General features: G+C 68.1%; 56 protein-coding genes and 1 pseudogene (2 of these 57 only partly in view). 17 read left to right on the top strand and 40 right to left on the bottom strand.

Annotated elements, in window-relative coordinates; genetic code table 11:
* The 8 genes from pcaC to AC1D1S_RS00485 form a co-directional block, all read right to left on the bottom strand.
* Positions 1-242, bottom strand: the beginning of a protein-coding gene (pcaC, locus tag AC1D1S_RS00520) for a 4-carboxymuconolactone decarboxylase (RefSeq protein WP_476993485.1). Its footprint begins 244 nt before the window's first position; 242 of the gene's 486 nt are visible here — the first part of the coding sequence; its start codon is at positions 240-242; the stop codon falls past the left edge of the window.
* Positions 239-1,057 (bottom strand): alpha/beta fold hydrolase, encoded by an 819-nt coding sequence (locus AC1D1S_RS00515; protein ID WP_243178097.1) that lies wholly within the window; start codon positions 1,055-1,057, stop codon positions 239-241. Before AC1D1S_RS00515 ends, pcaC begins: the two co-directional genes overlap by 4 nt.
* The gene (locus AC1D1S_RS00510) at positions 1,050-2,579 is read right to left on the bottom strand and encodes a lyase family protein (RefSeq protein WP_476993484.1); all 1,530 of its coding nucleotides are present in this window, start codon (positions 2,577-2,579) and stop codon (positions 1,050-1,052) included. Before AC1D1S_RS00510 ends, AC1D1S_RS00515 begins: the two co-directional genes overlap by 8 nt.
* Entirely contained in the window at positions 2,576-3,166 is a 591-nt protein-coding gene (gene pcaG, locus AC1D1S_RS00505; RefSeq protein WP_476993483.1) for a protocatechuate 3,4-dioxygenase subunit alpha, read from the bottom strand. The genes AC1D1S_RS00510 and pcaG overlap by 4 nt, the downstream gene beginning before the upstream one ends.
* The gene (gene pcaH / locus AC1D1S_RS00500) at positions 3,159-4,067 is read right to left on the bottom strand and encodes a protocatechuate 3,4-dioxygenase subunit beta (protein ID WP_459385913.1); all 909 of its coding nucleotides are present in this window, start codon (positions 4,065-4,067) and stop codon (positions 3,159-3,161) included. The genes pcaG and pcaH overlap by 8 nt, the downstream gene beginning before the upstream one ends.
* A 41-nt stretch (positions 4,068-4,108) precedes the next feature.
* The gene (locus AC1D1S_RS00495) at positions 4,109-6,082 is read right to left on the bottom strand and encodes a bifunctional sugar phosphate isomerase/epimerase/4-hydroxyphenylpyruvate dioxygenase family protein (protein WP_476993482.1); all 1,974 of its coding nucleotides are present in this window, start codon (positions 6,080-6,082) and stop codon (positions 4,109-4,111) included.
* Positions 6,082-6,963, bottom strand: a complete 882-nt coding sequence (locus AC1D1S_RS00490; RefSeq protein WP_459385915.1) for a shikimate dehydrogenase — start codon at positions 6,961-6,963, stop codon at positions 6,082-6,084. Before AC1D1S_RS00490 ends, AC1D1S_RS00495 begins: the two co-directional genes overlap by 1 nt.
* A gap of 201 nt (positions 6,964-7,164) precedes the next feature.
* Positions 7,165-8,007: an IclR family transcriptional regulator gene (locus AC1D1S_RS00485; protein WP_243178103.1), complete on the bottom strand. Its 843-nt coding sequence runs from the start codon at positions 8,005-8,007 to the stop codon at positions 7,165-7,167.
* Between the two features lie 224 nt (positions 8,008-8,231).
* Between AC1D1S_RS00485 and AC1D1S_RS00480 the strand changes: the two genes are divergently transcribed.
* Entirely contained in the window at positions 8,232-9,548 is a 1,317-nt protein-coding gene (locus tag AC1D1S_RS00480; RefSeq protein ID WP_243178104.1) for an MFS transporter, read from the top strand.
* Positions 9,549-9,674: 126 nt separating this feature from the next.
* On the opposite strand, the gene AC1D1S_RS00475 is transcribed toward AC1D1S_RS00480, so the two are convergent.
* Positions 9,675-10,760: an ATP-dependent DNA ligase gene (locus tag AC1D1S_RS00475; RefSeq protein ID WP_476993481.1), complete on the bottom strand. Its 1,086-nt coding sequence runs from the start codon at positions 10,758-10,760 to the stop codon at positions 9,675-9,677.
* Between the two features lie 118 nt (positions 10,761-10,878).
* Between AC1D1S_RS00475 and AC1D1S_RS00470 the strand changes: the two genes are divergently transcribed.
* From AC1D1S_RS00470 to AC1D1S_RS00460, 3 genes are all read left to right on the top strand, one after another.
* Entirely contained in the window at positions 10,879-11,877 is a 999-nt protein-coding gene (locus AC1D1S_RS00470) for a TIGR03885 family FMN-dependent LLM class oxidoreductase (RefSeq protein WP_476993480.1), read from the top strand.
* Complete coding sequence (locus tag AC1D1S_RS00465) at positions 11,874-13,607, top strand: alpha-amylase family protein (RefSeq protein ID WP_476993479.1); 1,734 nt, start codon at positions 11,874-11,876, stop codon at positions 13,605-13,607. The genes AC1D1S_RS00470 and AC1D1S_RS00465 overlap by 4 nt, the downstream gene beginning before the upstream one ends.
* 153 nt (positions 13,608-13,760) lie before the next feature.
* On the top strand, positions 13,761-13,997 hold the full coding sequence (locus AC1D1S_RS00460; RefSeq protein ID WP_018775353.1) for a hypothetical protein: 237 nt from the start codon (positions 13,761-13,763) through the stop codon (positions 13,995-13,997).
* Positions 13,998-14,001: 4 nt separating this feature from the next.
* Here AC1D1S_RS00460 and AC1D1S_RS00455 read toward each other — a convergent pair whose 3' ends face one another.
* From AC1D1S_RS00455 to AC1D1S_RS00445, 3 genes are all read right to left on the bottom strand, one after another.
* The gene (locus AC1D1S_RS00455) at positions 14,002-14,316 is read right to left on the bottom strand and encodes a MoaD/ThiS family protein (protein ID WP_476942811.1); all 315 of its coding nucleotides are present in this window, start codon (positions 14,314-14,316) and stop codon (positions 14,002-14,004) included.
* 15 nt (positions 14,317-14,331) lie between these two features.
* Positions 14,332-15,456 carry a WD40/YVTN/BNR-like repeat-containing protein gene (locus AC1D1S_RS00450; RefSeq protein WP_243178108.1) on the bottom strand — a complete coding sequence of 375 codons (1,125 nt, stop codon included), beginning with the start codon at positions 15,454-15,456 and terminating at the stop codon, positions 14,332-14,334.
* Positions 15,457-15,534: 78 nt separating this feature from the next.
* Entirely contained in the window at positions 15,535-15,747 is a 213-nt protein-coding gene (locus tag AC1D1S_RS00445; protein ID WP_028277621.1) for a hypothetical protein, read from the bottom strand.
* Positions 15,748-15,897: 150 nt separating this feature from the next.
* Here AC1D1S_RS00445 and AC1D1S_RS00440 point away from each other — a divergent pair, with 150 nt between their 5' ends.
* The 4 genes from AC1D1S_RS00440 to AC1D1S_RS00425 all read left to right on the top strand — a co-directional run bounded on the left by AC1D1S_RS00440 (position 15,898) and on the right by AC1D1S_RS00425 (position 19,638).
* On the top strand, positions 15,898-16,395 hold the full coding sequence (locus AC1D1S_RS00440) for a universal stress protein (RefSeq protein WP_476946304.1): 498 nt from the start codon (positions 15,898-15,900) through the stop codon (positions 16,393-16,395).
* 239 nt (positions 16,396-16,634) lie between these two features.
* A complete protein-coding gene (locus AC1D1S_RS00435; RefSeq protein ID WP_243178399.1) occupies positions 16,635-16,970 on the top strand; it encodes a metal-sensitive transcriptional regulator in 336 nt (111 codons plus the stop codon).
* A 67-nt stretch (positions 16,971-17,037) separates the two neighbouring features.
* Complete coding sequence (locus AC1D1S_RS00430) at positions 17,038-17,268, top strand: heavy-metal-associated domain-containing protein (RefSeq protein ID WP_243178110.1); 231 nt, start codon at positions 17,038-17,040, stop codon at positions 17,266-17,268.
* A gap of 72 nt (positions 17,269-17,340) precedes the next feature.
* On the top strand, positions 17,341-19,638 hold the full coding sequence (locus AC1D1S_RS00425; RefSeq protein ID WP_476993478.1) for a heavy metal translocating P-type ATPase: 2,298 nt from the start codon (positions 17,341-17,343) through the stop codon (positions 19,636-19,638).
* 27 nt (positions 19,639-19,665) lie between these two features.
* On the opposite strand, the gene AC1D1S_RS00420 is transcribed toward AC1D1S_RS00425, so the two are convergent.
* A complete protein-coding gene (locus AC1D1S_RS00420) occupies positions 19,666-19,938 on the bottom strand; it encodes a DUF2277 domain-containing protein (RefSeq protein ID WP_028277626.1) in 273 nt (90 codons plus the stop codon).
* Between the two features lie 41 nt (positions 19,939-19,979).
* Between AC1D1S_RS00420 and AC1D1S_RS00415 the strand changes: the two are divergent.
* Positions 19,980-20,138, top strand: a pseudogene (locus AC1D1S_RS00415) (suppressor of fused domain protein); the annotation flags it as partial.
* Positions 20,139-20,156: 18 nt separating this feature from the next.
* Here the strand turns inward: AC1D1S_RS00415 and AC1D1S_RS00410 are convergent.
* Entirely contained in the window at positions 20,157-21,110 is a 954-nt protein-coding gene (locus tag AC1D1S_RS00410; RefSeq protein WP_243178401.1) for an EamA family transporter, read from the bottom strand.
* A 240-nt stretch (positions 21,111-21,350) separates the two neighbouring features.
* Between AC1D1S_RS00410 and AC1D1S_RS00405 the strand changes: the two genes are divergently transcribed.
* The gene (locus AC1D1S_RS00405; protein WP_476993477.1) at positions 21,351-21,893 is read left to right on the top strand and encodes a CGNR zinc finger domain-containing protein; all 543 of its coding nucleotides are present in this window, start codon (positions 21,351-21,353) and stop codon (positions 21,891-21,893) included.
* A gap of 97 nt (positions 21,894-21,990) precedes the next feature.
* On the opposite strand, the gene AC1D1S_RS00400 is transcribed toward AC1D1S_RS00405, so the two are convergent.
* From AC1D1S_RS00400 to AC1D1S_RS00390, 3 genes are all read right to left on the bottom strand, one after another.
* Positions 21,991-22,353: a hypothetical protein gene (locus AC1D1S_RS00400; protein ID WP_043436409.1), complete on the bottom strand. Its 363-nt coding sequence runs from the start codon at positions 22,351-22,353 to the stop codon at positions 21,991-21,993.
* An 83-nt stretch (positions 22,354-22,436) separates the two neighbouring features.
* Complete coding sequence (locus AC1D1S_RS00395) at positions 22,437-23,030, bottom strand: hypothetical protein (protein WP_028277630.1); 594 nt, start codon at positions 23,028-23,030, stop codon at positions 22,437-22,439.
* Positions 23,031-23,089: 59 nt separating this feature from the next.
* Positions 23,090-24,433: an MATE family efflux transporter gene (locus AC1D1S_RS00390; RefSeq protein WP_476993476.1), complete on the bottom strand. Its 1,344-nt coding sequence runs from the start codon at positions 24,431-24,433 to the stop codon at positions 23,090-23,092.
* Positions 24,434-24,582: 149 nt separating this feature from the next.
* Here AC1D1S_RS00390 and AC1D1S_RS00385 point away from each other — a divergent pair, with 149 nt between their 5' ends.
* Together AC1D1S_RS00385 and AC1D1S_RS00380 are read left to right on the top strand one after the other, a co-directional pair.
* On the top strand, positions 24,583-25,017 hold the full coding sequence (locus AC1D1S_RS00385; protein WP_028277632.1) for a DoxX family protein: 435 nt from the start codon (positions 24,583-24,585) through the stop codon (positions 25,015-25,017).
* A 157-nt stretch (positions 25,018-25,174) separates the two neighbouring features.
* A complete protein-coding gene (locus tag AC1D1S_RS00380) occupies positions 25,175-26,149 on the top strand; it encodes an acyl-CoA thioesterase (protein WP_476993475.1) in 975 nt (324 codons plus the stop codon).
* A 12-nt stretch (positions 26,150-26,161) separates the two neighbouring features.
* Here AC1D1S_RS00380 and dnaB read toward each other — a convergent pair whose 3' ends face one another.
* Positions 26,162-27,547, bottom strand: coding sequence for a replicative DNA helicase (dnaB, locus tag AC1D1S_RS00375; RefSeq protein ID WP_476993474.1), 1,386 nt, complete (start codon positions 27,545-27,547; stop codon positions 26,162-26,164).
* A gap of 696 nt (positions 27,548-28,243) precedes the next feature.
* Here dnaB and AC1D1S_RS00370 point away from each other — a divergent pair.
* Both AC1D1S_RS00370 and AC1D1S_RS00365 read left to right on the top strand, forming a co-directional pair.
* Positions 28,244-28,690 (top strand): hypothetical protein, encoded by a 447-nt coding sequence (locus tag AC1D1S_RS00370; RefSeq protein ID WP_476993473.1) that lies wholly within the window; start codon positions 28,244-28,246, stop codon positions 28,688-28,690.
* A gap of 3 nt (positions 28,691-28,693) precedes the next feature.
* Positions 28,694-29,266, top strand: coding sequence for a hypothetical protein (locus AC1D1S_RS00365; RefSeq protein ID WP_243178116.1), 573 nt, complete (start codon positions 28,694-28,696; stop codon positions 29,264-29,266).
* A 57-nt stretch (positions 29,267-29,323) separates the two neighbouring features.
* Here the strand turns inward: AC1D1S_RS00365 and AC1D1S_RS00360 are convergent, their stop codons facing one another.
* The gene (locus tag AC1D1S_RS00360; protein ID WP_243178117.1) at positions 29,324-29,758 is read right to left on the bottom strand and encodes a TFIIB-type zinc ribbon-containing protein; all 435 of its coding nucleotides are present in this window, start codon (positions 29,756-29,758) and stop codon (positions 29,324-29,326) included.
* Between the two features lie 74 nt (positions 29,759-29,832).
* Positions 29,833-30,459, bottom strand: coding sequence for an FMN reductase (locus AC1D1S_RS00355; protein WP_476993472.1), 627 nt, complete (start codon positions 30,457-30,459; stop codon positions 29,833-29,835).
* Between the two features lie 140 nt (positions 30,460-30,599).
* Between AC1D1S_RS00355 and AC1D1S_RS00350 the strand changes: the two genes are divergently transcribed.
* A complete protein-coding gene (locus AC1D1S_RS00350) occupies positions 30,600-31,022 on the top strand; it encodes a DUF1801 domain-containing protein (protein ID WP_243178119.1) in 423 nt (140 codons plus the stop codon).
* A gap of 154 nt (positions 31,023-31,176) precedes the next feature.
* On the opposite strand, the gene rplI is transcribed toward AC1D1S_RS00350, so the two are convergent.
* The 4 genes from rplI to rpsF form a co-directional block, all read right to left on the bottom strand.
* On the bottom strand, positions 31,177-31,629 hold the full coding sequence (rplI, locus tag AC1D1S_RS00345) for a 50S ribosomal protein L9 (protein WP_018775331.1): 453 nt from the start codon (positions 31,627-31,629) through the stop codon (positions 31,177-31,179).
* Positions 31,630-31,646: 17 nt separating this feature from the next.
* Positions 31,647-31,886, bottom strand: a complete 240-nt coding sequence (gene rpsR, locus AC1D1S_RS00340) for a 30S ribosomal protein S18 (RefSeq protein ID WP_003800144.1) — start codon at positions 31,884-31,886, stop codon at positions 31,647-31,649.
* A gap of 125 nt (positions 31,887-32,011) precedes the next feature.
* Positions 32,012-32,587 (bottom strand): single-stranded DNA-binding protein, encoded by a 576-nt coding sequence (locus tag AC1D1S_RS00335; protein WP_018775330.1) that lies wholly within the window; start codon positions 32,585-32,587, stop codon positions 32,012-32,014.
* Between the two features lie 55 nt (positions 32,588-32,642).
* A complete protein-coding gene (gene rpsF / locus AC1D1S_RS00330; protein ID WP_026266755.1) occupies positions 32,643-32,948 on the bottom strand; it encodes a 30S ribosomal protein S6 in 306 nt (101 codons plus the stop codon).
* A 271-nt stretch (positions 32,949-33,219) separates the two neighbouring features.
* Between rpsF and AC1D1S_RS00325 the strand changes: the two genes are divergently transcribed.
* Positions 33,220-33,903, top strand: coding sequence for a DUF1345 domain-containing protein (locus tag AC1D1S_RS00325; protein WP_476870321.1), 684 nt, complete (start codon positions 33,220-33,222; stop codon positions 33,901-33,903).
* Between the two features lie 13 nt (positions 33,904-33,916).
* Here the strand turns inward: AC1D1S_RS00325 and AC1D1S_RS00320 are convergent, their stop codons facing one another.
* The 16 genes from AC1D1S_RS00320 to AC1D1S_RS00245 form a co-directional block, all read right to left on the bottom strand.
* Positions 33,917-35,230 carry a M18 family aminopeptidase gene (locus AC1D1S_RS00320; protein WP_476993471.1) on the bottom strand — a complete coding sequence of 438 codons (1,314 nt, stop codon included), beginning with the start codon at positions 35,228-35,230 and terminating at the stop codon, positions 33,917-33,919.
* Between the two features lie 53 nt (positions 35,231-35,283).
* Positions 35,284-36,189 (bottom strand): intradiol ring-cleavage dioxygenase, encoded by a 906-nt coding sequence (locus AC1D1S_RS00315; protein ID WP_476993470.1) that lies wholly within the window; start codon positions 36,187-36,189, stop codon positions 35,284-35,286.
* Positions 36,190-36,427: 238 nt separating this feature from the next.
* On the bottom strand, positions 36,428-37,888 hold the full coding sequence (locus AC1D1S_RS00310; protein WP_243178124.1) for an amino acid permease: 1,461 nt from the start codon (positions 37,886-37,888) through the stop codon (positions 36,428-36,430).
* Positions 37,889-38,174: 286 nt separating this feature from the next.
* Positions 38,175-38,936, bottom strand: a complete 762-nt coding sequence (locus tag AC1D1S_RS00305) for a response regulator (protein ID WP_476993469.1) — start codon at positions 38,934-38,936, stop codon at positions 38,175-38,177.
* On the bottom strand, positions 38,896-40,275 hold the full coding sequence (locus AC1D1S_RS00300) for a sensor histidine kinase (RefSeq protein WP_476942803.1): 1,380 nt from the start codon (positions 40,273-40,275) through the stop codon (positions 38,896-38,898). Before AC1D1S_RS00300 ends, AC1D1S_RS00305 begins: the two co-directional genes overlap by 41 nt.
* Positions 40,276-40,311: 36 nt before the next feature.
* Entirely contained in the window at positions 40,312-41,196 is an 885-nt protein-coding gene (locus AC1D1S_RS00295) for an ABC transporter permease (RefSeq protein ID WP_243178127.1), read from the bottom strand.
* A gap of 3 nt (positions 41,197-41,199) precedes the next feature.
* Complete coding sequence (locus AC1D1S_RS00290) at positions 41,200-42,141, bottom strand: ABC transporter ATP-binding protein (RefSeq protein ID WP_223914891.1); 942 nt, start codon at positions 42,139-42,141, stop codon at positions 41,200-41,202.
* A gap of 178 nt (positions 42,142-42,319) precedes the next feature.
* Entirely contained in the window at positions 42,320-43,816 is a 1,497-nt protein-coding gene (locus AC1D1S_RS00285) for a bifunctional phosphatase PAP2/diacylglycerol kinase family protein (RefSeq protein ID WP_243178128.1), read from the bottom strand.
* Positions 43,817-43,831: 15 nt separating this feature from the next.
* Positions 43,832-45,019, bottom strand: a complete 1,188-nt coding sequence (locus tag AC1D1S_RS00280) for an MFS transporter (protein WP_243178129.1) — start codon at positions 45,017-45,019, stop codon at positions 43,832-43,834.
* Entirely contained in the window at positions 45,016-45,789 is a 774-nt protein-coding gene (locus AC1D1S_RS00275) for a DeoR/GlpR family DNA-binding transcription regulator (RefSeq protein WP_243178130.1), read from the bottom strand. Before AC1D1S_RS00275 ends, AC1D1S_RS00280 begins: the two co-directional genes overlap by 4 nt.
* Before the next feature lie 122 nt (positions 45,790-45,911).
* Positions 45,912-47,594 (bottom strand): ABC-F family ATP-binding cassette domain-containing protein, encoded by a 1,683-nt coding sequence (locus AC1D1S_RS00270; protein WP_243178131.1) that lies wholly within the window; start codon positions 47,592-47,594, stop codon positions 45,912-45,914.
* Between the two features lie 4 nt (positions 47,595-47,598).
* Positions 47,599-49,077, bottom strand: coding sequence for an amidase (locus tag AC1D1S_RS00265; protein ID WP_476993468.1), 1,479 nt, complete (start codon positions 49,075-49,077; stop codon positions 47,599-47,601).
* Entirely contained in the window at positions 49,074-50,339 is a 1,266-nt protein-coding gene (locus tag AC1D1S_RS00260; protein ID WP_476946289.1) for a M20 family metallo-hydrolase, read from the bottom strand. The genes AC1D1S_RS00265 and AC1D1S_RS00260 overlap by 4 nt, the downstream gene beginning before the upstream one ends.
* Positions 50,340-50,383: 44 nt before the next feature.
* Positions 50,384-51,754 (bottom strand): MFS transporter, encoded by a 1,371-nt coding sequence (locus AC1D1S_RS00255; RefSeq protein ID WP_476942796.1) that lies wholly within the window; start codon positions 51,752-51,754, stop codon positions 50,384-50,386.
* A 387-nt stretch (positions 51,755-52,141) separates the two neighbouring features.
* Complete coding sequence (locus AC1D1S_RS00250) at positions 52,142-53,059, bottom strand: LysR substrate-binding domain-containing protein (RefSeq protein ID WP_476993467.1); 918 nt, start codon at positions 53,057-53,059, stop codon at positions 52,142-52,144.
* 33 nt (positions 53,060-53,092) lie between these two features.
* Positions 53,093-54,772, bottom strand: a complete 1,680-nt coding sequence (locus AC1D1S_RS00245) for a PucR family transcriptional regulator (protein WP_476942795.1) — start codon at positions 54,770-54,772, stop codon at positions 53,093-53,095.
* 113 nt (positions 54,773-54,885) lie between these two features.
* Here AC1D1S_RS00245 and AC1D1S_RS00240 point away from each other — a divergent pair, with 113 nt between their 5' ends.
* Positions 54,886-55,606, top strand: partial view of a CoA-acylating methylmalonate-semialdehyde dehydrogenase gene (locus AC1D1S_RS00240; RefSeq protein ID WP_476942794.1) — the 5' end (the start) only. 767 nt of this gene lie beyond the right edge of the window; 721 of the gene's 1,488 nt are visible here — the first part of the coding sequence; it begins with the start codon at positions 54,886-54,888; the stop codon falls past the right edge of the window.

Raw genomic sequence — 55,606 nt, 5'->3', positions numbered from 1 at the left:
TGGCGGCTGATCCCGGGCCGGGTCCAGATGCCGCCCCAGGCGATCCTGGTGATCATGTCCTGGAAGTCCTCGGTGAAGGAATCCTTGTTGGCGTTGGCGCGGTCCACGTGCGCGGCGCCGAGGACCTCGCGGCGGACTTTCATGCCGCCGTCGTAGATCTCCTGGCTGGTCGCGCCGGGCTGGACCACACCGTTGCGTTCGGGCCCGTTGAATTCGGCTCTGCCGGTTTCGGAGAGGGTCATGCTCCCGCTCCCTGGGTCTCGGTCCAGGTGATGAGGCCCTTGAGCAGCTCGGCGACGTGGCCCGGTGCCTCGAACGGCGCCAGGTGTGCCACGCCCTCCAGGCTGACGGCCGTAGCAGTGCCGCCGCCGGAGGTGATGCCCGCGGCGACTTCCCCGGCCATCGACGGCGGGGCGACGTCGTCCAGGGCGCCCGCCACAACCTGGGTGGGGACGCGGATGGTGCCGAGCTGGTCGCGCACGTCGAAGCCGGCCAAGGCCTCGCAGCAGAAGGCGTAGCTGAAGCGGTCGGCGTCCCGGAGGCTGTGCAGGAGCCGGCTGCTGAGCTCCGGCTGGCTCTCCATGAAGCCCGGCGCGAACCAGCGCTGCGCGGACCCCTGGATCATCACCGGTGTGCCCTGCGTGCGCACGGTTTCGGCGCGTTCCAGCCAGCCCTCGGCAGTGCCGAGCTTCGCGCCGGAGCACTGCACGGAGAGGCTCTTGAGCCGGTCGCCGTGCTTGATGCCAAGCTGCAGTCCGGTGGCGCCGCCGAGGGACACCCCGGCGTAGTGGAAGCGCGCGCCCGGGGCGATCGAATCGACCAGACCGATCACGGCATCCGCGAGGTCGGCGACCGTGAAGGTCTCCTCCGCCGCGGGCGAGACGCCGTGCCCGGGCAGGTCCCAGGCGATGACGTCGACGTCGGCGCCCAGCAATGTGCCGGCCTGGCTCCACAGCAGGGAGGATGTTCCGAGCGAGGGCCCGACGATGAGGAGGGGCTTGTCGCCGAGTTCGCGCTGGGGCGACAGCAGGACTGCTTTGACGGTGGGTCTAGCCACGGGAAGCTCCGTTCTGGATGTGGTGGGCGAGGGCGCCGGCGTGGCCGGTGTATTCCGGATAGGCCGCGAGGATGCGGCGGGAGATCTCAACGGCCTGGCCGAGGTAGTTGGCCGGGTTCAAAAGTTCCTCAAGCCGGGCGTCGCTGAGCAGCTCCTCCGGGACAGCGGCGCGGAGCAGTGCCCGGTAGGTGTCTGCCTGCTCCGCAGCCGGGGCCAGGAGCGTTTCGTCCACGACGGCCTGGAGCCGCTGTTTCCCGGTCCGGGCTGCTCCCGGGCCGGCGCCGTTCCCGTCCACAACGGTCCGGTCCAAAAGCGGTGCGACGGCGGCGTTGACGGCTTCGGAGAGCAGCAGCGGGCCGCCGAGCTCGAGGTTGCGGCGCATCGCGCCGGGGAAGACCGCCATCCCTTCGGCCAGTTCGCGCAGCTGCACCGCGGCGCCGAGGGCCAGGCGCAGCAGCTGGCGCAGGGCCGCCCATTCGCTGTGCCAGGCGCCGTCGGGGCGTTCGTCGTTGAAATTGGCGGCCGCGAGATGCAGCTGTGCGGCCAGTGCCGGGGCCTGCAGGGCGGCGCTGCGGATCAGCACGGAGAGCACGGGGTTCTGCTTCTGCGGCATGGCCGAGGACACGCCGCGCCCCGCGACGCGCGGTTCCGCAACCTCGGCAACTTCGGGCCGGCTGAGGAACAGGACGTCCGCGGCCACCTTTCCGGCCGCGTCGGTCACCGCCGCCAGCGCGTCGCCGAGCGAGGTTACGGCCAGCCGGTTGGTGTGCCAGGGGGCAGGAACGGGAGCGAGACCCAGGCGGGCGGCCAGCCGGTCGGCGAGGTCAAACGGGGACAGTGTCCCCGCGGCCGGCCCAGCGCCGGCAGTGAGTACAGCGCCGTCAATAAGTACAGTGCCGGAAGCGAGGGTCCCGGAGGCGCCGCCGGTCTGTACCGGCAGTTCGAGGGCCTCGAGCCGGCCGGCCGCGGCGGCCAGCCCGCTGAACCATTGCGCGGCCCGCAGCCCGAAGGTGTAGGGAAGCGAGTGCTGGGTCAGGCTGCGGGCGACACAAAGCGTGTGCCCGTGGGTTTCGGCGAGGCCGGCGAGGGCGGCCGTTGCCGACCGGAGCTCCGCGAGAAGTTCGCGGATGGCCCCGTCGGCCAGCACCATCAGGGCCGAGTCGAGCACGTCCTGGCTGGTCAGCGAGGTGTGAACGGCGCGGACGGCGCCGAGTCCGGCGGTGTCCAGGTTCCTGACCTGCTCCCGGAGGTCGGCGAGCAGCGGGATGACGGGGTTGCCGCCGCCTTGCGCCCGGACGGCGAGGCCCGCGACGTCGTACCGCTGCACGTCCGCGGCGGCTGCCACCACCGCGGCGGACCCGGCCGGGGCCAGGCCGGCCTCGTCCAGGACCGCCGCCCAGGCGGCCTCGACCTTGAGGATGGCGGCGAGCACCGCACGGTCCCCGGTCAGCGCCGCCACAAACGGCGACGCCGACACGGGACTGAGCAGGCCGGCGTCGCCGTCGGTTTCGAAGAAGGTCACTTGGAGGCACCCTCGGCGCTGCTGAAATCCAGGAACACGGTCTCGCCGTCGCCCTGGAGGCGGATGTCCCAGTTCAGTCCGCCGTCGGGATCCCGGCGTGCGATCAGGGTCCGGCGCCGGTCCGGGTCAAGCGAGCTGAGCAGCGGATTCTTGGCCAGGGCCTCCTCGTCCTCCGGCAGGTAGACGCGGGTGAACAGGCGGTTCATCAGGCCCCGGGCAAAGACGGCGACGGCGATGAACGGCGCCGCGCCCTCTTCGGTGGGGCCGGGGTTCACCGTGGTGAAGGTGAAGACGCCGGTGTTGCCGACAGCGCTGCGGCCGAAGCCGCTGAAGGTGTAGCCGTCCCGGACCAGGGAGCCCGTGCGGTGCGGGACCTTGCCGTCCGCGTCGGCCTGCCAGATCTCCAGGATCGCGTCCGGGATCGGGTGCCCGGCGCCGTCATAGACGGTGCCCTGGAGCCGGATGGAACCCGGGGATCCGGGAGCCAGGAGCTCGCGGTCCTTGGCAAAGGGCAGGGCGTAGCCATAGAACGGCCCCACGGTCTGGCCCGGTGTCGGGGTGAGTTTACCCACGGCGTTGCTATTCATTCTCATCGCCTCCTGCGCCCAATGCCTCGTTTTCGGTCCAGGTCCGCTTGGACCCGGTCAGGACGATGTCCCAGTTGTACGCCAGAGCCCATTCAGGCTTGGTCTGCTCGTGGTTGTAGGTGGCCACGAGCCGGTCACGGGCATCCTGGTCCACGATCGACTGGTAGATCGGGTCCAGCGGGAACAGCTGGTCACCGGGGAAGTACATCTGGGTGACGATCCGCTGGGTGAACTCCTGCCCGAACAGGGAGAAGTGGATGTGGGCCGGGCGCCAGGCATTGAGATGGTTCTTCCACGGGTAGGCGCCGGGCTTGATGGTGGTGAAGCTGTAGGAGCCGTCCGCGCCCGTGATGCAGCGGCCGACGCCGGTGAAGTTGGGGTCCAGCGGCGCCGGGTGCTGGTCACGCTTGTGGATGTAGCGGCCGGCGGAGTTCGCCTGCCAGATTTCGACGAGCTGGCCGGTGACGGGGCGTCCGTCGCCGTCGAGCACCCGGCCGGAGACCACGATGCGTTCGCCGAGCGGCTCGCCGTTGTGCGCGATGGTCAGGTCCGCTTCCAGCGCGTGCACGTCCATGTGCCCGAACGCCGGCGAGTACAGTTCGATGGTTTCCGGATCCGCGTGGTGCAGATCCTTGGTGGGGTGGCGCAGGACGCTGCTGCGGTACGGCGCGTAGTCGAGCCGCGGCTGGGTTTCGGCCGGGGCTCCGCCTTTGAGGGCCTGCGCGTACGCTTCGCCGATCGCCTTCATCTCGGCGCTGAGGTCCGCCTGCGACTCCGCGGCAGTATCCAAGGCATGGACAGCGGGCGCATGCGTCTTTGGTGCGGCCTCCGTGGCTTCGTCGGACACGTCCTCGGTGATCGGGTCGGCGTTGAAGACGTCGAGGTTGATTTCTTCAGGCACAGCAGCCTCCTTTCGTGGGTGTGTTTGTTGTTCGGATGGGGTCAGGAAGTACGGGTCAGCTGGTGCAGGTGGTCGTACTGGACGGCGTGCCGCACCGGGGCGTTCGGGGCGCCATAGCCGTCGTAGGCACCGCGGCGCTCCACCATTTCGAAGAACACGCTGCCCACGGTGGCGGTGTAGAAGTGCAGGAACTCGCCGTCGGCATCGCGGTCATAGAGCAGGTTGAGCTCACGGAGCGTGGCCAGGAATTCCGGGTCCAGAGCGAACCGGGCGTCGAGATCCTCGTAGTAGTTCGCGGGGATCTGCAGGAAGTCCAGTCCGCGGTCCCGTGCGGACCGGGYCGTGGCCACGAGGTCTTCCACGGCGAAGGCGATGTGCTCCTGGTAGCCGGGGCGGTGGCCGGTGCCGGCAGTCCCTTCCTGCTGGATCAGCGGGGCCAGGTTCAGCACCAGGCGGACGCCGCGGTCCTGCGTCAGCATCACCTGGGACCGGACCAGCCCGGTGGGGCTGGCCACCTCGGCGAACGGCTGCGGTTCCAGTGCGAGGGCGCTGGTGTAGAAGAGCACGGCCTCGTCGAAGTGCTGCCACGGCTGCGCGAGGTTCACGTGGTCGATCACCGCGGCCGGGTGCTCTGCCGGGTCCGCCGCGGCGACGTCCAGGCCGTCGCCGAATTCCCGGGTCCACGCGGCGGTGCCGTCCGGGCTGCCCTGGCAGAGGAAGATTTCGGTGGAGTCCGGCGCGGCGAAGCCCTGGAAGACTTCCTCGTTGGCCTGGCTCTTGCGCGGCACGGCGGGGGCCTTGAGCTGCTGGGCGCGGGCGGCGGCGATAACGGGAGAGTCGACGTCGAAGCCCAGGGCGGAGATGGCAGGGGCGGCGGGAGCCGGCTGGCCGGTACCGGCGGCAGCGGTCGCCGTGCCGATGGCTGCCGGTTCTTCATTGATGATCACGCGCGCGTGGCCCATGGTCCACAATTGCACATCCTTCGTGCGATGCCGCCCGTTGAACGCAAACCCCAGCTGGCCCAGCAGGGTTTCCAGTCCGGCGGTGTCACCGGCCCGGACCTCGGCGAAGTTGAAGCCGGCGGGCTCGGCCACGCGGGGAAGCGTGGCCAGCTCCATGGGGTAGCGGCGCCGGGCACCGGACACCGGGCCGGCCGCCCCGCTGGTCATCCCGCCTGCTGCATTCGCCGGGTTTGCCTCGAGCCAGGCGGCGCTCTGCTCTTCGAGCCAGATCAGCGACCGCATGGCGTCGACGGCGGTGCGTTCGACGTCGGCCTGGCGGAAGACGTCGTTGAACACTTCCAGCGACACCGGTCCCGTGTAGCCCGCGCGGACCACGTGGCCCATGAACTTGGCGAGCTCGAACTGGCCCTCCCCTGGAAACACCCGGTAGTGCCGGCTCCAGGACAGCACGTCCATGGACAGCTTGGGGGCATCGGCGACCTGGACGAAGAAGATTTTCTCCGGGTCGAAGGCCTCGATCGGCGCGGTATCCCAGTCCCGGGAGAGGATGTGGAAAGAGTCCAGGCAGGTGCCCAGGTTGGGGTGGTCCACCATCCCAACCAGCCGGTGGGCGTGCTCGTAGTCGTTCACGTACTTGCCCCAGGCCAGGGCCTCATAGGCGACCCTGACGCCGTGGTCACCCGCGAGGTCCGCGAGCCGGGAAAGCTGTGCGGCGCGGAGCTCGTCATCGTCGATCGTGGCGGTGCCGACGTTGGAGCAGAGCAGCATGGTGTCCATGCCCAGGCGGGACATGAGCCGGAACTTGGCGTCCGCGCGGCGCAGGTTGGCGGCGAGCAGGTCCTCGGGAACGCTGTCGAAGTCCCGGAAGGGCTGGTAGAGATCCAGGTTCAGGCCGAGGTCGGCGGCCAGCTTCCGGACGTCCTCCGGGCTCAGCGGGGACGTCACGAGGTCCTGTTCGAAGATCTCGATCCCGTCGAAGCCGGCCACCGCGCAGGCCTGCATTTTTTCCCGCAAGGTGCCGGCGAGGCAGACGGTGGCGATCCCGGTGCGCATCAGGCGGGCACCTCTTCCGCGGCCACAAGTTCCAGGAAGTGGGAGCGCATGCGGTCGGCGTCAGCCTGGCGCCCGGTGAAGATCCGGAAGGCATCCGCCGCCTGGCCCACGGCCATCCGGCCGCCGTCGAGCACCTCGCAGCCCTTGGCGCGCGCCTCGCGGACGAGCTCTGTTTCGATCGGCCGGTACACGATGTCGGCCACCCAGTGCCGGGACTCCACGAGGGACATGTCCAACGGAACCCCCGGATGGGCGGCCATGCCCACGGGGGTGCAGTGCACCAGGCCGTCGGCCTGCGGCATGAGCTGCGGGAGCTCCGCCGTCGTCCGGGCGGTGACGGTCCGGTCCGGGAAGAACCCGGCGAGCTCGGCCGCCCGGGCGGCGGACCGGGCCGCGTCGGTGTCCACGAGGTCCAGCTCGCGGACCCCCGCGGTGAGCAGGGCGTAGGCGACGGCGGAGCCGGCGCCGCCGGCTCCCAGCTGCACCACGCGATCCAGGGCGGCGCCGGGGAGCCCGGAGGCCAGCGCCGCGGCGAAGCCGGAGAAGTCGGTGTTGTGGCCGATGAAGCGGCCGTCGCGGATCACCACGGTATTGACGGCGCCCAGGCGCCGGGCGTCGGCGGAGACCTCATCCAGGTACTCGAGCACGAGCTGCTTGCAGGGGTGCGTGATGTTCAATCCGTTGAACCCGAGGCTCCGGGCGCCGGAAAGCAACTCCCCCACGGCCCGGCCGGGCAGGCCGAGTTCGGTGAGGTCGATGGGGCGGTAGAGGTACCGGAGGCCCTGCACGTCGCCCTCGCGTTCATGCATGTAGGGCGTGAGGGAGGGCATGACGCCGTCTCCCACGAGGCCCACGAGGAAGGACTCTGCTCGATTGCTCATCCAGTTTGCTCCTTTGACAACGGCACTCGGCGGGCGGCGACGCTTGCGGCGTCCGCGGCGGGCCGGGTGATAGGGATTACATTACAGACTTTGTTCACATGTTGCACTGTTGTTCGAATGACGAACATATTATTACGCCGCCGGCGTGTTTCGGCGCCCGCTTTCATGACGCCCGCTTTCATGACGCAGKCTGGTCGGCCGTCACCGCTGGGGCAGCCGGGCCGACAGCTCGGCGGCCGCCGCCTGCAGCAGCGGCACGAGGGCCGCGAGGGCCTCCATGCTCAGGCGGAAGACCGGGACCGCCGTTGCCAGCGAGGCGAAGGCGTGCCCCTGGGCGTTGAAAACCGGGACGGCGACGGCGCGCATGCCGAGTTCGTTTTCCTCGTCCATGGTGGCGAAGCCCTGGCGCCGGACCTGCTCGATTTCGGCCCGGAAAGCCTCGCGGTCCGTGATGGAGAGCGCCGTCAGCGGCTCCAGGGGCAGTTCCTCGACGAGCTGGGCGCGGGTGGCGTCGTCGGCGAACGCCACCAGTGCCTTGCCCACTGAGGTGGTATGAAGTGCCCCGAGATGCCCGGGGTCGCTCGTGACCCGGAACGTCTGCGGGCCGTCCACCTTGTTCACCGTCAGGTGGTGGATGCCGTCCCGCACGGAGAGGATCGTCGCCTCACCCGTTTCCTCGGTCACGCGCCGCAGGATGGGCAGCGCCGTACCCGCGAAGCCGTGGTGGTTGGAGACGCGCTGGCCAAGCTGGAAGACCCTCAGCCCCAGGTGGTAGCGGCGGCCGTCCGGCTCGTAGTCAACGAAGCCGTCCCGCGTCAGGGAGCCGAGCAGGCGGTACGTGGTGCTGAATGGCAGATCCGCGCGGCGGGAGATCTCCGCGGCGCTGGCACCCCGCGGCTCGTCGCCCAGGAGGACCAGCAGACCCAAGGCCTTGCCCACCATGTCCGTCCGCGAGTCCTCCCTGGCGGCCTTTGCAGGCTTCGAAGGGACTTCCGCCGGATGCCCGGAAGCGGCGGGAACTTCTGTGGTTTGATTCACACTCATGCATCGATGTTCCCACATAGTGAGAGCTATTTCTAGATGGTGATTATTTTTGTTGACAAGTGACTGCGCTCACAGCATGATTGCTACATCGCACAAGTAGCTTCCACCATGTGGCTACTAGTCCGGGTCTTTCCACGGACCTCCGGCTGCACCACACTTAAGCAAGCGGCAGCCGAGACCTTCCTGATCCATCCGCGACAACGTCGTCACACCAAAGGAACACCATGAGCCACACTGTCCCGTCCACGACGCCGGGTATAACCACAGGAGGGACGCCGAAGAAGGCGGCCCTTGCCAGCTTCCTGGGCAGCGCCGTCGAGTATTACGACTTCTTCATCTTCGGTTCCGCAGCCGCGCTGATCTTCCCGCATGTCTTCTTCCCCGACGCGGACACCAACGCGGCGATCATGTCGTTCGCCACCTTCGGCTTTGCCTACATTGCCCGCCCGGTCGGCGCCGTTATCCTCGGCCACTTCGGTGACAGGATAGGGCGCCGGAAGGTCCTCATGTTCACGCTGTTGCTGATGGGCGCCTCCACCTTTGCCATCGGCTGCCTGCCGGACTTCAAGACGGTCGGCTGGTGGGCCCCTGTCCTGCTGGTGCTGGCGCGTCTCTGCCAGGGCTTTTCCGCTGCCGGCGAGCAGGCCGGCGCCTCGTCCATGACGCTCGAGCACGCCCCGGACAACCGCCGCTCCTTCTTCACCTCCTGGACCCTGACCGGCACCCAGGGCGGCCAGATCCTCGCCGCCCTCGTCTTCATCCCGGTCCTCGCCCTGCCTGACGACATCAAGTACACGATCGGCTGGCGCATCCCGTTCTGGCTCAGCGCCGTGGTTGTGCTGGTCGCGTTCTTCATCCGCCGCACCCTGCACGAGCCGCCGGCGTTCGAGGAGGCCCAGAAGACCAAGCAGATCTCCAAGCTCCCCGTCGCGGACCTCCTCAAGAGCCACTGGCGCGATGTCCTGCGTGTCATCGCCTGCGCCTTCATCGCCGCCGTGTCCACCGTCTTCGGCACCCTGGCCATCAGCTACGCCAAGAACGTCGCCGGCGTGGACGGCACCACCACCCTATGGCTCGTCGTCGGCGCCAACTTCATGGCACTGGGCACCCAGCCGCTCTTCGGCATGCTCGCCGACAAGATCGGCCGGAAGCCCGTCTTCATCTACGGCGCACTGTCCAGCGCAGCCCTGACCCCGGTCTTCCTGCTGAGCCTCGAATCCGGCAACGTCGCGCTGATGTTCCTTACGGCAATCGCGTTCTTCTCCTTCGGCTACGCTGCGGCCAACGCGGTCTGGCCCTCCTTCTACGCCGAGATGTTCAGCACCAACGTCCGCTTCTCCGGCCTCGCAATCGGCACCCAGCTGGGCTTCCTGATGGCCGGCTTCGCCCCGGCGATCGTGGCGGCCATGGGCGGCATCCAGCCCGGCGGCTGGGTCCAGATCTCCATCTTCACCGCAATCATCTGCCTGATCGCCACGGTCGCGGCGCTGACGGCCAAGGAAACGTTCCGGGTCCCCACCAAACAGCTCGGCCAGCAGTAGCCCCGCACCGACAGCGGATTTCAACCGCACTTCCGCACCGCTTTTCCGCATTAACGACGGCGGCCCGTCCCTTCGGGGGGCGGGCCGCCGTCGTTAATGCGTTGAGCGGGTGAGCGGGCTACCCGGTTAGCGGGCGGCGCCCAGTACCGCGGCGAGATCGAACTTCACCGGTTCCTCCAGCTGGTCATAGGTGCAGGAGCGCGGATCACGGTCCGGACGCCAGCGCAGGAACTGGGCTGTGTGCCGGAACCTTTCGCCCTCCATATGGTCATACTTCACTTCCACCACGCGCTCGGGCCGCAGCGGGGTGAAGGACAGGTCCTTGCCGCCGCTCCACCGGCTTCCCTCGGCCTTCCGCGGAGTGCGCGCCCCCTCCTCCTGCCGGGCCCAGGCCCAGGGGTGGTCGTCAAAACCGGTGACCAGCTCCTGCAGCTCGGCAAACAGCTCCGCGCGCCGGGCCATCGGGAAGGCTCCCACCACGCCGACGTTCGCCAGCACCCCGGCGTCGTCGTAGAGCCCCAGGAGCAGTGAGCCGATCCGGTCCGGACCGGAGGTGTGCACGCGATATCCGGCCAGCACGCAGTCCGCCGTCCGTTCGTGCTTGACCTTGACCATCGCRCGCTTGTCCGGCTGGTAGCTGCCSTCCAGCGTCTTGGCCACRATSCCGTCSAGTCCGGCGCCCTCGAACTGCCGGAACCAGCGCTGCGCCGTGTCCCGGTCGGAAGTCGCGGCTGTGAGGTGGACCGGCGCCGCGCTGGCTGCCRGTGCGCGCTCCAGCTGCCGGCGGCGCTCGGAGAAGGGTTTGCCCGTGAGATCCTCGTCGCCGAGGGCCAGCAGGTCGAACGCCACGAAGCGCGCCGGGGTCTGTTCCGCGAGCAGCTTCACCCGGCTGGCGGCCGGATGGATGCGCTGCTGGAGCGCGTCGAAGTCCAGCCGGTCCCCGGAGGCCGCCACCAGGATGATCTCGCCGTCCACCACGCAGCGTTCCGGCAGCTCCGACTTCAGCGCCTCGACAAGCTCGGGGAAATAGCGCGTCATCGGCTTGCCGTTCCGGCTGCCGATCTCCACCTCGTCGCCGTCACGGAAGATGATGGAGCGGAAACCGTCCCATTTCGGCTCAAAGAGCCAGCCCGTTCCGGCGTCCGGCGACGGCAGCGCGGGGAGTGCTTTGGCCAGCATGGGCGCAATGGGAGGCATCAACGGCAGGTGCATAGCGCCCATTCTTGCGCCGCGGACCCGGCACCGCCACCCCCACGCCGTGGCTTCTCGCGAGGGGCTCCTCAACTGGGGGCTCCTCGACACGGCCCGGCCCCGGCGGTAAACATGGGTGATGGCTACCATCGGGTTCCACGCCTCGCATGAACAGATCAGCCCCCGCCGCCTCCTGCAGGACGTTCAACTGGCCGAGCAGGCAGGCTTCGATGCCGCCATGTGTTCGGACCATATTGAGCCGTGGTCCGCCCGGCAGGGCCACTCCGGGTTCGCCTGGTCCTGGCTCGGGGCCGCGCTGGCTACCACCGGTCTGCGCTTCGGGGTGGTGACGGCGCCCGGGCAGCGGTACCACCCCGCGATCATCGCGCACGCCTCCGCCACCCTGGCGGACATGTTTCCCGGCCGCTTCTGGATGGCCCCGGGCAGCGGCGAGTATATGAACGAGCACATCACCGGCCAGGCCTGGCCGCCGAAGGAAACGCGTCAGCGCCGGCTGGAGGAATGCGTAGACATCATCCGCCGGCTCCACGCCGGCGACGTGGTCACGCACCACGGCCTCGTCACGGTGGAGCAAGCCCGGATCTGGGATGTTCCGGAGACCAAACCGCCGATCATTGCCCCGGCGGTGAGCGTGGAAACAGCGCGCCGTGCAGCGGACTGGGCCGACGGACTCGTCACCGTCAACCAGCCGGCGGGAAAGCTGAAGGACATGGTGGCGGCGTACCGGAACGCCGGTGGCCGCGGGCCGGCAGCCCTCCAGGTCCACCTGTCCTGGGCGCCGACAGAGGCAGAGGCCGTCGCGATCGCCGAGGACCAGTGGCGCACCAACGTCTTTGCTCCGCCGATTCCCTGGGACCTGCCCACGGCGGCCCATTTCGACGGTGTCAGCGCCGGTGTCCAGGAGGACCAGGTGCGGGCGGCCGTCAACGTCTCCGCCGATGCCGGGCGGCACGCCCAATGGCTGGCCTCCTATCTGGACCTCGGGTTCGATGAGCTGTACCTGCACTTTGTCGGCCAGGAGCAGACGCCGTTTATCGAGACCTTCGCCGAGCACGTCCTCCCCCAGCTCCGCCCGGCGGCGGGACCGGCTCCGTTCGGAACGGACGGTGCGCTGTGAGAATCGCCGAGACCTCGGACCTCTGGTGGAAGAACGCGGTGATTTACTGCCTGGATCCGGAGACGTTCTTCGACGGCGACGGCGACGGCACCGGAGATTTCGGCGGACTGATCCAGCGGGTGGACTATCTTGCCGCGCTCGGCATCACGTGCATCTGGCTCATGCCCTTCTACCCTTCCCCGGACCGCGACGACGGCTACGACGTCACCGACATGTACGGCGTGGATCCCCGGCTCGGAAGCCTGGGTGACCTGGTGGAATTCATCCGCACCGCCCACGACCGCGGCATCCGGGTGATCGCGGACTTTGTCATCAACCACACCTCCGACCGGCACCCGTGGTTCGTCCAGGCGCGCAAGTCCGTGGACAACCCCTACCGCGACTACTACGTCTGGCGGAAGGACACGCCGCCGGACACCTCGGACCAGGTGGTGTTTCCCGGCGAGGAAACGTCCATCTGGACCCAGGACAAGGCCACCGGTGAGTGGTATCTGCACATGTTCGCCAAACACCAGCCGGACCTGAACGTGATGAATGCCAAGGTGCGGGACGAGATTGCGAAGTCGATGGGATTCTGGCTTCAGCTAGGCCTGGACGGGTTCCGGCTGGACGCGGTGCCCTTCTTCCTGGAGCTGATCGGCGAGCCCAAGGATGAAGCCGCGAAAATCGACCCGCACCAGTACCTGAGCGCCCTGCGCAGCTTCCTCAACCGCCGCCATGGCAGTGCGGTGTTGCTGGGCGAGGTCAACCTTCCATACAAAGAGCAGCTGAAGTACTTCGACGGCCCGGCCGGCAACGAGCTGAACATGCAGTTTGATTTCCTCTCCATGCAGAACATGTACCTGTCACTGGCCCGACAGGACGCCCGGCCGCTGGCCCGGACGCTCGGCAGCCGTCCGAAGATCAATCCCGACAACCAATGGGCCATGTTCGTCCGGAACCACGATGAACTCACCCTGGACAAGCTCAGCGATGCCGAACGCGAGGAGGTCTTCGCGGCCTTCGGCCCGGATCCCGATATGCAGATGTACGGCCGCGGACTGCGGCGGCGGCTGCCCACCATGCTCGGCGGCGACCCGGCCAGGATCCGCATGGTGTACTCCCTGATGTTCTCGCTGCCGGGCACCCCGGTGCTCTTCTACGGCGAAGAAATCGGGATGGGCGAAGACCTGCGCGCGAAGGGCCGCTCGGCCGTCCGCTCTCCCATGCAGTGGGACCACACCGAAAATGGCGGCTTCTCGACCGCCCCGCCGGGGGACCTCGTCGCCCAGCCCGTGGACGGACCGTTCGGGCCGGCGCGCATCAACGCCGCGGCCGCAAAACGGGATCCCGATTCGCTGTGGAACTTCATCGCGACGCTGATCCAGCGGTACCGGGAATGTCCCGAGCTCGGCTGGGGCAGGTTTGCCCTCATCAAGCAGGCCTCACCGGCGGTGTTGCTGCACCGCTGCACGTGGGACGGCTCCACGGTGGTGGTCGCCCACAATTTTGGCGCCGAGCCGGCGTCTGTGACGGCCTCGGTGGTCCCGCCGGAGGGCGAGGAAGGCGGCCCGGGGGGTCCGGACGGGAAGGACGCGGCGGGGCAGTCCTACGCCGGGGCCGTGCTCCGGGATCTGCTCGGCGGCGAGGACATCCCGCTCTCCGACGACGGCGCCTTCGAAGTCCCGCTGGACCGCTACGGGTACCGGTGGCTCCGGGTCGAGCGCCCGGGCGAACGCCAGCTCCCCTGAGGGCGCACCGCAGCCCTGATGGGGGCCGGTATCCGTTGCGCCCCCGAAATCTAACCGGCCCCTTACCGTGCCGAAACGCGGACGCAACATTGGCGCAGGAGACTGGAAGTGCCGGCAAGAGCAGGCACCGACTCCAGTCCAGGAGGCCCCGCCATGTTGAAGGAAGCGAAAGCCCATGTAACCCGCGTCCGCGCGCTCGACCAGCTGCACCGCGGCGATGAGATCGAGGCCCGCCTGCGGGTGGGCCCGAACTACGATGACGTCGTGATCCGCCGCGGCAGCGTTCAGGAAACGGCCCCCGGAATCGGCGTCGTCTGGATCATGGACCGCCACACAGGCATGCGCAAGGCCATCAACGCCGACGAATGCAGCGTCTGGCGGGTCGCCTGAGGCGTCAGCCTCCGGCCACCGACTGGATGATGAGGACTTCCTGGCCCGGCGCCACGGCAGTCACCAGACCCTGCAGCCGCCGGATTTCATTCCCGTTGACGTATATATTCACGTAACGGCGAACAGTTCCGGTCTCGTCCCGCAACCGCCGCGACAGCGCCGGATAGCCCCCGGTCACCGTATCCAGCACCCACTCCACCGTCACCGCTGCCTCGGCGGGCGCAGTCAGGATGGACTGCCCGCCGGCGAGCGGTTGGAGGACGCTGGGCAGGACCACGCTGATCACCGAGTCTGCCGGCATGGCGTCGCCGCTGTTCATGCGCTTTTTACCCCTTCACGCCTGCGCCGGGAGCAGGGCAGTGGAGACCACGGCTGCCCGCACGCACAGCACGTCCGGCAGGTGCGAGGCGACCTCGGTAAAGTGTTCTCCCTCGTCAGCGCTGGCGTAGACACTGCCGCCGCGCGTCCCGAAGTAGACGCCCGCAGGCTCCGCGCCGTCGACGCTGGCAGCATCACGGAGCACTGCGTTGTACTCGGCTTCCGGCAGCCCGGCATCGAGCCGTTTCCAGCTGGCGCCGGCGTCATCGGTCCGGTGCACGGCCAGCTTCCCTTCCGGAGGGATACGTTCGCCGTCAGCCTTCAGCGGGACCACCCAGGCGGTACCGGCCCGGCGCGGATGCGTCAGCATCACAAAACCGAAGTCCGCCGGCAGCCCTTCGGCGATCGACTCCCACGATTCGGCGTCGTCGTCGCTGCGGTACACGCCGTGATGGTTTTGCGCGTACAGGCGGCCGTCGACGGCGGCGTCGGCCGCGATCTTGTGGACGCACTGGCCGAATTCCGGGTTGGGATCCGGCATGAAGTACGCGGAAATTCCCTTGTTGCGCGGCTCCCAGGAGGCGCCGCCGTCGAGCGAGCGGTAGACCCCTCCGGTGCTCATGGCGACGTGGACTTTCTCGCCCGTGGGGTCGACGACGATTGAGTGCGCCGCAGCGCCGCCATAGCCTGCGCCCCATTCGCTGCGGTGCGGATGGTCCCAGAGGCCGCGGTTGAGCTCGAAGTGCTCGCCGCCGTCGGTGGATTTCCAGACCGAGATCGGTTCGCAGCCCGCCCACACGACGCCCGGGCGGGAGCCGGCGTCGGGATAGATCTGCCAGATCCGTTCCAGGGCGGCGTCGGTGCCGTCGGGGAACGTGATGGCGCCGTTTTCGGGTTCGGTCCAGGATCCGCCGAGATCATCTGAGTGGAAAACCGTGGGACCCCAGTGCTCGGAGCGGACCCCCACCAGGATCCGGGTCCTGTCATCGCGGGTATCGATGGCGATGCTGGGCACCTCACTCATCAGAAAATGCGGGCCGGACAGCGACCAGTCCTTCCGGTCCTGGCTGGTCGCCAGCCAAAGGCCTTTCTTGGTCCCGATCGCCAGGACGTAACTCTCTGCAGTAGCCATGGGGTCCATGCAACCATCCCCGCCGGAAGGCCGCAACGGTTTTCTCCCGGCGCCCGCCGGCCTGCGCTGCCGCGCCGGTGGCATCTTTCAGTCGACGAACTCCGACTGCGTCTCGATAAAGTCCCAGTCCGCGGCAGTCAATACGGCCGCGCCGGCGGCGGACGGTTCAGCCGGACCGGGCCCGCCGGCATCCGCGATTCCCCGCTGCACGGCCTCGGGCAGTTCGATGGTCCGCAGGTTTTCCCGAAGCCATTCTTTGCTCGCCAAATCCAGATCCAACCACCACATGTAGATCTCCACGGCGGCCACCTCCTCCTGTGTTCTTCAACCGTAGGCCCCACCCCCGGGCTGTTCAAGGGAGGCTGCGGCAAACGGCGCCCGCACCGCCCCGGGCCGGCAGACGGGAAGTAAGCCCCTGTTCAGGGCCGCACCCCGGCGCCAGAATGAAGTATGCCTGACGACTCCGCCCACGGCCCGGCGCCCCTCGTGGTGGGTGTGGTTCCGGGACAGTATCCGGAAGTGCTGCAGACGGCGGCATCCCTCGCGAAGTCCCTCGCCGCGCCCTTGATCTGCGCCTATGTGGACGAGGCCAGCTACCTCGTGGAGTGGGATCCGGCGCGGTCCGCGCACCGCCTGTCCCTGCATCCGGACGCGGACGACGCCCGGATCCGGGCCACCGCCCAGGAGCTGCGTTCCGTTGTTGAGGCACTCTGCGTTCCCCTGGGCATCGACTGGACGCTGCGCACCCTGGCCGGGGATCCCGCCCGGGCGATCGGCAGGCTGGCCGCGGACACCAACGCATCCATGATCGTGGTGGGGACCCCCGAACGGGGCATCGGCCACCGCATCTCCGCCGCGTTGAACGGCTCCGTGGCGGCATGGCTCAGCCACCATCAGGAACGTCCGATCCTGATCGTTCCGGCCGTCGCTCCGGCCGGAAGAAAGTAAAGCGAAAGTACTTATTCAGAGCGCTGGTGTTACCCCACTACCGGCGAGTAAGCTCGATCTGTAGGCCGGAGGAACGGCCTACCCCAAAGCTGCTCCGGAGTGCGTATCCCCCAATAACGCACTCCGGAGCTCTTTGTTTTGCGCAAACATTCCACATGCTGCGCCGGCCGCGCCGCGGGCTTGAAACATACCCCTGGGGGGTATATGTTGAGGGCATGAGCGAGTCAGAAGTCCCCGGCATGGCGCGTCTGGACACTGTTCCCCTTGACGCCCCGCCCCCTGAACACGGCTACACGTCCAACAAGGACGCCTACCTTCGCCGTCTCAAGCGGATCGAAGGGCAGGTCCGCGGCATCGCCCGGATGGTTGACGAGGACAAATACTGCATCGATATCCTCACCCAGGTCGCCGCCGTCACCAAGGCCCTGCATGCTGTGAGCCTCGGGCTTGTCGAAGAGCACATCGGCCACTGCGTTGTCGGCGCCGCCGCCGAGCCGGATCCGGAGCTTCGGGCGGAGGCCATCGATGTCAAAGTCAAGGAGGCCACCGATGCCATCGGACGCCTGCTCCGCTAGTACCCGTACCACCCACCACACCACCGGGCCGGGGAACCACACCCGGCCCAGCGACAAGGAGCATCCCATGGCCCCCGTTTCCACCACCGTCAACGTTTCCGGCATGACCTGCGGCCACTGCGTGTCCTCTGTCAGCGAAGAACTTGAGGCGCTCTCCGGCGTCGAAAAGATCGACGTCGACCTCAACGCCGGCGGCATCTCCACCGTCACGATCACCTCCAGCGAAGCACTGTCCTCCTCCGAAATCGGCGAGGCAATCGCCGAAGCCGGCTACCTCGTGGTCGCCAGCGAAGCCTGAGTGACAACAGCGCCGGGCGGGCGCAGACACCGGAACGGCAGAAAACCAATCGAGCGGAAAAAGAAGGGCGCCGTGAGCAGCGAGCAGTTGTTGGACCAGGCCGGGAGCCGTGTCATCGACCTCGATATCGAGGGCATGACGTGCGCTTCCTGCGTCAACCGGGTCGAGCGCAGGCTCGGAAAGCTCGACGGCGTCGAGGCCAGCGTCAACCTGCCCCTCGAGTCCGCCCGAGTCAGCGTCCCGGCGGACATCACCGACGACCAGATCACCGCCATTGTCGCGGCTGCGGGCTACAAGGCCACGGTCCGGTCCGCCAGGTACCCGGGCACGCCGGTGGAGGACGCAGGACTCCTGGCCGGCACCGAATTTCCGGCCGGCACAGCCGCACCCTCGCTTCGCCCGCGGCTGGTTGTGGCGGCCGTACTCACCGTCCCGGTCTTCGCAATCTCGATGATCCCGGCATTCCAGTTCCCGAACTGGGGCTGGGTGGCCGCGATCCTGGCCCTGCCGGTGGTTGCCTGGGCGGCGTGGCCGTTCCACCGCGCCGCGGCCATCAACGCGCGGCATCTGGCCTCGACCATGGACACCCTGGTATCCATCGGCGTGATTGCCGCCTACTCGTTCTCGGTTGGGCAACTCCTTGCCGACCCGGGCATGACCGAACATCCCGCAGCGGAGGGCATGGGCTCCGGCGGCCTGTACTTCGAGGTCGCATCCGTGGTCACCACGTTCCTGCTGCTCGGCCGCTACCTCGAGGCCAACGCCAAACGGAGGGCGGGCGACGCCCTTAAGGCCCTCCTGGACCTGGGGGCAAAAGACGCTACTGTCCTGCGCGGCGGCACCGAGCACAAGATCCCGGCCGACCAACTGGCCCTCGGAGACGTGATCATGGTCCGCCCCGGCGAGAAAATCGCCGCCGACGGCGTCGTCATCGACGGTACCTCTGCGGTGGACGCCTCCCTCGTGACTGGCGAATCCGTGCCCGTGGAAGTCGGCCCGGACAGCCAGGTCACCGGGGCCACCATCAATACCTCAGGCCGGCTCCTGGTCCGCGCCACCCGCGTCGGGTCCGAGACCACCCTGGCCCAGATGGGCAGGCTCGTCTCCGCGGCGCAGACCGGAAAGGCACCCATCGCCCGGCTCGCCGACCGCATCAGCGCCGTCTTCGTACCGGTCGTCCTGGTCATCGCCGCCCTCACCTTCGGGGCCTGGCTGATTGCGGCCGCACCGGCCGTCAGCTCCGACGAGGTCCGGGCCGCCTTCACCGCCGCCGTCGCCGTGCTGGTCATTGCCTGCCCCTGCGCCCTCGGGCTGGCCACCCCCGTCGGACTGCTGACCGGGACCGGGCGGGGCGCCCAGCTGGGGATCCTGATCAAGGGTCCGCAAGTCCTCGAGGACACCCGGACGGTGGACACGATCCTGCTGGACAAGACCGGGACCGTCACCACCGGCCGCCTTGCCGTGGACGGCGTCCAAAGTTTCGGGCCGCACAGCGAAGCCGAGGTGCTGCGCCTGGCGGGGGCAGTGGAAAACGCCTCCGAGCACCCGATCGCCCGGGCCATCRCCGCTGCGGCATTGGCCGCGGAACGCTTGAACAACGACGGCGCCGGCCTCCCCGCCGTCGCCGGCTTCCGTTCCGCGCCCGGCGGCGGCGTCGATGGCACGGTCGACGGCCGGCGCGTGGTCGCGGGGCGCACCGGCTGGCTGCTGGAGTCCGGCGTCGCTCCGGCCCCGGCTCAGGTCGAGGCGCTGGGTACTGCCGAAGACTCGGGCGCCACGGCCGTCTGGGTTGCCGTGGACGGCGAGACCGCCGGAATTATCAGCCTGCGGGACACCGTTAAGCCCGGCTCCGCGGCCGCAGTTGCCCGGCTCCGGGAGCTTGGGCTCCGGCCGATCCTGCTGACCGGCGACAACGCCGCTGTGGCTGCCCAGGTGGCGGCCGCCGTCGGGATCAGCCCGCGCGACGTCTTTGCTGGTGTGCTCCCGGCGGGCAAGGTTGAGGCCGTGCAGAAGCTGCAAGCAGCCGGCGCCACTGTGGCCATGGCAGGGGACGGCGTCAACGACGCCGCGGCGCTGGCGCAGGCAGACCTGGGCATCGCCATGGGCTCCGGCACCGACGTCGCCATCGAGGCAGCCGATCTGACGGTGATGGGCAACGACCTCGGACAGGTGGCGCAGGCGATCGAGCTTTCCCGCCGGACGCTCGGCACCATCAAGACGAACCTCTTCTGGGCCTTCTTCTACAACGCCGTGGGCATCCCGGTGGCAGCCCTGGGCCTGCTCAACCCGATGATCGCCGGCGCCGCCATGGCCGCCAGCTCCGTGCTGGTGGTGGCCAACTCGCTGCGGTTGCGCAGCTTCGGGAAGTAATCCGGCCTTAGCCCGGGCGCCCCCGCCTCAGGCCGCGCCGTAGCGGATGGCGGCCCTGGCTTTGGCTTTGGCCGCTTCCTCCCCGCGGTCCTTTGCCGGGGCGTGGGTTACCAGAGAGTCGAGGAGGTGCTGCGTCGCATGGGCAATCTCATGCACGGCCCGGTTGAAGGCCTCCTCGTTGGCCTTGGACGGCTTGGTGCTGCCGCTGATCTTGCGCACGTATTGCAACGCGGCGGCCTCCACCTCCGCGGTGGTGGCGTGGGGTTCAAAATTGTGGAGGGTCCGGATATTTCGGCACATATCTCCATGCTAAGGGCGGTCTGCCCTTCAGGTCATGGCTGATGCTCGAAAGAACGGACGATTTCATTCCACCGCTGCAGCTCGACAACGGGCGCCACGTTGTCTTCCTGGACGCCACACCGGTCTACCCCGAAGAAGCCTGGCACTTGAAGGATCATGGCCTGGCGGGGCTTTTTGATCTCTGGGATGAGGACCCCCGAGACTTTACGGACAACCGCCTACGGCACGGGCTCGCAGTCGTTCGCGTGGTCCAGCGCTGCCGCGCCGGTGCCGGACGGGGCCCGGAGCTCGTCCAGCCGGACCAGCACCACCCCGCCGACGATCAGCAGGCCGCCGAGGAGCTGGATGGGTCCGGGCAGTTCGCCGAGCAGCAGCCACGCCCAGATGACGGCGAACAGCACCTCGGTGAGCGAGACAAAGGACGCGACTTTCGAACCGAGTGCCCGCGCGGCGACAATTCCGGACACGTACGCCACCACCGTGGCCAGGACCACGAGGCCGCCCAGCGCCACCCACCACGGGGTGACCCAGGGCCCCAGGCGGGTGTCGGCCGTGCTGAAGGCCATCGGCAGCAGCCCGGTTGCCGCGGCAAGCCACATGACGACGGCGCCCACCATGAGCCCGCCGGAGGCCAGCAGGATGGGCGGCAGGGTGTCGTTTTCCTTGGCCGTGATGAAGAAATAGATGGCCAGGCACACCGCGGCCGCGATCCCCCACAGCACCCCGATGAGGTCGATCTTGACGGCTCCGGTGAGGTCCAGGACCAGGATCAGTCCGCCGAGGGACAGGAGAGTGCCGGCAATGGTCAGTGGCCGCGGCCGTTTCCGGCTGGCGGCCCACAGCCAGAGGACGATCAGCACCGGCGCCAGGTACTCCAGCAGCAGGGCGACGCCGACCGAGAGCCGGGATACGGCGTTGAAATAGAACAGCTGGCAGGCGGCGACGCCGATGAATCCGAACAGCAGCACGGTCAGCCAGTTGTCCCGGAGCTGGTGCCAACGCCCGCGCAGGGAGGGAATGGCGAAGACGGCCAGAATCAGGGCCGCACCGGTAAGCCGGGCCGTGACGGCCGCCCCGGGAGTCCAGCCCGTTTCCAGGAGCGCCTTGGCGAATGATCCGGAGAGCCCGAACACCGCGGACGAAAACAGGGCGACGCCCAGGCCCGATGCCATGAACCCGGATGGTGCGGCGGCCCGCGTGGTGCTCTGCCTGGCGGCCTGCTTGCCTCCCCGTTTGCCGTCGAGTTTGCTTCCCTGCGGGGTGCCGCCCGGTTCGGAGGCAGACCGCTGGGCGGCAAGGTCTCGGACCGGCGTGGCGACGGGGCGCTGGGGGGCAGACACGGGCATTCTCCTGTCAGGAGTAAAGTAGGGTTATGCTCATGACATTACGCCCCGGCAAGGTAAGGAGTCAAGATGGTTTTTGCCCCTGACACGGAAGTTGCCCTGCGTTCTGTGGTCAACCTCATCAACACCGCGGCCAACGGCGAGGAACATTTGGCCACGGTCAGGGATCTGGACGCCTTCCTGGAGGCCGAGGGCTTCACCGGTTCCCGCACCCGGGACGGGGCGGAGCTGGCCAGCGTGCTGCGGCTCCGCGGCGAGCTCGCCGAGCTCTGGCAGGCCGAGGAGTCGGCAGCCGCGGAGACCGTGAACCGGCTGCTCCGGGAGGCCCGGGCGCTGCCCCAGCTGGTCAAGCACGAACCCTGGGACTGGCACCTGCACGCCACCACCCCGGAGGCGCCGCTGGCGGACCGGATGAGCACGGAGGCGGCCATGGCAATCGTGGACGTGATCCGCAGCAAGGAAATGGACCGCCTGCTGGTGTGCGCCGCGGACGACTGCGACGCCGTCGTGCTGGACCTGAGCCGCAACCGCTCGAAGCGCTACTGCGACACGGGAAACTGCGCCAACCGCGCGCACGTGGCCGCGTACCGGGCCCGCAAAGCCGCGTCCTGACGCCGAAGGTGCCGGCGGAGGGGCCCGCGGCGCCGGGCCCCGCTGTCAGGCCGGCCTGTCGGGCCTCAGTGTGAGGCCACGCTGCTAGGCCTCGTTGCTAGGCCTGCGGGCCGCCGTCCCGGGAATCGCCGGGGCCGGCCTCGGGCCGGGGCTGCGCTGACGGGCCGCCATGGCCGGAGGGCGTGCGCTTGGAACTGAGGTTGACGCCGGAGCCCTTCCCCAGGTCAGCGGGATTCTCCTTGTGGCTCATGGCCAGCATGGCGGCCACCACCAGGATCACAATAAAGGCGATGCCGGCGCCGATGAGCGCCAGATCGAACCGGGGCGAGCGGGCGCTGCCGCCCGAGGCGAAGATCAGGACGCCGAAGAAAACCACCACGGCCCAGAACGCGGAGAACATGAGCGGTCCCTTGACCGAGGTCCGCAGGCTGCGGGGCGCTCCGGGTTTCTGCTGTGCCAACGTGTTTTCCTCCTGCAGCCCGCGCAAATAGCGTGGCTGTCTTGTTACCGCAATTGTTCTACGCCGGGTAGAACCTGTCGGTACTAGTTTACGGCCTCCGCGGAATCGCCCGGAGCATCATGGCGCAGGGTCAGTCCGGACAGCATCCACAGGACTCCGCTGATGATGGCCCCGCCGCCGGCAACGCCGAGGAGGGCGTGCGGGCCGAGGCCGATGAAGAACGGCAGCGCGATCGCAGTGCCCAGTCCGATCACGCCGGAGGCGATCCAGTCACGGGCCAGCACGGACCGGCCGCGGCCACGAATGCCCGCGAACAGCTCCGCGGCGCCGGCCACGCCCAGGCCCAGGGCCGCGATGGTTCCGAAGACGAGCGGGGCGGGGATCAGGGCCACGGCCGCGCCGGCTCCGGCCAGGGCTGCCCCGCCGGCGGAGAGGACCCTGCCAGCGCCTTCCCGCGGGGGGAATCCGGTCTTGGGCACGGTCCAGATCATCACCACACCGGTGGCCAGCAGGTAGAGGCCGCCGGCCCAGCCCATGCCCGATTCTGGCGGCGCCGCCCAGAACACGGTGACCGCGCCAAACACGAGCGCGACGGCCGCCCTGACAAGCACGGGCTTGAAGAGGTCGGCCGCGGCGCGGATGGCAGGGGTCGCGTCAGGCGCTGCGGGAAGAGTCACCCGTCCAGTTTAGTGCGAAGCCGCCGCTTCGCACGTCTGCCGGCGGCGCCTGCCCGCACTCACCGCGCGCCGAGCACCATCCACCGGTCCGTCCGGGCCCGGAGGCCCAGCGTCAGCGCCCGCGCCGCCATGTAGCCGAGTGAGAACGCGGCCCACAGCCAGAGCAATCCGGCGCCGGAATACAGCACGGCCAGCAGCAGCGGCAGGTAGGCAGCGAGGTTGACGACGCCGGCGATCGCCAGGTAGCGGGCGTCGCCCGCGCCGATGAGGACGCCGTCGAGGACGAAGACGTACCCGGCCAGCGGCTGCCCGGCGGCGAGCACCCACAGGGCGAGGGTCAGTGCCGCCCGGACTTCGGCGTCGGGCGTGAAGAGGGCGCCCGCCCACGGTGCCGCGGTGGCGAGAAGGATTCCGGTCAGGACGCCGAAGCCGACCCCCCACCGGGTCATGGTGCGCGTCAGCGCGCGTGCCGCCACCGGCCGGGCCGCGCCGAGTTCCTTGCCGATCAAGGCCTGGGCCGCGATCGCGAGGGCGTCGAGGGCGAAAGCGAAGAACGTGAAGATGGTCATGGCCAGCTGATGCGCGGCGAGATTGACCGGCCCCTGGGCGGTGACCACCACCACCGTGGCGAGAATCGCGATCCGCAGGCTGAGCGTGCGCAGCATCAGCCAGGAACCCACCCCGGTCAGGGCCCGGATGCCACGCAAGTCCGGCCGCAGGGACACCCCGTTGTTGCGGGCATTGCGCCGGACGATCAGCACATAGACGGCCGCCATGGCCCACTGCGCAATGCTCGTGCCCACGGCCGAGCCGGTCACGGACCAGCCCAACCCGTAGACGAGGACAAGGTTCAGCGCGATGTTCAACGTGAAACCCGCGGCGGCGACGATCAGCGGGGTCCGGGTGTCCTGGAGTCCGCGCAGCACCCCGGTGCCCGCGAAGATGAGCAGCATCGCCACGAGGCCGGGCATGGACCCGCGCAGGTAGTCCACGGCAAAGGCATGCACCTCGCCATCGGCGCCCATCAGGTCCAGGAGCGGCCCCGCGGCCAGGAACCCGGCGACCGCGAGGACGAGCCCGAGCAGCAGCGCCAACCAGATGCCGTCACGCCCGGCGGCGAGGGCTTTGGCCAGCTGGCCGTTGCCGATGGCCCGCGCCACTGCCGGGGTGGTGGAGTACGCGAGGAACACCATCAGTCCGACTGCCGTGTGCAGGACCGCCGATGCCAGCCCGACGCCGGCCAGTTCGGCTACGCCGAGATGGCCCACAATGGCCGAATCCGCGAGCAGGAACAGCGGCTCGGCGATCAGGGCGCCGAAGGCCGGCACTGCCAGGCGCAGGATTTCCCGGCGCTGCCCGGTAGTCGGCGGCGGGGCGGTGGACAGCGGCGGGGAAGGTTGCACGCGTTAACCCTAGCCGGGCCACTGAATCGACCCCGCGCGTCATTTAGTTGACATTTCAACTAAATATCCGGGAGACTGGGACTTGAACGCAACCGAAGCCGCGGCGGCTGAGAGCCGCGACGCCCCCTACTTACGAAACGGTATTTCCCATGAACCAGCCCGCCCTGACCACCTCCGCCCGAACCATCCTGCGCGTCATCGCCGGCTTCCTTTTCGCCGCCCACGGCTGGCAGAAGTTCAACGAATTCACGATCGCGGGCACCCAGGCCGCCTTCACCCAGATGGGTGTTCCGGCAGCCCAGGCGGTGGCTCCCGTCGTCGCGACCCTCGAGCTCGTCGGCGGTGTCGCGCTGATCCTGGGCGTGCTCACCCGCGTGTTTGCGGTCCTTCTCGCACTGGACATGCTCGGCGCCCTGTTCATGGTCCACGCCTCCGCCGGCGTCTTCGTCGCAACCGGCGGCTATGAACTCGTCCTGATCCTGGCGGCCGCCGCCGCAGCCGTGGCCCTCGTCGGTGCGGGCAAGTTCTCCGCCGACCGCGCCCTCTTCGGCCGCGCCGACTCGAAGCTCCGCGTCCTGGCCTAAGGCATCCACGGCCTGGAGCGCGCGACGGCGGGCGGTCACCTTTTGGTGGCCGCCCGCCGTCGTGTGTCTCCAGGGTCATGGCCTGGTTATGGCGTGCCGGACAGCCATTGTGTCGCCGGCCGGCGGCGCCTGCCGGGCCAATCAGTAAACTCACATTATGAGCGAGAATGCGCCCAATTCCGTGACCCTGCGCTTCCTGGCGGCCCCCACCGATGTCGGCCACAGCGGCTCGGTCGACGCCGGCACCGTGCTCGAGTGGGTGGACAAGGCGGCCTATGCCGCCGCCGTCGGCTGGGCAAAGTCCTACTGCGTGACGGCCTACGTGGGGAACATCCACTTCGCGGACCCGGTCAACAGCGGCGACATGGTGGAGGTCGAGGCCACGATCGTGTACACCGGGCGGTCCTCGATGCATATCCGCACCGTGGTGTCCTCGGGCGATCCGAAGGGCGGGCCCGCCACCATGCGCAGCCAGTGCATCGTGATCTTCGTCGCCGTGGGCGCGGACGGCAAGCCCATACCGGTGCCGCAGTTCGTCCCTGAGACGCCGGATGAAATCGAACAGCGGGACCACGCGCTGGCCCGGATCAAGGTCCGCGAGGACATCGTGGAGGCCATGAGCGGACAGGAATATACCGACGCCGGCACGGCCGAGCGCGTGGTGCTGCGGTTCATGGCCGCGCCCACGGACGTGAACTGGGGCGGCAAGGTGCACGGCGGCATCGTCATGAAGTGGATCGACGAGGCTGCGTACGTCTGCGCCTCCCGCTACTGCGGCAAGGACACCGTGGCCGTATTCTCCGGCGGTGTGCGGTTCTACCGGCCGCTGCTGATCGGCCACGTCGTAGAGGTGGAGGCCCGGCTGGTCTACACCGGCACCAAGGGCATGCACATCGCCGTCCACGTCCGGTCCGGAGACCCCAAGGGGCGAGAGCTGAACCTGACCACATACTGCCTGACGGTCATGGTCGCCCGCGACGAGACCGGCACCTCGGTCCCGATCCCGCAGTGGGTGCCGGTGTCAGCGGAAGATATCCGGCTCCRCGCCCACGCCCGCGAACTGCTGGAAATCCGCGGCCGGGCCCCGGGGAACCGGCTGCCCAACCACCTGCTCGCGGCCGGCGACCGCTAGGGCCGGGCGGGGCTAGAAGCCGCCGCCACCGCCGGCGTCGGCGGCCATGTTGGCAAACCGCGAGTAGTGGCCCTGGAAGGCCACCACAATGTCTTTTGTGGGGCCGTTACGGTGCTTGGCGATCAGGATGTCCGCCTCGCCGGCGCGCGGGGACTCCTTGTCATAGACGTCTTCGCGGTGCAGCAGGATCACCATGTCGGCATCCTGCTCGATGGAGCCGGATTCGCGCAGGTCCGAGACCATGGGGCGTTTGTCCTGGCGCTGCTCGGAGCCACGGTTCAGCTGCGACAGCGCAATCACCGGCACCTGGAGTTCTTTGGCCAGGAGCTTCAGGGCACGAGAGAACTCGGAGACTTCCTGCTGGCGGGATTCCACTTTCTTGCCCGAGCTCATGAGCTGCAGGTAGTCCAGGATCACCAGTTTGAGGTCATGCTGCTGCTTCAGGCGCCGGCACTTGGCCCGGATCTCCATCAGCGACATGTTGGGGCTGTCATCGATGAACAGCGGCGCATCGTTCATCCGGCCCATGGTGGTGGCAATCTTGGACCACTGCTCGTCCTTGATGGTGCCCTTGCGGAGGTCCTGGAGGCCGATCGTGGCCTCGGCGGACAGCAGGCGCATGGCGATCTCGTTGCGGCCCATTTCGAGGGAAAACATGACGGTCGCGAGGTTGTTCTTGATGGCGGCCGAGCGGGCGAAGTCCAGAGCGAACGTGGACTTGCCGACGGCCGGGCGGGCGGCGATGACGATCATCTGGCCGGGATGCAGGCCGTGGGTGAGTTCATCGAGCTCGTAGAAGCCGGTGGGGACACCCACCATGCCCTCGCCGCGGTGGCCGGAGGCCTCGATCTCGTCCACGGTGGATTCCATGACGTCCTTGAGGACCACATAGTCCTCGGCGGTCCGGCGTTCGGCGACGGCGTAGACCTCGGCCTGGGCCTGGTTGACCAGGTCTTCTACCTCGCCGTCCTGTCCGTAGCCGAGCTGAACGATCTTGGTGCCGGCGTTGACCAGGCGGCGCAGCACCGCGCGTTCGCCCACGATTTCAGCGTAGTAACCGGCGTTGGCCGCCGTGGGGACGGTCTGGATGAGTTCGTGCAGGTAGGCGGGTCCGCCGATCCTGTTGATTTCGCCGCGCTTGGTCAGCTCGTCCGAGACGGTGACGGCGTCCGCGGGCTCGCCGCGGCCATAGAGGTCGATGACGGCCTCGTAGATGGTTTCGTGCGCCGGACGGTAGAAGTCCTGGCCACGCAGGATCTCGACGACGTCGGCGATGGCGTCCTTGGACAGCATCATGCCGCCCAGGACTGACTGCTCCGCGGGGATGTCCTGCGGAGGCTTGCGGCTGCCCTCGGCTCCCCGCGTACCCTCGACTGAGTCCAGATGCGTAACTGACAAAACTGCCGTCCTTCATTGTGTGCCGCGGCGGATGTCCGTTCGCCGCGGCGCGTAAGCACTGCGCCTTATGCCCAATGCCCTCGTACCAGTGCCTTAAGGCCAAGCGCCGAACTGCTGTGATGCGGGCTGCAAAACCCGGCACATGCCGGCCGCTCTATTCTTACCAGTCAGCTCCGACAGTTCGCGCCGGCCCAGCGACCGCCGTTATCCACAGTGCTGGTGCGGCCGCAGGGCACCGGATCCCGGAGTCGGTGTCCTGGCGGGCACCATCCGGCGACCGCAGGTTTTCCGCTTCCCTCGCCCGATATCCTGCTACGTTATCCGCCGCCGGGGCAGGCACCAACCCGGCCGCCCCGCTGCCCTGTGGATAACCTGTGCACTAGTGCCTGATGCTTGTGCACACTCTGTGGGTAGAGCTGTGGATAGAAAAAATGTTAAGCCTGTAATCAGCGCTTGACCTGCGGAAATGTTGCATTCATCTTGTGGACACAAAACAATTTCCGCCAAGCTTCATCCACAGCCTGCACCTTGGGGCTGGGGATACGATGCGGCACAGGAGGCCACATTTGCAGCCCGATACGCGCATTTTGTGACCGGATTCATTCCCGCCGAGCCGAATTGACGCCAGCAGCGGCGCACTGTACGCAAGGTGCGGAACATGCTGTGGATAACCGCAATCTGGCATAAGCTCTAATCATGGGCGATGTACTGATAGTCATGTTGCCTGCCCTTATCCTCGCGACGGTGCTCTGGGCGGCGGTCACGGCGTTGAAGCCGCGGAACCACGGCATCTCAGAGGCCGAGCGCTACCAGCAGGAACTGGCGCTCAAGTCCCAGGCCCACTACGCGGCGCAGGTCCGGGCTGCCGAGGCCTCCCGCGCCCGGATTGAAGCGACCACGCGCCCCAGCCAGAACTCCCAGCAGCAGTCGCAGCAGGCCGACCACGCCCGCTCCGCCCTGTTGGGCCGGGACAGCTCCGGCCACCAGGATGCGTTGTCCGCCATTGGACACCTGAACCCACAGCTACTCTTGCAGCTCCAGTCACTGGCCCACGACGGCCACAGGACGAAGGCCGTCCGGCTGCTGCGGCAATCGACCCGCTCGGACCTGAAGACCGCAAAGAATTACGTAGATCGGCTCTAGCACATGGACTCCCTGCTCATTCCCGTACTGATCCTGGTGCTCGTGGCCGCCGCCGTACTGCTGGCGGTACGGGCGTGGAGCCGCCGCGGCGAACGCACCAGGCCGGTACCAGCGCCGCAGCCGGACCCCAACTCCGCGGAGCTGGCCCGGACGGCGGCCGCCAGGCTCACCGAGGAGCAGCACCGGCAGCTCTACGCGCTGATCGCGCAGGGGCAGGCCATGGCCGCCATCAAGGTCTACCTCGAGGCCACAGGCGAGGGCCTCCGGGCGTCCCGCGACGCCGTCGCGGCGCTGGCAGCCCACCCCCAGCCCTTCCGCGCCCCTGAGCCGGCGCCGGCGGCCATTCCGGACGACGACGACGTGCCGCAGCGGTTCTCGTACCGTTACCGCGCGATCGCCAGCAAGGGCGATGTCACCCGCGAGGTGAGCAGCAACATGCTCAATGATGAGATCTACGGGAGGATCCGCACCCTGGCCAAGAGCGGCGACACCGAGGCCGCAGCGACCGCCCTGACCCGCCACTCGGATATTTCCATGAAACAGGCCCGGGAATTCATCGCACTGCTCGGCGACTGAACCCCGCTGGCCCACGCCCGCTCCGGGGCCACCCGCACGGCCGGCGACCCGGCAGGGCTAGAAGTCGAACAAGTCCCCCAGCCAGCCTTCCTTCTTCTTCGGACGGCGGCGGTCATCGTACCGCGGCTGCTCATACCTCGACTGGTCGGGACGCGGACGGTCGCGGCGGTCATCGTACCGGCGCTCGTCATAGCGGCGGTCATCCGGACGCCGGTCGTCCCGGCGCGGGTCGAGGTTGTACAGCGGCGGCGGAATATGGCCAGCCGCCGCAGGTGAAAACTCAGCAGGTGGAAACGCAGGTGGGACCGCTGCCGGCGGGACTGGTGCGGCGGGGACGCCGGCTTTCGGGCCCAACGACTCCGCCGCACGGTCGATGATCTTGTCCAGCTCTCCCCGGTCCAGCCACACCCCGCGGCATTGGGGGCAATAGTCGATCTCCACGCCGCTGCGTTCACTCATGATCAGGTCAATAGAATCCACGGGACACTTCATGTCCCGGACAACGAGCGGGCGGCCGAAAAGGTTCGGACGGCTCTGCGGGCCCGGAAGCCCGGCGCCGGGCAGACCTACCGCTGGGCAGCGATCCCGGCCAGCAGCTGCTCAAACGGCAGGGACTCCAGCGCGGCCGGCTTCTGCTGCGGCCCTGAGTCCTGCAGCAGGGCGACAAACTCCCCCGCTGCCCTGTCCACACGCACCGACAGCGGCGAGCCGCCGTCGTCGTTGTTTCCCCAGTCCTGCGGCCCGGCGAAAACCGCGGTGGCGGCGATCCGGGTGCGCAGGTAGGTGAACAGCGGCCGCATCGCGAAGTCCAGCACCATCTGGTGCCGGTCCGTGCCGGCGGTGGCCCCGATCAGCACGGCGTTGCCTTCGAGCGCCTTGGGATCGAGCACGTCGATGAAGGACTTGAAAAGCCCGCTGTAGGACGCGCTGAACACGGGGCTGACGGCGATCAGGCCATCAGAGGCCTCGACGCCGGCGATTACTTCGGCGAGCCGCGGAGCCGCATACCCGGTGACAAAGTTGTTGGCGATGTCCACGGCGAGGTCCCGCAACTCCAAGACCTMGATGTCCACGGCGTAGCCGGCCGCGGCAAGCTGCCGCTCGACCGAGGCCGCCAGCTGGTCCGCGAGCAGGCGGCTTGAGGAGGGGACGCCGAGTCCGGCGGAGATAACGGTGATACGGCGGGTTTCCACGGAGTGCTCCTAAGTTGAATCCTGGTCAGCAACGCGACTACATGCGTTTGCATCTACCTCTAGAAGCTCCGGGCAAGGGGATTTATTCCCGGCCACCCTCCCCGCCTGACAGGAATCCCGCGCTCTGCAAGACTGCCCTCATGGCTGAAAACATAACGCAGGCAACCGGCGCGTCGGTTCAGGAGTTCCTGGCCGCCGTCGAGCATCCGGTCCGGCGCGCCGACGGATTCCGCCTGCTGGCGCTGATGTCCGAAATAACGGGCGAACCGGCGCAAATGTGGGGTCCGACGATTGTGGGCTTCGGCCGCTACCACTACAAATACGCGAGCGGCAGGGAGGGAGATGCCGCGGAGGTCGGCTTCTCGCCCAGGAACTCCAGCCTGTCGCTCTACGGCCTGACCTATGGGCCGGAGGCCGCCGAACTCCTCGGCCGGCTGGGCAGGCACAAGCTCGGCACCGGCTGCCTGTACGTCAACAAGCTCGACGACGTCGACGAGGCCGTGCTCACCGAACTGGTCCGGCTCGGCTACTGGCATGTCACCACGGCGCTGCGCCACGACTAAGGGGATCCGCCCCGCCAAAGCAACGCGGGGTCACCTGCGGCCCATGACGCCGTCCAACATGGACCGGGTTAAAGCGGAAGGCCCCCGCCTTCGGTCCTCAGAGAGGTCCGGAGGCGGGGGCCTTCCAGCAGTTCAGGACTGCAGCCGGTGAGGGCTACTTGCCTGCGACTACGTCGAGTTCGATCACAGCGGAAACGTCGTCGTGCAGACGGACGTTTGCCTGGTAGGAACCGGTCGACTTGATGTGTGCCGGCAGTTCAACCTTGCGCTTGTCGATGCGGCCCAGGCCTGCGGCCTCAACAGCGTCGGCCACGTCGCCCTGCTTGACGGTGCCGAACAGGCGTCCGGTTGCGCCAGCCTTGACGACCAGCTTAACCGGCTTGGCGGAGAGTGCAGCAGCCTGCTTCTGAGCATCTTCCAGGGAAGCGTGCTCGCGGGCAACGCGGGCAGCCTTGATGGACTCAACCTGCTTCTCGCCACCCTTGGACCAGGTCAGGGCGAAGTTGCGGGGCAGCAGGTAGTTACGTGCGTAACCGTCCTTGACCTCGACAACGTCGCCAGCAGCACCGAGACCGGTTACTTCGTGGGTCAGAATGAGCTTTGCCATTTTAGTTAATCCCTTCCTTAGCCGCGGCCAGCGCCGGAGTAAGGCAGCAGAGCAACTTCGCGGGCGTTCTTGATTGCCTGGGCGATCTTGCGCTGTTCCTGCACCGTGACGCCAGTGACGCGACGGGCGCGGATCTTTCCGCGGTCGGAGATGAACTTGCGCAGCAATGCTACGTCCTTGTAGTCGATGACAGTGATGTCAGCGGCCTTCAAGGGGTTGGACTTTGGTTTGGGCTTACGGAGTTCAGCCTTAGCCATCGTGGAGCTCCTATTCGATGGAGCCCGTGGATATTGATCCACGGGATGGTGGTGATCCGGCGCAGTTTGCACCAGGCCGCCTTGCGGCGGCCAGTCGGTTTTCGTTGCCGGACCTTAGATGTTGTTTAGAAGGGAGGTTCGGAATCCGGGCCGTTGCCCCAGCCGCCGCCCGCATTGCTGACCCCGGGCGTGGCCCACGGGTCTTCCTGCGCGGCGGGCTGGTTGCCGCCCCAGGTCCCACCGGTGTTGCCGCCCTGGTTTGCACCCTGGCCGCCACCGAATCCACCGCCGCTGTTGCCGCCGCCGAAGCCACCCTGACCACCCTGACCGCCGGAGCGCTGGGTGCGGTTGACCTTGGCGTTGGCGTAGCGCAGGCTCGGGCCGATTTCGTCGACCTCAAGCTCGATAACGGTGCGCTTCTCGCCTTCTTTTGTTTCGTAGGAACGGCTCTTCAAGCGGCCGGAGACGATAACGCGCATGCCCTTTGTCAGGGACTCGGCGACGTTTTCGGCTGCTTCGCGCCAGACCGACGCGCGGAGGAACAGGGTTTCCCCGTCCTTCCACTCATTGGACTGCCGGTCGAAGGTGCGGGGAGTAGAAGCGATGGTGAAATTCGCTACGGCCGAACCGGACGGTGTGAACCTGAGTTCGGGGTCATTGGTGAGGTTACCGATAACCGTGATAGTGGTTTCGCCTGCCATCTACTGCCTCCTTGTGCGTTCCTGCGGGGATAAAGATTGAAGGTTGGCTGCTGAATTACTCAGCAACAACTTTCTGCTCTTCGGGGCGGGTGATCTTGGTGCGCATGATGGTCTCGTTGAGACTCAGCTGGCGGTCAAGTTCCTTGGCGGTAGCCGGCTCGGCGGTGAAGTTCACCACGGCGTAGATACCTTCGGACTTCTTCTGGATTTCGTAAGCCAGGCGACGACGGCCCCAGATGTCAACCTTTTCGATGGTTCCACCATCGTTGGTGATGACGTTCAGGAACTTCTGAAGCGACGGCTCAACGGCACGCTCTTCGACCTCGGGGTCGATGATTACCATCAATTCGTAAGGACGCATATGTGAACCCACCTCCTTTGGGCTAAGCGGTTACGGCATTTCCGTAACAGGAGGTTCATTTGCGGTGTCATGCAATGCCCGGCCGCCGGAACGGAGGCAGGGCGCAGCACAGACTTCAATAGCTTAGTGCATGCGGGCCGGAATCCGCGATTCCGTGCCTCCACCGTACGGCCCCGCGGCCTGGCCGGGAAGAGCGCCGGCGGGCATGTGGATAACCGCCACACGGCCAGCGGTCAGTCGGGGGGCGCATCGGCTGTGCCATGATCTGAAAATGCACACCAACCCCTCGTCAGCCGTGCCGCCGCCGCTCCGCCGCAGCCGTCTCCGCTTCGCCGCCATGGTGCTGTTGGGGCTGCTCGCCGCCGGGGCGGCAGGAATGTCAGGGCACTGGGTGCAGGCTCCCACGATTGGCTGGTGCGCCGCCGCCTTGACCTACGTCGTCTGGGTCTGGCTGGTTATCGGCCGCCTCGACCCTGCGGACACCCGGTTGCACGCCACAACGGAAGACCCGGCCCGGAGCACGACGGACCTGCTTATCCTGGCCGCCAACGCCGCCAGCCTGGCGGCGGCGGGAGCGGTCATCGTGGATTCGCACAACAACACTGACACCCTCTCCAGGATTGCCGGCGGGCTGCTCGCGGTAGTCTCGGTGGCGCTGTCCTGGACCCTGGTCCAGACGCTGTTCACACTGCGGTACGCGGAGCTGTACTACGGCACGGGCACGAGGGCAGGCTCCCGGGTGGGCGGCATCGACTTCAACCAGAGCAGGCCGCCGCAGTACACAGATTTCGCCTACTTAGCCACAAGTCTGGGCATGACATACCAGGTATCGGACACCGCGCTGCAGAACCATGGCATCCGGGCCGAGGCCCTCAAGCACAGCCTGCTCTCGTACCTCTTTGGGACCATCATTCTGGCAACCACCATCAACCTCGTAGTCGGCGTCGCCGCGTAGGGCGCCGCAAGCGTCAGGCCGCCGTCCGGAAGAACGTCCGGGTCACCGCGGTCAGCCGGTGCGGGTCCTCGACGCCGCAGAGCTCGCGTGCCGAGTGCATCGACAGCAGGGCGACGCCGACGTCGACCGTCCGGATTCCCAGCCGGGTGGCGGTCAGCGGGCCGATCGTCGACCCGCACGGCATCACGTTGTTGGAGACGAATTCCTGGTAAGGAATACCGGCGTCGGTGCACAGCCGGGCCCAGAGGGCGGCGCCGGCGGCGTCGGTGGCATAGCGCTGGTTGGCATTGATCTTCAGCAGCGGGCCACCGTTGAGGACCGGCCGGTTGGCGGGATCGTGCCTCTCGGGATAGTTCGGGTGCACGGCGTGGCCGGCGTCCGCGGAGACGCAGAACGACGCCGCGAAGGCCTGCCGCCGTTGGCTTGCAGAGGCGCCGAGTCCGTCCGAGATCCGCACGAGGACATCTTCGAGGATGGGTCCGCACGCCCCGGAGCGGGACGCCGAGCCGATTTCCTCGTGGTCGAAGGCGGCCAACACGGCAATCGGCGCACCGTCCGGCACGGGCGTGCCGGCGTGCGCCACCAGCGCCGTGAGCCCGGCGTGCGTCGCGGAGAGGTTGTCGAGCCGGCCGGAGGCGAAGAATTCGCCCCTGGCGCCGAACACCGCCGGGGCCTGGGTGTCTGCGATGACGACGTCGTACCCGCCGATCTGCGCCGGATCCACCTCGGCATCGGCAACGCGGTCCGCGAGGAGTCCGAGCAGGTCCTCGCCGGCTGGGTCGCCCAGGCCAAAGACCGGATTCATGTGCTGCTGCTTGTCCAGGGCCAGGCCCTCATTGACGGCCCGGTCCAGGTGGATGGCGAGCTGCGGGAAGCGCAGCAGCGGGCCGGTGGCCGTGAGGTGCTGCGTGCCGTCGCGCATGACGAGCCGGCCGGCGAGCTGGAGTTCGCGGTCCAGCCAGGAGTTCAGGAGGGGTCCGCCATAGACCTCGACGCCGGCCTGCAGCCAGCCGAACTTGCCGGTGGTGGGCTTCGGCTTGAGTTTGAAAGAGGGCGAGTCCGTGTGCGCGCCAAGGATGTTGAAACCGGTGGTCGGTCCGGCGCCTGCCGGCACCACCCAGGCGATGAGGGCGCCGTCGCGGATCATGTAAAACTTGCCGGCGGCGGCCGCGGGCTCCGGCCAGGGCTGCAGTTCGTCCAGACCGGTGAAGCCCGCCGTGTCCAGCCGGCGCGCGGCCTCGTGGACGGCGTGGAAGCTCGACGGCGACGCGCTGACGTACGCGCCGAGGTCCTGGATGTGCTCTGCGGCAGTGCTCGGTGTGGGCATGGCTCCGAGTCTAGCCCGGCCCGCACGGGCCCCGGGGCCGGGCGACGCCGCGCCTAGACGGTGACGTTGAGACCGGCGGCGTAGCCCGCGGCCACCGAGCCGCTGATGGTGGCCAGCTGGTAGATGCCGCCGTCGTTGCCGAACACGTTGTCGGACTTCAGCGTGGTGCGGGGGAAGTTCTGCGCGCTGGATTCGTACCCGGCCGACGCGTAAACCTGCTTGCACGCGGCCTCGGTCAGCGCGATCTGTGACACCGCCAGGACCTGGCCGGCCGCCGTCGCATTGTTCATGGACTCGAACACTTCGAAGTGGATATGCGGCCAGCGGCCGTTGTAGGCGCCGGGGTAGATGGTCTTGAACGTCACCTGGCCGTTCGCGTCGGCCTCCTGGACGCCGCGGAGGTAGTTCTCGTTCTGAAGCCCGGAATCGTACATGGAGTATTTGCCCTCGCGGTCACAGTGCCAGGCGTACACCGCGGCACCGGCCAGCGGGGTGCAGCCGTTGGCGTTGTCGAGAAGGGTCAGCGTGACGGTCAGCGGTACGCCCTCGGCTGTGCTGGTGGAGGTCCCGAAGCTGGATGTGATGTCGTGACGGACCACGCCGGATGCCTCGAGGACGTTGGGTCCGTTGGAACCGTCACCGGGGTAGGGGCCGGCGGTTTCCTGCGGGATTTCGACCCCGCACTCGGCGATCGCCCGGGTCAGCGTCGGAGTGGCCGAGGCCGACGTCGCCGCGGCCGAGGGCGCAGGGGCTGTTGCCGCCGGGGTCCCGGCGGCCGACGTCGAACTGCCACTGGTGCCGCTGGTGCCGCCCGGGCTGCAGGCCGCAAGGGCTGCCGCCGTTCCCGCGCCGAGGAACATGCCCAGCGATCGGCGGCTGACGAGGGTGGAGAGATCGAATTCCAGGCCGCGGTCGTGGTTGGGGTGCGGCTCGTGCGGGGGCTGCGGCATTTTTGTCATGACCCCATCGAACCCGGCAGCGCTATGGGCTGGCTAGTCCCTTCCTGTGACGCGACTGTGCTCCGGCACGCAGGCACATGCCCTCCCCTCGGCCCGGGGACTGGGCATGTCCCCCCGGCACGCATGGATATGCCCTCCCCTCGCGCCGGGCAGTGGACATGATGGCGCTATGTCCAGTGGTGGGCGCAGGGGGAGGGCATGTCCGGCGGTGCGGGACCGCCGCGGGGGCTTTCCGGGGCTACGACACCGGGCGGGCGCCCACCGTGGCGTCTTCAGCGCCAGGCTCGGCGTCAACCGGGGTGGCGTCGGCAGGAGCCTCGCCGGCACCTGTTGCGGGAACAGCGGCCTTGGCACCGTTCCTGCGGTAGCGGATGACCCCGATCCCCACGACGACGGCGGCGAGAGCCAGCGAGAGCAGCAGCGATTCCCGTGTAGATTCCAGGATCACCATGCCGATCAGCAGGGCCACGATGCTCACGATCGACACCCAGGTCAGGTACGGGAAGAGCCACATTTTCAGCTGGAGGTCCTTGGCGGCGGCGCCCATGCGGCGGCGCAGGATCAGCTGGGAGGTCGCTATGACGAGCCACACGAACAGCGCGATGGCGCCGGAGGTGTTGACCAGGAACAGGAAGACCGTGTCCGGGGCGACGTAGTTCAGTCCGACGGTGACGAAGCCGACCACGGTGGAGGCCAGTACCGCGGCAGCGGGCACGCCGCGCTTGGAAATCCGCATCCACGACTTGGGGGCGTCGCCGCGGCGGGACAGCGAGAACAGCATGCGGCTGGCGGTGTAGAGCCCGGAGTTCAGGCAGGAGAGCACCGAGGTCAGGACCACAATGTCCATGATGGTTCCGGCGCCGGGGATGCCGAACAGCTCAATGACGGCGACGTAGGGGCTCTTGGCGACGGAAGCGGAGTTCCAGGGCAGCAGGGTGACCACAATGGCGATGGAGCCGATGTAGAACACGAGGATGCGCCAGACGGTGGACTTCACGGCCTTCTTGACCGCATCGACCGGGTTCTCGGATTCGCCGGCGGCGATGGTGGCAATTTCCGCGCCGAAGAACGAGAACACCACCACGAGGATGCCGGCCAGGACGGCGCCGGGGCCGTTGGGCATGAACCCGCCGTTGCCGATCAGGTTGTCCAGGCCGGGCGCCGGAACGCCGGGGATGAGGCCCAGGATGGCGGCGACGCCGAAGAGCAGGAAGAGCACGATTGCCGCGACCTTGATGGAAGCGAACCAGAACTCGAATTCGCCGAACGACTTAACGGACCCGAGGTTGGTCAGCGTCAGCAGCACCATCAGGGCAAGCGCCCACACCCACTGGTCAATGCCGGGGACCCAGCGGTGCATGATCGCTGCCCCAGCCGTTGCCTCGATGCCGAGGACAATGATCCAGAACCATGCGTAGAGCCAGCCGATGCTGAACCCGGCCCAGCGGCCCAGGGCCTTGTCCGCGTAGGTGGAAAATGAGCCGGTTTCCGGGTTGGCCGCGGCCATCTCGCCCAGCATCCGCATGACGAGGATGACGACGAGTCCCGCCGCGGCATAGGCAACCAGGATGCCGGGGCCGGCCTGCTGGATCGCCGCACCCGAACCGACAAACAGTCCGGCGCCGATCACGCCGGCGATGGCAATCATGGACAGATGCCTGGGTTTCAGGGATTTTGAAAGCTGCTGGTCAGCGGGCATGGAAGCGCCGTCCTTCGTGGGGGGGTTCAGGCCCGCTCGTTGCCGGCACGGAATCGAATCCATGCTGTGCGGCGGACCACAATGTCGTTTCACACTAGACCGCGCGGCGGACCGTCCGTCTTGTGCAGTCCCACAAATGACGGCGGGTCAGACCGGGCCATCACCCAACGCGAGGGCCAGGGAGTCAACCAAAGTTGCCTCACGGGCAATTCGGCAATGTGCCTGAAACCACTGCTTCAGGTACTACCTGCCGGTAACCTGCCTTGCGGCGGCCGGGGGGCGGCCGTCAGTAGTCCGCGTTGCTGGGCACCACGAGGCCGGTCTCATATGCGTACACCACGGCCTGGACGCGGTCGCGGAGGTGGAGCTTGGTCAGGATCCGGCGCACATGCGTCTTGACGGTGGCCTCGGACAGGAAGTACCGGTGCGCGATTTCGGCGTTGGAGAGTCCCTCCGCCATCGCCCCGAGCATCTCGTTTTCGCGGGGTGTCAGGTCCTCCAGCAACGGATCCCGCGCCGGGCGTGCGGGGCTGCCGGCCTGCTGGCCGCCCTCGTCCGCCCCGGCGTGCTGGCCGGCGGCGCCGCCTGTCCCTGCAGGATCCATGCCGCCGGCACCACGGACATAGGTCTCCAGCAGCCGCTGCGTAACACGGGGTGCCACCACGGCGTCGCCGCTGGCCACCACCCGCACCGCGCTGACCAGTTCTGCCGGCGCCACGTCCTTGAGCAGGAACGCAGAGGCCCCTGCCCGCAGTGCTGCAAAGGCGTATTCATCGAGGTCAAAGGTGGTCAGGATGATGATTTTGGCGTCGGAGCCCGAGGCGGCGATCGCCCGGGTGGCCTCGATCCCGTCCAGCACCGGCATCCGCACATCCATCAGGACGACGTCGGGCGCGAGCTCCCGGACGTGGCGGACCGCTTCGGCGCCGTTGGACGCCTCGCCCACGATGCACAAATCGTCTTCACCCTCCAGGATGAGGCGGAAACCCATCCGAAGCAGCGGCTGGTCATCCACCAGCAGGACGCGTACCGGCGTGTTGTCGGACATTGTTCCCCCTTGATTCCATGGCATTCTCGCCGTTGCAGTTCAGTTCCGCGTGCACGCGCCAGCCGCGGTCACCGGCGCGCCCGGCGTACACGGTGCCAGCGTAGATCCTGGCCCGCTCCCGCATCCCGGCGATTCCATGCCCGGTGCCGAAGGAGTCCAGTGCGTCAGGCTTCGCCTGCGCGCCGGTCCCGGGAGCCCCCGGGTCAACGGTGCCCCTGCCGTCGTCGAGCACTTCAATGGTGACGCGGGAGCCGTTCCGGACAATGCTGACCTCCACCCGGCTGAGCGCGCGGCCGTAGCGCAGCACGTTGGTCAGCGACTCCTGCACAATTCTGTAGACGGTCAGCTGAAACGCCGCATCGTCGGGCAGGGACGGGCCGGTGTGCGTGTAGTGCAGCGGCAGTCCCGCGGTGCGGAAGCCCTCGAGCAGTTTGGCCAGGCTGCCCCCGGCCACCAGCGGCTCGCGCGGGGCATGTCCCGTGGCGGCGTCCTCGCGCAGCACGCCAAGGACGCGCCGCATGTCGGCCAGCGCGGTGCGTCCGGTCCGGGAGAGTTCGGCCAGGACGCCGGCGGCGCGCTCCGGATCCTTCTTGACCACGACGGAGGCGCCGTCCGACAGGCTGATCATGACCGTCAGCGAGTGCGCCACGACGTCGTGCATTTCGCGYGCGATCCGGTTCCGTTCCGTGACCGAGCCCAGCTGCTGGGCCCGGGCGGCCCAGGCAGCGATCTCGTGCTCGTGCTCGCGCCGCTGCCGCACCGAGATACCGATCCCCGTGGCGATCACATTCGAGAGCGCGATGCCGATGCCCGCCGCGATGCCCGTCAGCAGCTGGAAATTCTCCGGTGTGCGGACGGCCATGTCCGGGAGCCGGCCGTCCAGCGGGCCGACGGCCAGCAGGAAGTACAGGAGCAGCAGCGGGGCGGTGGTCAGGGCCAGGGCGGCGAGGGCGAACCGCCGGGTGCGGACGACGGCGACGGCGTACAGCGAAAACCAGAGCCCGGCGGAGACGTTGGACCCCCAGGGATGCAGGAAGGTGACCGCCAGTTCCAGGGCCCCCACAACCGCCGCCACCCGCACCGGATACGCCCGCCGGAAGAGCAGGACCGGCGCGGCCGCGGCGAGCAACACGGCCACCGGCCAGTCGCCGTGGATGACCGATTCGACCGCCGTGGGCGTGACCAGGACCAGATAGCAGAGCACCACCAGGACGTCCATGACCCGAGGATTGGCCAGCAGGTAGCGCCGGAGCCGGCCGCGGCGGCGGGCCGTGAGTTCAGCAAGGGACGCGTCGGCCGGTCCGGCCGGCGCGTCCCTGACAGGTACCGCATCGATCATGCTCTGAGCCTAGACTCTGGGGCCCGTGGCGCCGGCCTAGACGTCCCGCCTCTTGAGCAGGACGGCGGCCAGGAGCACCGGGATGACAACCCAGGCGCCCAGCACCAGGGCGGCCTGCCAGGCTTCGAGGGTGTCCGGGAGGTGCTCCACCGCGGTCAGCGGATCCACGGTGTTGCCGGGCAGGTACTTGCGGGCCTCCACGAAGAAGTCGCCCGGAATGAGCTGGAAGGCGATGGGTGCCACGAAGAACAGGCCCACCAGGCTCATGATGCCGCCCGCCGAGTTGCGGATCAGCGTGCCCAGCGCCATGCCGATGGCCGCGACCGCCGCCACGTAAATGCTGTTGACAAGGAGCAGCTTGACCGACTGCGGGCTGCCCAGGTCCAGGCCCAGGCCGTAGTTGTCCAGGATCGGCACGGATACGAATCCGGCGGCCAGGGTGGATGCGGCGGTGACGACGAAGGAGGTCACCACCACCACCACGAGCTTGGCCGCGAAGGCGGGGATGCGTTTGGGCACCGCCGCGAACGTGGACCGGGCCATGCCCGTGGTGAACTCGGAGCTCATCAGCAGCACGCCGAGGGAGCCCAGGATCAGCTGGGCGAACGCGATGCCGGAGGTGGGCACGCTGACGGCGATGTCGCCGCCCTGGGCCGCGAGCCTGGCGCCGACCTCCGGGTCCCGGGCAGCGGCCTCGGAGAACTGGCCCGTCCCCCAGGCCGAAAGCGCCCCGAACCCCACCATGACCACCACTGTGGAGCCAAGCAGGATCAGAGTGGAGAGCAGGGTGCGGAACTTGATGAATTCGGAGTTGAGGACCCGCAGGAAGCTGGGGCCGGGACCGGAACTGCTGCCGTTTCCGGACCGCTGTGCGTCGGCGCCGCGGCGCGAGGGCGTGGATTCAACGGTTGTGGAGCTCATGGCTTAGTTGCCTCCGGCTTCGACGGGAACGGCGCCCGTGGTGATCAGCGAGTGGTATTCGACTTCATCCTTGGTCAGTTCCATGTAGGCCTCCTCGAGGCTGGCCTGCAGCGGGGTGAGTTCGTAGATCATGACGTGGTTCTCCAGCGCCGCAGTGGCGATCTGGCGCGGGTCCAGGCCTGTGACTTCGAGGAGTTCGCGCTCCTGGACCTCCACCGAGACCCCGGTCCCGGCCAGCAGCTGCATGAGCCGGTCCGGCTGGTCGGTGCGGACCCGCGTCCGGCCCTGGCCCTTGCCGGTGATGATCTCCTGGATCGGGGCGTCCGCAATGATCCTCCCGCGGCCGATCACGATCAGGTGGTCCGCCGTGACGGCCATCTCGCTCATGAGGTGGCTGGAGAGGAAGACCGTGCGGCCCTCGGAGGCCAGGTATTTCACCAGGTTGCGGACCCACACCACGCCCTCCGGGTCAAGGCCGTTGACGGGCTCGTCCAGGATGACGGTCTGCGGGTCGCCCAGGAGGGCGGCGGCGATGCCCAGCCGCTGGCCCATGCCGAGCGAGAAGCCGCCGACCTTCTTCCTGGCCACCTCGGCCAGTCCGGTCATCTCAATGACTTCGTGGACCCGTTTCTTCGGGATGCTGTGGGTCGCCGCCATGGCCAGCAGGTGGTTGTAGGCGGAGCGGCTCGTGTGGACTGCCTTGGCATCGAGCAGGGCGCCGACGTCGCGCAGCGGTGCGGCGTGCCCGGTCAGCGGGGACCCGTTGACGGTCACCGAGCCCGACGTCGGCCGGTCCAGCCCCATGATCATGCGCATCGTGGTGGATTTTCCGGCCCCGTTCGGACCCAGGAAGCCGGTGACCCGGCCGGCTTCGACGGTGAAGTTGACGCCGGCGACGGCGGTCTTGTCGCCGTAAACCTTGGTCAGGCCTCGTGCTTCGATCATGGAAGCGTTCCTTTGCGTAGCGGGAGATGATCCGGGGCACCGCAGTCACGGGCCCGTCTGCACACCACGCTACCGAGGCAAGCTGCGTATTTCGCCGGTCTCAGGGATGATTCAGGGGCTAATCAGGGTAGTCCGGGAGGATGACAGGGGTTTGGACGACGGGGTCGGGCGACAGGGTTCAGCCGAGGGGCGAATAGTAGGTCAGCGCGCCGGGGCGGACCGTGAATTCCACCCGCCGCACCCCGGGCACGACCTCTCCGTCGACGGCGAGGACCATGGGCCCGTTCCCGGGTTCCACCGTGATCCGGTCCGTTTCGCTCAGATGGGTAATCCCGGACGTGGCCACGGTGCCCGTGAGCACGGCCCAGAGCAGCCGCAAGCGGGCGAACGGCTCATCGGCGGTGATCATCCGCAGATCCAGGACGCCGTCCGCGAGTACCGGGCGAACCAGCGGCGCGTGGTCGCGGGGGTAATAGCGGCCGCGGCCGATGTACAGGATCCAGAGCCGGTGCCGCACCCCGTTGACGATCAGCGTGGTGGGGGTGCCGGCCGCGAAGGTCCGGAGCATGGCCACCACTCCGGCCAGGGGTTTGCCCAGTGCCGGCTGGAGCTGCTCCCGCCGGCGGACCAGGTTCGGGTAGAGGCCGATGCTGGCCGTGTTGAGCATGATCAGCTCGAGGTGCTCCGGGCTGTCGGGGAGCCCGCGCTCGACACTCACGTGGCCGACGTCGGCGACGGCGGCCTCGCCGCGCGACGCCGCCTGCACGGCGTCCGCCAGGGTGGGGGTTCCGGCGTCGCGGGCGAAATGGTTCAGCGTGCCGCCGGGGAGCACCAGCAGCGGGAGGGAACGTTCGACGGCGGCGGCCGCCGCGGCGCCCACGGTCCCGTCGCCGCCCCAGACGCCCAGGGCCGCAATGCCCGGCCGGGTCGCGACCTGGGCGATGCCCGCGTCGACGGACTCATCGGGCCCGATTTCCTTTATATACGCCTTAGGGAATACTTTTTGCAGGGCGTCGGCAGTCTCGTCAGCATAGGACCCGCCGAGGGTGTTGACCGCGATGCCGAGCCCCTGGCCGTCCGGGAGTTCCGCGGCCGGGGCAGCGCCGCGGCGGGTTTCCGGGAACGGTGGCCGGACGGGCCACCACTTCCGCGTCACCATGGCCGCGCCGGCGCCGATCGCGGACCCGAACAGCACATCCGAGGGCCAGTGGGCCCCGGTGTGGACCCGGGAGTAGGCCACTCCGGCCGCGAGGGGGGCAAGCGCCGCACCGAGGGCCGGGCGGACCATGCCGACCCCGAGTGCGAAAGCCACCGCGGAGGCGGAGTGTCCCGACGGCATCGACGAACTCGTCGGCTGCGGGTTCACGAAGCGGAAGACCGGAAGGTGTTCGGGCAGGGGGCGGGCCCGGGGCAGGAGGGTCTTGAACACGACGTTGGTCACCGCCGAGGCGGCGCCTTGCGCGATGAGTCCGTGCACTGCTGCCCGGCGCGTCTTGCCGGGCACCAGGGCCATGGCTCCGGCAACGCCGAACCAGAGTTTGCCCTTGTTGGCGGCGGCGGACAGACGGCGGAAGAAGTCGTCATGGCCTCCTCCCGGCAGATTGGAGACGGCGCCCACCAGTTTGCGGTCGAATTTCGACAGGCGGCCGGGGGCCTTCCTCAGCATGGTTCGCATTGGACCACCATACTGCTACCTCGCGGGCAGCGGCTTCGCGGCTCCGGCCAGGACCAGCGCCACCACAATCGGAATCCCGATCGCCAGCAGGGCGGTCCTGATACCGGTCACATCGCCCAGGTAGCCCAACAGGGGCGGCCCGGCGAGGAATGCAATGTAGCCCAGCGTGGACACGACGGACACCCGGGCGGCCGCCTTCCTGGGGTCGTCCGCCGCGGCGGACATCCCGATCGGGAACGCGAGGGCGGCCCCCACGCCCCACAGCACGGCACCGGCCGCGGCCAGCCAGATGGTGCCGGCGAACACGAAGAGGCAGAGGCCCGCCGTTGCCGCTGCCATGCTGGCGCGCAGCACGGCCACGCGGCCGTAGACATCGATCGCGCGGCCACCAAAGAAGCGCATGGCCGTCATGGCCAGCACGAAGGCGGCGAACTGGAGCGCCCCCGTGGATTGTTCAGCGCCCAGGCCGTCAACCGAGGCCTTGGCAATCCAGTCGTTGCCGGCGCCTTCAGTCAGGGTGGCGCCGAGGACGACGACGCCGATCAGCAGGGTGCGGCCGTCCCGCCAGGCCGAACCGCCCTTGCCGTGCTCCGCGTCCCCTGGAGCGGGTGCCTCGGCAGGCAGATGGGGCAGGAAATACCGGGGGGCCACCGTGGTCAGTACGGCGACGACGGCGGCGATGACCAGCAGGTGCTCCGGGAGCCCGACCCCCAGGGTGGACAGTCCGGCCCCGATCAGGGCGCCGACGAACGCGCCGCCGCTGAAGGCTGCGTGGAACTGCGGCATGATGGTGCGCCCGAGCCGGTGTTCGACGTCGGCACCTTCAATGTTCTGCGAAACATCCCACAAGCCGACGCCGATGCCGAAGAAGAACAGGGCCATCGCCGTCCCCGGGACGGAGGCCGCCATCAGGGACAGCGCCACGCCGACGCCGGCCGCCGCTGCCACCAGTCCGGCGCCGCGGACGGTGTTGGCGGTGCCGATCCGGCCGACGACGAACCCGGCCGTCGGCAGGGCGATCAGCGAACCGACCGCCAAGCACAGCAGCAGGGTTCCCATCTGGCCCGCGGTGATGTGCAGGATCTCCGTCACCGCGGGGATCCGGGCTGCCCAACTGGCGAAGACCAATCCATTGATCCCGAAGACAAGGAACGTCGCCCCGGTGGCAGCCTTCAGCTGCGGAACGGTTGCGGTACTGGTCATACGATCACTGCTTCCACCGAATGTTGGGCGAGTTGGTCAAGTTCTTCAGGGCTGAACGGCCGGTCGGTCACGATGGCGTCCACGGCGTCCAGGGAGGCGACGAGGGCTACGGCGCTGGCGTTCCATTTGGCTCCGGCACAGGCGACAATCACCCGGGCCGCGGATTCCAGGCCGGCGCGCTTTACGGCAGCGTCGTCGAGGTCGTGGGCCAACAGCCCGTCCTTGAGATTCAGGGCGCAGGGCGTGACGACGGCGGCGTCGAAGCGCAGCGAGCGGATGTTGGATTCCGTCATGGGACCGCGGAAGGAAAGTTCACCGGGGACGAGGCTGCCGCCGGGCATCAGGAGCTCGGGGCGGCGCCCGGCCGGAGCATCGTCCGGGGACAGCGCGGTGACGGCCCGCAGCGACATCGGCATGATCGTCATCTCACGCTGGCGCAACTGGCGGGCGATCTCCGTGGCCGTGGTGCCGCTGTCCAGCCAGACGTGTCCGCGGTCCGGAAGCATGGCCGCCACCCCGGCAGCGATCCGCACCTTGGCGGTGTGGTCCTCCAGCTCGCGTTGGCCGTATTCCGGGTTTTCACCGCCGAAAACCAGGCTCCTGGCTCCGCCGTGGACCCGTCGCAGCACGCCGTGCAGGGCCAGGATGTCGAGGTCGCGTCGGACGGTCGCACCGGAGGCGCCGCAGGCGGCGATGAGCTCCTCCACCGTCACGTGCTCCCGGTCGCGCAGCAGTCCGCCGATCAGGCGGTGCCGCTCATCAGTGTTCATGCTCAAATGCTAGCGGTTTGTGATCATTTAATCATTTATTGCGCAAATGCACGGCTGCGCGGGGTCACGTGGCGCCCATAATCCCCTCGGGACCGGCGCCAAGTGACCCCGCGCTGCTTGGGTTAGCGGGCACGCTCGACGCGCTTTTCGTCCCAGACCGGTTCGGCGGACTCGTAGACCCTGCCGTCGGAGCCGAAGACCAGGAAGCGGTCGAAGGTGCGGGCGAACCAGCGGTCGTGGGTGACCGCCAGGACGGTGCCTTCGAAGTGGTCGATCGCCCGTTCCAGGGCCTCGGCCGAGTGCAGGTCCAGGTTGTCCGTGGGCTCGTCGAGCAGCAGCAGCGTGGCGCCGGAGAGCTGCAGCAGCAGGATCTGGAACCGGGCCTGCTGGCCGCCGGAGAGGGATTCGTACTTCTGCTCGGACTGCCCCGCCAGCCCATAGCCGTCCAGCGCCCCGGCGGCGGCTTCGCGGCCCATGCCCGAGCGGTGCTCGTCGCCCCGGTGCAGGATTTCGAGCAGGGTCTTGCCCAGCAGGTCGGGCCGGACATGGGTCTGGGCGAAGAAGCCGGGCCGGATCCTGGCGCCGAGTTTCACGGTGCCCTCGTGCGGCACCTCCGCGATCTCGACGTCGGACACCGGCAGGTGCTCCCGCTCCGGATCCGTGCCGCCGGTGGCGAGCAGGCGCAGGAAGTGGCTCTTGCCCGAACCGTTGGAGCCGAGGACGCCCACCCGGTCGCCGAACCAGATCTCGGTGGAGAACGGCTTCATCAGGCCGGTCAGTTCCAGTTTCTCCGCCACGACGGCCCGCTTGGCGGTGCGACCGCCCTTGAGCCGCATCTGCACGTTCTGCTCGATCGGCAGGGCCTCGGGCGGGCCGGCCTCGAGGAACTTCGCGAGCCGGGTCTGCGCCGCGTGATAGCGGTTGGCCATGTCGGAACGGAACGCGGCCTTGTTCTTGTACATGTTGACGAGTTCCTTGAGCTTGACGTGCTCCTCGTCCCAGCGTTTGCGCAGCTCTTCGAAGCGCGCGTTCCGGTCGGCCCGGGCCTCGACGTAGGAGCCGAAGCCGCCGCCGTGGATCCACGCGCCGGCGCCGTTGATGCCCGGTTCCAGGGTGACGATGCGGCCGGCGGCGTTGTTGAGCAGTTCACGGTCGTGGCTGATGAAGAACACGGTCTTCTTCGACTCATTCAGCTTGGCCTCGAGCCAGCGCTTGCCCGGAACATCGAGGTAGTTGTCCGGCTCGTCCAGGAGCAGCAGTTCGTCGGGGCCGGCGAAGAGGGCCTCGAGGACCAGACGCTTCTGCTCGCCGCCGGAGAGGCTCGACGCCGGGCGGTGCTGCGCCCGGTCGAACGGCAGGCCGAGGGCGGCCATGCAGACCTCGTCCCAGACGGTCTCGACGTCGTAGCCGCCGGCATCCCCCCAGTCCACGATCGCCTGGGCATAGGCCATCTGGGTGGGCTCGTCGTCGTGCTCCAGCATGGCGAGCTCTGCCTCATCGACGGTACGCGCGGCGGCGGCCAGGGCAGGCGGGGCGGCGGAGACCAGCAGGTCGCGGACCGTGGACTCGTCCCGGACCTGGCCCACGAACTGGCGCATGATGCCCATGTTGCCGGACCGGCCGATCACGCCTTCGTCCGGGACGAGGTCGCCGGAAATGATCCGGAACAGCGTGGTCTTGCCGGTCCCGTTGGGCCCGATCAGCGCTGTCTTGGTGCCGTCCGGGACCTTGAAGGTCACCCCGTTGAGCAGCTGGGTGCCGTCGGAGAGGAAGTAGTCGATGCCGGATACGTCAATATGAGCCACGCGTTCAATCTTCCCACGGCCGGACCGGCCGTGGCCCGGGCGCCTGGCTGTTTACCAGGAGGTCCGGTCGGAGCCCTGCCCAGGGCCGCACCGCCTCCACGGCGGCGCCCACGGTGAAGACTGTAGCGTCCTCGAACGGATGGCCCACGATCTGCACACCCGTGGGGATGCCGCAGTCGGCCATGCCGCTCGGCACGGCAAGGACGGGGCAGCGGTTGCTGATGTTGAAGGGCGCCGTCATGTGCCCCTGCCAGTAGTGCCCGAGCCGCTGGCCCCCGGCGTCGATCCCGTCAAGGTACATGCCGTCCGCATCCAGGGCGGCCACGGCCGAGGCCGGACAGAGAAGGGCGTCGAAGCCGGACATCGCCGCGGCAAGCTCGGCCTGGATGCGGGTTTCCGCCTGGATGCCGTCGACGAACCGGTTTTCCGCGGCGGCTTTCCGGGCGTCGGCCATGAACCGCCGTGTGTACGGGGCCAGCAGCTCGGGAGACTCTGCGGTCGCGTCCTCCATAGCCGGCCCGAGGAGGTAGCCGAAATGTGTGAACATAGTCCGGCTGATGTCCTCGGTGGTCCAGGGCAGCTCGATCTCTTCCACCACGGCGCCGGCATCACGCAGGGCCGCTGCCACGCCGCGCGTATTGGCCTCAACATCAGCGGCGACGGGATAGTTCCCCAGCCGGATGCAGAGAGCGATGCGCATGCCGGCCACTGCCGAGCCGGCGTCAGCACCCGGCGGGCAGGACAGCGCCGGACTCCCGGCGAGGGAGCTGTGGTCGCCCGGATGACGGCCCGCCATAACGTTCGCCAGCAGGGCTGCGTCCGCCACGGTCCGTGCCATTGGGCCGTCGCCGCGGTAGTGGTCCGCGGAGAGCGGGGCCAGGCCGGGAATCCTTCCGTAGGGTGCCTTGTAGCCGACGGTCCCGGTGAACGACGCCGGCAAACGGGTTGATCCGGCGATGTCGGAGGCGGTGGCGAGCGGCGCCAGCCCGGCGGCCAGTGCCGCCCCGGAACCGCCGGAGGAGCCGCCCGGGGAATACTGCCGGTTCCAGGGATTGCGCGTGACCCCCCACAGGGGACTGTGGGTGACGGTTGCGCAGCTGTATTCGGGCGTGGTGGTGCGGGCATGGATGATGCCGCCGGCACGCCGGATTCGGTCGATGACGGGATGGTCCGCGTGCGCGAGCTCCCCCTTGCGGGCTACGAGCCCCTGCGAAAGGGTGCGTCCCCGGAGCCCGTGCTTTTCCTTGGCGGCCACCGGCAGCCCCAGCAAGGGCGTGAGGTCCCTGCCCCGCGCATACCGGACAGCGGCCTGCCGTGCTGCCGACAGCGCCTCTGCGAACAGGGTTTCCGTCAGGGCGTTGATTCCGCCGTTGACGACCTCGGTCCTGGCGATCACCGCTTCCATGAGCTCCACGGGCGAGAGCTCCCGGGAGCGGAAGAGCCCCAGTGCCGTGCCGGCGTCGAGGTAGTGCAGCTCGGTCATGCCAGGGCCGCTGCCGGCTGGGAGGAGGCTTCGGCGAGGGCGCCGGCAACAAGCTCCCGGGCCACACCGGTGAGCATGTCCACCCCGTCAACCATGTCCTCGTCGGTGCTGAATTCCCGTTCGCAGTGCGAGACGCCGTCCACGCTGGGAATGAAGAGCATGACTGTCGGCGCCACCGTGTTCATGGCGACGGAATCGTGGCCGGCCATGGTCTGGATCCGCCGCGCGGAAAGGCCCAGGTCTGCAGCCACCCTGTCCGCGAGTTCAAGTCCGCCTTCGGGGAAGCGGCGGATCGGACGGATGTCGAAGTCCTTCACATTGACTTTGATGTCGTGCTCGCGTGCCAGCACGTCGATGTCCTCGATGAGCTTGGCGCGGGCCGCCTTGACGATGTCCGGATCGCCGGAGCGGAGGTCCGCGACGAGGTGGACCCTTCGGGCCACCACAATGGGCGAGTTCGGTTCGAGGGTCAGCTGCCCCACCGATGAGACGAGGGCCTCCTCGGCAAACTCCGCAGTGACGTCGTGCACCATAAGGATGATCTTGGAGGCTGCCACCAGGGCGTCGTGCCGGTCGGCCATGGCCGTCGCTCCGGTATGCGACTGTTCGCCCAGCACTTCGATGTCCAGTTTCTGGGTGTACCAGCTGCTGTCGACCAGACCGATGGAGATGCCCTCGCGTTCCAGGACCCGGCCCTGCTCGATGTGGATCTCGGCGTAGCCGGCCGCCTCGGGCCCCTCAGACGTGCCGAGGTACCCGATGCCGTCCAGCGCCTCACGGACCGTGATGCCTTGCAGGTCCGCCACATCCAGCATTTGTTCCCGCTGCAGGAGTCCCGCAAACACCGAACTTCCCATGATGCTCGGCGCGAACCGGCCGCCTTCCTCGTTGAACCAATTCACCACCGCCAGGTTGAACCGCGGCGCGGCGCCGCCCTCCGCAACCTCGGCGTCCAGCCGCCCGGCCGCGTGCAGGGCGGCTACGACGCCGTACGCGCCGTCGAACCGGCCGCCTAGCGGCTGGCTGTCCAGGTGGGATCCGATCAGCACATAGGGCGCCCCCGGCGTCCACTCCAGAAGTCCGAACATGTTGCCGATCCCGTCCACCCGGAGTTCCCATCCGGCGTCGCGCACCCACCCGGCGAACCAGTGGCGTGTCTGCGCATCCTCCGGGGTCGCCGCCTGGCGGTCGACGCCGTTGTCGCGGGTGGCGCCGATGGTGGCCACGTGGTGGAAGTCTTCGAGGAAAGCTGCTGAGGTCATGGGAAATCCTTTGTAAGTTGCGGTTGAGATGGTGGGGCGGCGGCTTAGCCCATGCGGCCGCGCGTCTCGGGAACCTTGGTGAAGAGCACCAGAAGGAGCACGACGGCGGCGGCCGCGCCCATGTAGAAGCCGGGCGCGTGAGGCACCCCGGTGCCGCCGACGAGGGCGGTCCCGATGAACGGTGCAGTGCCGCCGAAGAGGGCGTAGGCGCCGTTGTAGCTGATTGCCGCCGACGTGAAGCGGGTGCGGGTGGTGAAGATTTCAACGAAGAAGGTGTAGCAGCCTCCGCCGTAAATGCAGAGCGCCACCACGAAGAGGGACTGGCCCAGGAGGGCGAGAGGGAGGCTTCCGCTGGTCACCAGCATGAAACTCGGCACTGAAAGCAGGGCCAGCGCGGCCGAACCGGCAATCAGCATTGGTTTGCGGCCGAAGCGGTCGCCGAGCCGGCCGCCGAGAGGAAGCAGGACGGCGTAGAGGGCGAGGGCGGCGGCGTTGACCAGGAGGGACTGCTCACGGCTCAAGTGGCCCGTGGTCTGGACATACGAGACGAAATAGGCCGAGAGGAAGTAGAAGCCCATTGCGGTGAGGCCCATGACAAAGATGACCTGGACCATGCGGAGCCGGTTTTCGCGGAAGGCTTCGCGGACCGGGCTGAATTCCTTGGTCCGGGCAGCCTTGGCCTCATTGAATGCATCGCTTTCCACCGTCCGGCTGCGGATCCAAACGCCGAAGAGGGCGAGCGGCAGGGCGAGCAGGAACGGCAGGCGCCAGCCCCACGCCATGAAGGCCTCGTTGGGCATTGACTGGCTCAGGACGAGGATCATCGAACCGGCGACGACAGAGGGCAGCGCAGTGGCGGCGATGGTGATATTGAGCCAGAACCCGCGGCGGCTGACCGGGGCATGCTCGAAGACAAACGATGGCGCTCCCACCGATTCGCCGCCGGCGGAGAAGCCCTGGATCAGCCGGCAGAGGACCAGCAAAACGGGTGCCCAGGCGCCGATCTGGCCGTAGGTCGGCAGCAGCCCCATCAGGGCGGTGGCCCCGCCGATGGCGACGAGCGTGATGGTCAGGACCCGGCGGCGGCCGATCCGGTCGCCAAGCGCGCCGAAGAACAGGCCGCCGACGGGACGGACTACGAAGGCGACGCCGAAGGTGGCGAACGTCGCAAGCATGGCCGTGACCGGGTCGCTGCCGGGGAAGAACAGTTGGGAGAAGATGACCGCGGTGAGGCCGTAGAGGGTGAAATCGTAGAATTCAATGAACTGCCCGATGCTGCCCCCTGCGAGGACCCGCTTCTGCATCTTGGTGATGCCAAAGGGGCCGGACCGCGAAGTGTCCTTGTCCAGGGCCGGGGCAGACGCTGTGGTCTGGGAAGCGGACGCCGGCTGGTCCGTGATGTCGTTGATCGTCATGACAGCCACGCTAGAGGCGCCGTGTTTCCGAAGTTCCCTGCCGTGTTACGGACCCGGGAAATGAAATCTGCTGATGTTGCCGCCGTGTTGCCGGCAAGGCACGGCCCGGACATAAGTCGGACACCTGGGGCGTGAATCGGAACCATTGAATCTCCTTTGATCAACATGGTTGTCGCGCTTCGGGACTCGGCCAAGGGCCGTCATTGCGCGGGATTTGCCATTGGACTCCCGCCGGCACCACCGCACTGGACCAACTGTGTGTGATCCGGTTCACATCTGTCCAATTGATTGTTTTGGCCGAATCGATAGATTTTACCGATGCCAATCACTGCGGATTTTCGGATTTTCGCAGTCATCGTCGCCGAGAAGCCGGCGGAATTCCCCGTGCTACTGCCGGGCGGCACCGTAGAGACGGATGCAGGTCTCCTCAAAGGCCAGTGCCCGACGGGTGGGTTGCACCCCCTCGGGGCGGACCAGCATCACCTCGATCGGCGGGAAGTCGTCCGTCAGGGTCAGGGCCACCACCCTGCCGCCGGAATACGTCAGGTCGCTGTGGAGCCGCTGGTTCAGCACTGCGTACCCGTGCCACTTCGCCACAAACGAGCGCACCGTTTCATACCCGGCAAAGCGGTGCCGGACGTTCGGAACGACGCCCGCGATCGCGTACAGCTGCTCGTAGTAGTCCCGGCTGTGCGGGAGATCCAGCACCACCGCGGGTTCGCCGTCCAGATCCTTCAGCGCGATGCTCCGCTCAGGCCGGGACGCCGCAGGGTGTTCAGCATGGACCAGCACATGAGGGGGCACCCGCTCGAGGACCGTGTGTGTAAAGCCCCGGCCCAGGCCGAGACCATACATCAGCGCGACATCGCACTGCCCTTCGAGGAGGGCGGTCTGCAGGCTCGCCAGATCGGCCTCCAGAAAGGAGACCTCGACCCCCGGATGCTGAACTTCGAAGGTCTGCAGGATTGCGGGAAGCCTGAAGGGTGCCAGCGGCGAAAACACGCCCACCTTGAGCTCTCCGACCAGGCTTGTCGCAAGCCCCCGGGCCGACTCGTACAGCGAATCCGCATGCTCCAGCAGCACCTTGATGTCCTGGGCAAGCTGCCGGCCGGACGGCGTCAGCCGCAGGCCGCGGGTCCTGAGCCGGACAAACAGCTGAGTCGACAAGCTTGCTTCTAGCTGGGCCATGGCCGTGGACAGGGTGGACTGGGTCACGAGCAGCCTTTCGGCGGCCGACGTCATGTTTTCGAGCTCGGCCACCACCGCGAAATACCGCAGCTGGGTCAAGGTAAAGGGCTTCGCCATTCGTCAATGCTCGCATTCTGCGCGGATCCGCGCTCACAGGCCCCGGAGCCGGTGCAGGAGAAGTGCGACGTGCAGCGAGGTCCGGGATTCTGGGTCGTCGAGGTCCACGCCGAGGAGCTCCTCCAGTTTGGCCAGCCGCGCATAGAGCGTAGGACGGCTCAGGAAGCCGCTGCGGGCCATCGCCGCTTTGTTGCCCCCGGATTCGAGGTACCGGCCCAGCAGCTCCAGGTGCCCGCCGCCGTCCCGGGCCTCAGTCTGCAGGACACCCTCCAGTTCTGACTCCGCGAACTGCTGCACCCGCGGATCCTTGCGGAGCAGGGCCAGCAGCCCGCGAAGCCGGACATCCGTCGCCCGGTAGAACGGCTTCCGGCCACCCCGCAGCGTCGCCGCGGTTTCGGCGACGTGGGCTGCTTCGTCAATGCCCGCCGCCGCTTCGAGCAAGGAACCCCTCAGGTGCCCCACGCCGATGCTCCATGACGCCTCCGCCGGACTGCCGGGGCGGTCTCCGCCGAAGGGTGGCACGGGCCGCATGTCGCTGCCCGCGAGGGCATCGGCGAGACGCTGGAGGGTCGGATCCTCCAATTGCTTCGCAGGAATGGCCAGGATCATGCCCACCGATCCGGACCGGATGCTCGCGGTCAAAGCGCTGCCTGACACGGCTTTGAGGGCCCTGGCGAGCTGCTCCAGCAGGGCACGTTCCTCCTGTTGCCCGGCCAGTGGATCGATGCCGCCTCCCGCTGCCCCAGCTGAGGGGCCATAGGCTGGTCCGCCGCTCCGGAACACAACCGGCAGGTAGAACGGCGACCGCCTGAGTCCCAGCGCCGCGGCACGGGCCTCCGCCTCGTCCTCGCCCAGCCCGCGGGGCTGACGCAGGGCGTTGAGAAGCCCCGCCTGCGCCTGGTGGCTCAGCTCTCGCCGGTCCCGTTCGGCGAGCCGGTTGATCGCCAGGGTCTGGGCCGCACGTTCCAGCACCATGGCCGCCGCGCCGTCGTCGTCGAGGGCGACCGGCACCACCAGCCGCCCCCAGACGTTCCCGCGCACGCCAACCGGCGTCTGCAGCCAGGCCTCGGGCCCGGCGCGGCTCGTCTCGGGCGGCGACGGTGTGGTCCGCGACCGCCGCTCCCAGTCCTCCAGCAGTTCGGTGGTCCGCAGCGGCCGGGCCGAGTATGCGAGGACGAGGTGCGAGAGGTCCTCCAGGACCACCGGGGCGCCGATCATGACCGCTGCCTGCTCCACGACCTGCCCGGTCCCGGCGCTTTCCAGGCTCAGCACCGTGAAGGCTTCGTGGACGTCGCGGGCGCGTTCCACCCGTTCCAGCTGCTCGGCGACGATGATCCGGTGCACAATTTCGGTGATCTGGACGAACCGCACCCGGCGTTCCACCACGATCACGGGCATGGCCGCGGCCAGTGCGGCCCCGCGCAGCGCTTCCATACTGCGCTTCCTATCGCCGACGAGTTCAACAATCAGGCCGGACGCTGCCGCCTTTTCCAAGGATCTGATGAACGACGCCGTAAGCCCGGGTTCCTTTTCCAGCTCCAGTCCGGTGGTAAGCACCAGCTCCCCGCCCGACAGCAGCCCGGAAATGTCGAGCAATTCGCTCACGTGGACCCAGCGCACGGGGTTGTCGAGGGCCCCGGCGCCGCCGAGCAGGAGCGGCGCGGCCTCGCGGAGAACGGGAAGGTCAAGGATCGAGCCGACGGTGGGCAACATTTACATAGTGTAAACGAGGCTGTGATTCTCCTTACACACTGGCACTTATGGTGCCGTCTCCCGGTAGGGACACTGGACTCAACGCACCCCCGAATACCGCATGAGGAGAAACCTTGCACATCATCGAGCACTGGATCAACGGCAGCTACGTCCCCGCCGGCGCGCGCACGGCCCCGGTGACCAACCCGGCCACGGGCAAGGTCACAGGCCAGGTTTCGCTCGCGAGCCAGGACGAGAGCCACGCCGCCATTGCCGCGGCCAAGGCCGCGTTCCCCGCATGGCGAGACACCTCGATTGCCCGCCGCACCCAGATCCTCTTCGCCTTTCGCGAACTGCTCAACTCCCGCAAGGGCGAACTCGCCGCCATCATCACCTCCGAGCACGGAAAAGTCCTGGATGATGCCCTCGGAGAAGTCACCAGAGGCCAGGAAGTCGTCGAGTTCGCGTGCGGCATTCCCCACCTGCTCAAGGGCAGCTACACCGAGAACGCGTCCACCAACGTGGACGTCCACTCCATCCGCCAGGCCCTGGGTCCGGTCGCAGTCATCAGCCCGTTCAACTTCCCGGCCATGGTGCCGATGTGGTTCTTCCCGCTTGCCATCGCCGCCGGCAACACGGTCGTCGTCAAGCCCAGCGAAAAGGACCCCACGGCCGTGAACTGGATGGCCGAACTCTGGAAAGAAGCCGGCCTGCCGGACGGCGTCTTCAACGTCCTGCACGGCGACAAGGTGGCCGTTGACGCCTTGCTCAACCACCCGGACATCAAAGCCGTCTCCTTCGTCGGCTCCACCCCGATCGCCAAGTACGTCTATCAGACCGCGACGGCCAACGGAA

It is taken from the genome of Arthrobacter sp. P1_A5 (assembly GCF_056406825.1).
The sequence above is the reverse complement of the archived record's forward strand: the minus strand, read 5'-3'. Positions and strand labels throughout refer to the sequence as shown.

Coding starts and splice junctions, on each gene's coding strand:
- AC1D1S_RS00490 (WP_459385915.1), bottom strand. CDS start 6,963: ATGAGCAATCGAGCAGAGTCCTTCCTCGTGGGCCTCGTGGGAGACGGC.
- AC1D1S_RS00410 (WP_243178401.1), bottom strand. CDS start 21,110: ATGGCATCGGGCCTGGGCGTCGCCCTGTTTTCGTCCGCGGTGTTCGGG.
- AC1D1S_RS00325 (WP_476870321.1), top strand. CDS start 33,220: ATGCACACCAACCCCTCGTCAGCCGTGCCGCCGCCGCTCCGCCGCAGC.
- pcaG (WP_476993483.1), bottom strand. CDS start 3,166: ATGAATAGCAACGCCGTGGGTAAACTCACCCCGACACCGGGCCAGACC.
- AC1D1S_RS00250 (WP_476993467.1), bottom strand. CDS start 53,059: ATGGCGAAGCCCTTTACCTTGACCCAGCTGCGGTATTTCGCGGTGGTG.
- AC1D1S_RS00420 (WP_028277626.1), bottom strand. CDS start 19,938: ATGTGCCGAAATATCCGGACCCTCCACAATTTTGAACCCCACGCCACC.
- AC1D1S_RS00360 (WP_243178117.1), bottom strand. CDS start 29,758: ATGAAGTGTCCCGTGGATTCTATTGACCTGATCATGAGTGAACGCAGC.
- AC1D1S_RS00260 (WP_476946289.1), bottom strand. CDS start 50,339: ATGACCTCAGCAGCTTTCCTCGAAGACTTCCACCACGTGGCCACCATC.
- AC1D1S_RS00310 (WP_243178124.1), bottom strand. CDS start 37,888: ATGCCCGCTGACCAGCAGCTTTCAAAATCCCTGAAACCCAGGCATCTG.
- AC1D1S_RS00245 (WP_476942795.1), bottom strand. CDS start 54,772: ATGTTGCCCACCGTCGGCTCGATCCTTGACCTTCCCGTTCTCCGCGAG.
- AC1D1S_RS00460 (WP_018775353.1), top strand. CDS start 13,761: ATGTTGAAGGAAGCGAAAGCCCATGTAACCCGCGTCCGCGCGCTCGAC.
- AC1D1S_RS00350 (WP_243178119.1), top strand. CDS start 30,600: ATGGCTGAAAACATAACGCAGGCAACCGGCGCGTCGGTTCAGGAGTTC.
- AC1D1S_RS00275 (WP_243178130.1), bottom strand. CDS start 45,789: ATGAACACTGATGAGCGGCACCGCCTGATCGGCGGACTGCTGCGCGAC.
- AC1D1S_RS00480 (WP_243178104.1), top strand. CDS start 8,232: ATGAGCCACACTGTCCCGTCCACGACGCCGGGTATAACCACAGGAGGG.
- AC1D1S_RS00285 (WP_243178128.1), bottom strand. CDS start 43,816: ATGCGAACCATGCTGAGGAAGGCCCCCGGCCGCCTGTCGAAATTCGAC.
- AC1D1S_RS00455 (WP_476942811.1), bottom strand. CDS start 14,316: ATGAACAGCGGCGACGCCATGCCGGCAGACTCGGTGATCAGCGTGGTC.
- AC1D1S_RS00470 (WP_476993480.1), top strand. CDS start 10,879: ATGGCTACCATCGGGTTCCACGCCTCGCATGAACAGATCAGCCCCCGC.
- AC1D1S_RS00335 (WP_018775330.1), bottom strand. CDS start 32,587: ATGGCAGGCGAAACCACTATCACGGTTATCGGTAACCTCACCAATGAC.
- rplI (WP_018775331.1), bottom strand. CDS start 31,629: ATGGCAAAGCTCATTCTGACCCACGAAGTAACCGGTCTCGGTGCTGCT.
- AC1D1S_RS00430 (WP_243178110.1), top strand. CDS start 17,038: ATGGCCCCCGTTTCCACCACCGTCAACGTTTCCGGCATGACCTGCGGC.
- AC1D1S_RS00435 (WP_243178399.1), top strand. CDS start 16,635: ATGGCGCGTCTGGACACTGTTCCCCTTGACGCCCCGCCCCCTGAACAC.
- AC1D1S_RS00255 (WP_476942796.1), bottom strand. CDS start 51,754: ATGACGATCAACGACATCACGGACCAGCCGGCGTCCGCTTCCCAGACC.
- rpsF (WP_026266755.1), bottom strand. CDS start 32,948: ATGCGTCCTTACGAATTGATGGTAATCATCGACCCCGAGGTCGAAGAG.
- AC1D1S_RS00315 (WP_476993470.1), bottom strand. CDS start 36,189: ATGACAAAAATGCCGCAGCCCCCGCACGAGCCGCACCCCAACCACGAC.
- rpsR (WP_003800144.1), bottom strand. CDS start 31,886: ATGGCTAAGGCTGAACTCCGTAAGCCCAAACCAAAGTCCAACCCCTTG.
- AC1D1S_RS00485 (WP_243178103.1), bottom strand. CDS start 8,007: ATGAGTGTGAATCAAACCACAGAAGTTCCCGCCGCTTCCGGGCATCCG.
- AC1D1S_RS00385 (WP_028277632.1), top strand. CDS start 24,583: ATGAACCAGCCCGCCCTGACCACCTCCGCCCGAACCATCCTGCGCGTC.
- AC1D1S_RS00365 (WP_243178116.1), top strand. CDS start 28,694: ATGGACTCCCTGCTCATTCCCGTACTGATCCTGGTGCTCGTGGCCGCC.
- AC1D1S_RS00405 (WP_476993477.1), top strand. CDS start 21,351: ATGGTTTTTGCCCCTGACACGGAAGTTGCCCTGCGTTCTGTGGTCAAC.
- AC1D1S_RS00305 (WP_476993469.1), bottom strand. CDS start 38,936: ATGTCCGACAACACGCCGGTACGCGTCCTGCTGGTGGATGACCAGCCG.
- AC1D1S_RS00450 (WP_243178108.1), bottom strand. CDS start 15,456: ATGGACCCCATGGCTACTGCAGAGAGTTACGTCCTGGCGATCGGGACC.
- AC1D1S_RS00370 (WP_476993473.1), top strand. CDS start 28,244: ATGGGCGATGTACTGATAGTCATGTTGCCTGCCCTTATCCTCGCGACG.
- AC1D1S_RS00290 (WP_223914891.1), bottom strand. CDS start 42,141: ATGATCGAAGCACGAGGCCTGACCAAGGTTTACGGCGACAAGACCGCC.
- AC1D1S_RS00280 (WP_243178129.1), bottom strand. CDS start 45,019: ATGACCAGTACCGCAACCGTTCCGCAGCTGAAGGCTGCCACCGGGGCG.
- AC1D1S_RS00320 (WP_476993471.1), bottom strand. CDS start 35,230: ATGCCCACACCGAGCACTGCCGCAGAGCACATCCAGGACCTCGGCGCG.
- AC1D1S_RS00440 (WP_476946304.1), top strand. CDS start 15,898: ATGCCTGACGACTCCGCCCACGGCCCGGCGCCCCTCGTGGTGGGTGTG.
- AC1D1S_RS00265 (WP_476993468.1), bottom strand. CDS start 49,077: ATGACCGAGCTGCACTACCTCGACGCCGGCACGGCACTGGGGCTCTTC.
- AC1D1S_RS00295 (WP_243178127.1), bottom strand. CDS start 41,196: ATGAGCTCCACAACCGTTGAATCCACGCCCTCGCGCCGCGGCGCCGAC.